We start from the raw sequence: 57671 nt of genomic DNA on the forward strand, positions 1-57671 counted from the left end.
GCGTTTCGCCATCGCACTCCCGGCGCAGCACAAGACATTGTTCATCAGCCAAAAGGACATCACATTTCCCTTCACGCAGCGTCGAATGCGCTGCGCGCATCGCCAGAAGCGAACGGGTAAAATTAAGCAGAGAGCGCGGATCGCTTTGCTGGAGATCAACTGCACAGGCCATATTGGCTTCGCCGAGTGGTAACCAGGGTCTGCCGGTGCTAAAACCGCCCTGTTCGTCCTGGGCGACCCAAGGCATCGGCGTCCTGGTGCCATCCCTACTGAGCGTTAGCGGCCAATTTGCGATAGCTTCAGGGTCTTGGAGTTGCTCAAAAGGGATATCGACCTGGGTCAGCCCAAGTTCCTCGCCCTGCCACAAAATGATGTTGCCGCGCAGGCAAGTAAGAAGCAGCAATGCCATTCGCACAAAGGCATCGTGCGCATCAGCGGGTACCCAGCGACTGGTCCAGCGCGGGGCATCATGGTTTGAAAAAGCCCAGCTCGGCCAACCCACGCCCTCACCATCGGGCCAAGTGTTGAGTGCCTTTTGCACCAAGGCCGGCGTCAGTCGCTCAGCATAGAGAAAATCAAAACCATAGGCACTGTTGAAATGCGTATCGCCTTCAGTAAAGACTTTCATCTCGCGCTCGGGATTGTCTCCGCCGACCTCCGCGACGGTGAACCGCCCAGGATAAAGATCTGTCAGCTGGCGAATGCGTTCTATGAATGCCGGAATGTCGGCATGCGATTGATTGTACAGCTTTAGTTGATAGTCGAATGGCCTGGTACGCACGCCATTAGCCGCAGGTGAAGGCGGATTGTCCCGCAACTGCGGATCATGCATAGCAAAATTGATCGCATCGACCCGAAACCCGTCGACACCCCGATCAAGCCAGAATTTCGCAACGTTGAGAAGCGCATCCTGGACGTCACGGTTATGGACGTTGAGTTGCGGCTGTTGCGCCAGGAAGTTGTGCAGATAATATTGCTGCCGCCGCGCATCCCAAGTCCATGCCGGCCCGCCGAACACGGACTGCCAATTAGTCGGCGGTGATCCATCTGCCTTCGGATCTGCCCATACATACCAATCCGTTCGCGGATTAACTCGCGAAGCTCGGCTCTCGCTAAACCAAGCATGCTGATCGGATGTGTGCGAATAAACCTGATCGATAATTACCTTGAGTCCAAGGCTATGCGCTTTGGCGACAAGAGCGTCAAAATCAGCAAGCGTCCCGAAAATAGGGTCAACGTCACAATAATCTGAGACATCGTAGCCGAAATCGCGCATCGGTGATGTAAAAAATGGAGACAGCCAGATTGCATCAACACCGAGATCGGCGACATAATCCAACTTTGACGTAATTCCAGGTAGGTCGCCTATGCCGTCGCCATTGCTGTCCGCGAAGCTGCGCGGATAAATCTGGTAGATCGTCGCGCCGCGCCACCATGGAGAGCCAGTAATCGGCGTCGTTTTTATCTTGTACAACTGGTTCATTTTACAGCACAAATTGCATAATCGAGCGCAGCCAACTCAAAGATGGCGCTGCCTGGCGCGCGAACGGATGCAGGACAGTTGCCGGACAACGAGGTGAAGTTCGTCGACTTGGGATCGGTCTCCACATTTGCATTCAACGGCTGCGTCGATGTATTGAAAACCACAAGAACCTCTTGACCGGTTGCTTCGTCCACCCGCGAAAAAGCGAACAAGCCTGGCTTTTCAGAGTAATTGCGAACGATTTGCCGACCGCGCAGCAGTGCAGGATTGGTTCTGCGGACCAAGGACAGCTTGGCAATCAGCTGGAACAACGGGTGATCTTGGGTGTAATTATTCTGCGCATGGGTCGCGCTTGTGCCGATTAGGCGGTTGTCGAGGTATTCCGGAACCTTTGAAGCAAACAGGGTCTCACGCGCATCCTGATCGCCGCCATCACCGACAAATCCCTGTTCGTCCCCTGAATAAACAGTTGGAACGCCACGCATCGTGAACATCAGCGCATGGCCGAGTTTCACACGCGCAAGTACTTCAGCATCGGATACACCGGGACGCGCGCGGCGCACGAAGGTCGCGAATCGCCCCATATCATGGTTCCCTAGGAAGGTAGGTAAACGCCCCGCAGTCGCCTCTCCCCCGGCATAGAGCGCATCGCCTTGCAGCACGCGCTCGATAACTTCTGTCCCGTCATTCTCGGCGATAGTTCGTTTAGCGGCGGTCGCGAAAGCAAAATCAAGGACCGTAGGCAAACCCGCAACCACCGTATGGCGGACCAACGGTGTAGCATCGACTTCCTCGGAGAAGACCTCACCAAATATATGGAAATTGGGGATTCCTCGCTGTTTCGCACGAGCCATAATCGCAGGCACAAATTTCTGCCAGAATTCAGGGTTCACATGCTTAGCGGTATCGATACGAAAGCCATCGATCCCATATTTGTCGATCCACGCCCCGTAAATGGCGATAAATCCGTCAACCACCGCCGGGTTCTCGGTGTAGAGGTCATCGAGACCTGCAAAATCCCCCATGGTCGAGTTTTCGCCGCGAAAGGTCGTATTGCCGCGATTGTGGTAATAGCGCACATCATTGAGCCAGGCGGGAACCTTCACTTGTTCTTCGCCCTTCGGCACCACCGGCGTGTAGGCGTAAGTCATGTCGGTAAGACGGGCAAAATTTTCAACAGTCTTAACGCTGTCACCCTCAAAGCCAACATTGATCGCTGCTTCGTCTGAGGCCCGGCGAGAATAGGGGTAATCTGCCCGACTGCGATACTCGCACGCAGATTTCGGGCATTCTGCATAGTTGATGACATCGGCGGTATGGTTGGTGATGATGTCCATATAAACCTTCATTCCGCGTGCGTGCGCAGCATCGACAAAGGCCTTGAACTCATCATTGCTGCCGAAATGAGGGTCGACCGCAGTAAAATCGGTTACCCAATAGCCGTGATAGCCTGCGCTCTCTTCCCCAGGCCCGCCTTGCACCGGCTTATTCCTAAAAATCGGCGCAAACCAGATCGCAGTGATGCCAAGTGACTGAAGGTAATCCAGCTTGCCCGTCAAGCCCTTGAGGTCGCCACCATGATAGAAGCCCTTATGCGTTGGATCGAAGCCGTGCTTCATACGATCACCCTTGATACCGCCGGTATCGTTTTTGGGATTTCCATTGGCAAAGCGGTCAGGCAAGACGAAGTAAATCACTTCGTCTTCAGGCAATCGGTCGCGAAACCCTTGCGCGGCGAGCGGCACGGTCAAAAGCGATGCTGACAGCAATGCAGCAATAGCAGCCTTTGCCGGTTTAATTTTCAGCATGTCAGCTCCCTGCCTTGCAAAAGCGGTTAAGATATTCGTCGTGCGCAATAGCCTTGCCCGCTACAAGCTTCGCAGCCTTTTCGGCAAGTTCCATGAACTCTAAAAATTGTGCAGCATCCAGATTGTCAGCCAGCGGATGGTAGGCGCGCGGCGTTACGCCCTGCCCTAGTAACACCTGCAGCCAGCCCACCTCCGTGAACAATTCCTCATGTTCGCGGAAGATCCGACCACTCGCCTCAAACAACTCGATCTTGCGTTGCAATCGTCCGGGAATGGGCATCTGCGCACATTCCTTCCAAAACGGTTCATCGCGCTCGTTTCGATGATAGTGCAATATCAGGAAGTCACGGATCGTTTCCCATTCAAAGCGGTTCTGCCGATTATATTCCGCAATATCTGCGTCACATAATCCCTCGCCGGGGAGGAATTTGAGGAAGCGGTCAACGGCCGTCTGGATAAGATGAATACTCGTCGATTCCAATGGCTCCATAAACCCGGAGGCGAGACCCACAGCGACGCAGTTTTTGTACCAGCTTTCCTGCCGCATCCCGGTTTTGAATTTAAGGAAGCGTGGTTCTGCCAATGCTTCACCGTCAAGATTGGCGAGCAACGTACCGGCGGCTTCATCGTCAGACAGATGCGCGCTGCAATAGACATGCCCGTTCCCGATCCGGTGCTGCAGCGGGATCCGCCATTGCCATCCCGCCTTACGTGCAGTCGAGCGCGTATAGGGCAGGATCGGCGTGACACCAGCGCAGGGCACGGCAACAGCGCGGTCACAACGCAGCCAGTGCGACCAGTCCTCATAATCTCGCTGCAGTACCCCGCCGATCAACAATGCCCGGAAACCGGTGCAATCAAGGAAAAAGTCACCAGCAACTTCTCGGTCATTATCCAAGCGGACCGAAGCAATATTGCCGGTTCCGCCGTTAAGGCACACGTGGACAATCTTGCCCTCGGTCCGCAAAACGCCTTGTTGTTCGGCAAATTTACGAAGATATGCTGCGTAAAGACCTGCGTCGAAATGATAGGCCCAGGAAAAGCCGCTGGGCGGTGAACCTGGAGCAGCTTCGATTGGGCCAAAGCTGTTGCCATAGGCTGCAAGTGCGCAAGGCGAATAATTCCAAAGCGAGCGACCGTCTCCGTCTTTCTGCCGCCGCAGCCAGAAATGCTGAAAGGCTGTCAGGCCAAGTCCCCGACCAATCGCACCAAAGGCATGGATATATTTGTGACCTGGCTTCAGCCAGCCATCAAACTCGATTCCTAATTTGAAGCTGCCCTGTGTCGCACGGACAAAATCATGCTCATCAAAACCAAGCGCCTGGTTCACAAAGCGGAGCATGGGAATGGTTGCCTCACCAACCCCGACGGTTCCGATCTCTTCGGATTCAACCAAATGGATAGTATAACGCTTGTCGAGAAAACGGGCGAGTAGAGCGGCCGCCATCCAACCCGCAGTTCCTCCCCCGACAATGACGATATTCCGCACTGCCGCCTCCGCCATGCTGGCTTTTCCGCTTCTTAAAAATGGGGCTCCCGTCGCCTTTACGCGACCCAGACGGGAACCCCAAGACCTCTTAGAACTTGTAAGTAAAGCCTGCGAGGTAACGGCGACCATAGATCTGATAGTCGATGACTTTCAGACGGTTGCCGTCGATCGAGGCAAAACGCTCATCGGTCAGGTTCTGACCTTGCAGGTATAGCGACAAGCCGGAAAGTGCACTGCCTTCCTGGAAGTCATACCCGATCTGGGCGTCCACAATCGTCTCGCCAAGTGCGGTACGCCTCGTCGGCGAACCACCAAAGCCAGTGAAGTCGCCAAGGAAAGTTGAACGATAACGCAAGCTGCCACGAGCATTGAAACCGTTCTTCTCGAAATAGGCAGTGCCGTTGGCGACCCACTTCGAATAGCCCGGAATTTGGGCAATATTATCATTGGCATCGCGAACACGCGTCTTGGTGTAACCAACACCACCTGTGACACCGAAGCCTTCAAGTGCCGAAGCAAAAGCCGAGAACGGAAGAGTCAGCGACAATTCCGCACCATACATCTTGCCTCCACCTGTGTTGAAAGGCGCTTCAAGGAGGCCAATTCGCGACGGCGGCGTTGGACCAGCCGGGAGCGGGAAGGCTGCATAATCGAATACGAAGCGGGTCTTGTCGATATAGTTCGTTATCTTCTTGTAGAAGAGTTGCGCAGCAATGACGCCCTGACCATCAGCGAAGTATTTTTCGAGGTTCAAGTCGAACGCAGTCGCACGATAAGGCTCAAGCAACGGGTTGCCACCTCCGCCGCTGATGAATGGGGCAGTGCGCGTCGGACTGGCAGCGATATTATTGTCGAGGCCATAGCCGATCGCAACACGCAGGTCATCAAGGCGCGGACGCTGGATTTCACGTGCAGCCGCAAAGCGGATCACGAAATCGCTCAGAAAGCGCATCGACAGGTTGAGGCTGGGCAGCACGTCCCAATAATCAGTGCCGAGTTGCACAGGGACCTGACGGCCACCGGCGAAGGCAAGCCCCTTGGACCCCTGATCCGTGTTGATCACCTGAACGCCCACATTACCCGTCAGCGTTGCCGAACCGACTTCCTGTTCGATGTCGGCCTGCAGATAAGCGGTCAAGATGTCTTCGCTGACCTGGAAAGCCTTTGCGGGAATGTCGTTCGACAAATTCGGCTGCAGCACATAGGTGCCATCCTTGATCAGCGAGCGCGGATCGTAACTAACCATCGGGCCAAGGCCAAGATAGGAGAGATTGGTCGGACGCAGCAGCAGGCTTGACGGAATCGGCAAGATTGTCGCGCCATTTTTGAGACGGATAAAATATTCATCCGGGTTAAGGCTCTTGTCACGGTTGGTGTAATTGAGGCCCAGCTTCACGGCTGACAAGAAACCGCCGACTTCCTTTTCAATATCGGCACGTAACTGCGTCAGCTCATCTTTGATCTGACGATCGTTGAAATAACCAGCCTGCGGAACCGTGAGGCTGCCACCCCAACCCAGCGGATCGGTCAAGCGGATCAGCGCAGGATCACTGTAATTCAAAGTCGGCTGGAAGGTGGTTCCGCGCGGTCCTGTCTGGAAACGGATCGAGTCGGTCCGGTCGCCAGCGGCGAATTCGTCCCCCGTCTGAAACGGATTGTCCCAGTTGAAGCCCGTTCCCGCGTAGGACTCAAAGCTCAGTTCGCTGCGATCAGTCTTCGAGTAACCAATGTCAAAGCTGGCTTTCCAGCCATCATCACCTTCATATTTTGTGTTGAAACCGAACGAATACAGGTCGGCCTTGCGGTTAAACACATCGTTGCGGACTACGCCCTGCACATTGTTGAAGGTGCCCGAAACATAGACGCCATCCTGGACGGTAGCGGTTGCAGGGTTGAAAGTGGTACCAAACCAGCCCACCGGAAGTTCGATACCGCGCTTGATCTGGTCATCATCAAAATGGCTGTAGAAGCCATCGAGCGTGACCATCCATTCGGGCGCAGGCTGCACCTGCAGCGTACCATTGAGGCCGAAACGCTTCAGCTGGGTCGAGGTCACATAGGATTTGGAACCGTTGATAACTTGTGCCGGACCAAAGCCGCCATTATAGCCCCAAGCATTGAATTCTTGCAGCTGGTAAGGCTCGTCGACGTAAGACGCAGCGAGCGAGATGCCGATAGTGTCGTCCTTGAACTGATCGACGAAGGCAGCATTGGCGCGATAGCCAAGGTCCTGCGAACCGGCATTAAGCTTTCCGAGGTCTGCGTAAGATGCGCGCGCACCGACGGCGATTACGGACTTTCCGTATTCAAGCGGACGGATCGTGCGAATATCGATGGTGCCGACAAGGCCCTGTCCAATCAGCGAAGCCGTCGGCGATTTGTAGACCACGACCTGATTAACGACTTCTGACGGATATTGGTCAAACTCGACCGCACGGTTATCGCCAGTCGAGGTCTGTTCACGACCATTGAGAAGCGTTTGCGAAAAATCGGGGCCAAAGCCGCGAATGGCGATGACGTTAGCGCGGCCACTGAGGCGCTGCGAGGTCACGCCTGGAAGGCGAGCAATCGACTCGCCAATCGACGCATCGGGCAACTTGCCGATGTCTTCAGCCGAAACCGATTCAAGGATCTGTTCGGCATTTTTCTTTTCACCAACCGCACTTTCAAGGCTTGCGCGGAAGCCAGAGACAATGATCTCCTCGTCCTCATCCTGCGCAGCAGCATCTTGCGCGTAAGCGGCATCCGGCATTGCTACAAAAACAGCAAGCGCGACCGCGGTTGCACTGGTGGTTTGCACCAGACGCGTGCGTAGTTCGTTCGTTTTCCACGAAGCAGACATCCTATATCCCCTCACTTGCAGCCCGTTCGTTGCCGGCCTGCCATCTAAAATTCAAAGCATGGCCTCCCTTTTTGGCCAGTTCGCAATCAATACTACGCGGGCTTGCCCGATGGACAGCTATTCACATACGTATTCAAGAATGCTGCGCCCGGCGTTGCGAAAGTCTTAGTGCCGCTCTATGTTTGATATTGAGGAGAGCAGCTAGCAGCTATGCCGCCACCCAAACGTACATCGTTCGACATCGCTCAACTGGCTGGTGTTTCGCAGCCCACCGTATCGCGCGCGTTACGCGGCAGCCCGTCGGTATCCGAGCAAACAAGAAAACGCATCGAAGCGATCGCCCAGCAGCTAAATTATAAGGTCGACAAAAACGCTTCGAGCCTGCGCACGCAGAGGTCGAATACGCTGGCGCTTCTCTTTTTCGAAGACCCGACAGCTGACGAAACGGGCATCAATCCGTTTTTCCTGTCGATGCTGGCATTCATTACGCGGCGTGCGGCCGAGAGGAATCAGGATCTTCTGATCTCGTTCCAGCAGCTTTCGGCAAACTGGCATGTCGATTATGAAGACAGCCGCAAAGCCGATGGCATCATCCTGCTGGGCTATGGTGACTATTCGACCTATCGGCCCAAGCTGGAACAGCTGATCGAGCAAGGCACGCATTACGTGCGCTGGGGTTTTGTCGGCGCGGATCAACTGGGCGTAACAATCGGGTGCGACAATTTCGACGGCGGACGGATGGCGGCGGAACATCTGATCGCGCAAGGTCGGCGACGTATTGCCTTCCTGGGCCAAGCAACAAGCCACGCACCCGAATTTCGAGACCGCTTCCTCGGCGCTCAATCGGCGATCGACGCAGCCGGATTGGCAAGCACCCTTGCACTTCAGCACGATGCAATCAGCACCGAGCAGTCGGGATATCACGCTGCCCGACACCTGATTTCCGGGGGTGCCGCTTTCGACGCAATTTTTGCTGCGAGCGACCTGATTGCAATCGGTGCAATGCGCGCATTGCAGGAGGCGGGCCTTAGCGTGCCGGGCGATGTCGCCATTATCGGTTTTGATGATATCCCGGCTGCCGCGCTAGCCCATCCACCGCTGACAACTGTGCAGCAGGATTATCGCCGTGCAGGCGAGATGTTGATCGATGCGTTGCTGAAACTTATCGAAGGCGCCGACGCACCAACCGAAAAGCTGCCTGCGAAACTAGTCGTAAGGAAGTCGTGCGGCGCGCGGTAATGCGCCGCCATCAAGCCGATCGTATACGTATACGTAGCCCGACCGCCCCAACAGCCGTTGTCGCATCCCGGTTTCACTGCCAGACTGCGTAAAAATTTCTGGGGAGAGAATAATGGAAAAGCCGCGGCAGGGCTTTTGGGGCCTATGGAATATTTCGTTTGGCTTTTTCGGCATCCAGATCGGCTTTGCCCTCCAGAATGCCAATATGTCGCGTATCTTCCAGTTGCTTGGTGAGAGCCTCGATAACCTGACTGCGTTGTGGGTCGCAGCCCCGCTTACCGGCCTGCTTGTGCAGCCGATCATCGGTCATATGAGCGATCGAACATGGCTGGGTCGACTCGGGAGGAGGCGCCCCTACTTCCTTGCTGGTGCAATCATGGCTTCGCTGGCCCTCATCGTTATGCCCCTTGCTCCGGCTCTATGGTTCGCGGCCATTATGCTCTGGGTTCTCGATGCGTCAATCAACGTCTCCATGGAGCCGTTCCGTGCATTTGTTGGCGATATGCTGCGCAAAGATCAGCATACCAAGGGCTATGCACTGCAAACCGCCTTTATCGGCGCCGGCGCCGTGGTAGGATCAGTATTCCCCTGGGTTCTCGATCATCTCGGTGTTGCAAACGAAGTTTCAAAAGGCAGCATTCCAGATACTGTAAAGTATAGCTTCTGGTTTGGCGGCGCTGTCTACTTCATCTCAGTCATGTGGACCGTGGTGATGACAACAGAGTATTCACCCGAACAGATGCGCGGTTTCAACCATGGTGATGAAGTGGATGATGCAACGTCAGTCGATGCGCTCTCTGGCCGCGCTGTCACATCTTCGCTGATCTGGATTGGTACAGGCGTACTCGTAGCGAGCTTGGTGGCGATCGCTGACCTCGAAAAGGAGATCTACCTGCTAGGGGCACTGATGGCGGGCTACGGCCTTGCAAGCATTACTGCAATCCAGCTCGCAAAGGCCGGACGGACGAACAACATGCTCAGCCATATCGTCGGCGATTTTTCGAGCATGCCTGAAATAATGAAAAAACTGGCGGTTGCACAATTTTTCAGTTGGTCGGCGTTGTTCATCATGTGGATTTTTACCACCCCCGTTGTCGCCCAATATAGCTTCGGCTCAGCTGATCCCAACTCTACCGCTTACAACGACGGCGGCAATTGGGTGGGCATTCTTTTTGCGGCCTATAATGGTGTGGCCACACTTGCAGCGCTTTTCCTGTTGCCGCGACTCGCAGAAAGGATCGGCAAGGTCCGTACCCATATGGTCTGCCTGTTGGCAGGAGCTGCGGGGTTTGCAGCATTTCTGTTCATCCGCGATCCGCAATGGCTCTTGGCTGCAGAAATTGGCATCGGAATCGCTTGGGCGTCGATCCTAGCCATGCCCTATGCGATTCTGGCCTCAAGCCTTCCGCAACACAAGCTGGGCATCTTCATGGGTCTTTTCAACGTGTTTATCGTTGTCCCGCAACTGCTGGTAGCGACAGTAATGGGAACGATCCTGAAGCATTTCTTCCCGACCGAACCGATCTGGACAATGGCCTTTGCAGCGATCGTGATGGCGCTTGCCGCCCTGTCGATGCTGAGGATTAGGGAGCCTTCCTGACCGCCTTTTGGCAGCGGGTCGGTGCTGTCAGTCTAACGCTAACCGGTCTCCACTGAACAAGGGCAAGGCAAGTGGCCGCTGCGCCTCAGGCAGCGAGAGAATGCCACTCAGCCAAGGCGGCTGAGCGATGGAGCTTGTAGGTCTTTCGGTCAACGAGGTGGCGGTCTGAGGCAAAGTGGTTGTGCAGTGAGGCGTGGACGGAGGCGAACTTCTGTAGCGACTTCATCTGCCGAAATCTGAGCATCGCACGCTCTCGTCGCCTGAAGGGGAGGTGGCTGTTCTCAACCCTGTTGTTGGCCCAGCGGCCGATCTCCTGCTTCTCCCGATTGCCCAACTCGTCCATCGCTGCGCCGTAGGACCGCAGGCCGTCGGTGGTAATTGTCTCGACGCAACCGTGCCGCTTCAGCGCCTTCTTTATGAATGCCAGCGCAGCTTTCTTATCTCTGGTCTTTGTGACGTAACTGTCGAGGATCTCACCTTCCTGATCGACCGCGCGCCACAGGTAGTGCATCTCTCCGCCAATCTTCACGTACATCTCGTCGAGGTGCCAGTTCCAGTGGCGAAAGCCCTTCATTCGTGAGACCCGCTGCCGGCGGATATCGGCAGCGAACATTGGGCCAAAGCGGTTCCACCCGAAGCGCACCGTCTCATGGCAGATGTCTATTCCCCGCTCGAACAGCAGGTCCTCGACGTTCCGCAGCGACAGCGGAAACCGGACGTACATCATCACCACGAGGCGGATCACCTCAGATGATGAGTTGAAATAGCGGAAGGGATTGGCGGGCCTCTTCGGTCTCGGCATTCTGCGCAGCTAGCAGCCCTCGACCCCTGCGCCTAGCCGGTGCATTTGCTCTGACAGGGCCGCAGAAGGGATTCGAACTCTTAGTACCGCGGAACAGACCATGATGACTGATAGCTCTTGGTAGGCGGCTCACTAATGCTTTTACAAAGCCCCAACACTTCTCTCCCCCGCAGTTTAACCTCAGCCACGCATGCCAACTGCTCAGCCTGGGCGACACTTGCACCCGAACCTTCCAGTGCGAGCACATTCACCTCTTCTGCGATCATTGCGATCTGCGCGAGGGTCGCTCCAACCTCATCCTGTCTGTCTTGCGTGGTCATGACTTAGATGAAGCCATGACCGGCTATTGCAGTCGAGCAGGAGCTTTTTGGGGTACGCCTGCATATAGCACTCGACTTCTGGTGCGACTGGAGCGAGTGGACCCGCGCGATTCGCATGCGCTTGGGAATGAGCGCTAATTGCCCCTGCAGGCATTGCTTGCAGGGCTTTGGGTGGTGCAGCGGCATAGTGCTGCTGCAATGGAGACCACCCATTGGATAGACTGTTTTACAATCCTGAACAAAGTACACAGGGCAAAGCCGCTATGGTGCGGGCCATGCTCATGACAGAAGATGGCGCGAGCCTCGCTGAAGTCATGCAGGCCACAGGCTGGAAGGCCTGTACGTGTAGGGCCTTCCTCACAGCTTTACGGACACACCGCCGCTACAAACTGCTGCGTTCAAAGGCGTCCGGTATCAGCCGCTATCATCTGGAGATGATACGGTGAGGGATGCGGATGTGATGCTTGCAGCGGAACTGGATGCCATTGCTAACTTATCTCTGCCTGATCTGTTGGAGCAGTGGCATGCTCTCGGTTTTGGCGAAGCACCCCGGCTACCCCTGCCCCTACTCCAGCGCCTGCTCGCACAGTTGGTGCAGGAACGGGTCTACGGAGGGCTGCCAGCTTCAGACATGCGCAAGCTGGATGCGGCTGCCCGTGAGGTTATGAAGTGCCCATCTGCAGCGTCATCTGCACCAACCGCGTCGCTGCACAGGCCACCCTCCCCTTTACGCCAAGTGACACTTGCAACAGGCACCCGCCTTGTGCGTGAGTGGAACGGCCGTACGATCAGCGTCGATGTGGTGGGTGATGGCTTTGTCTGGAATGATGTGCGTTATCGCTCCTTGAGCGAGATTGCGCGAACCGTCACCGGTACGCGCTGGTCAGGCCCTAGGTTCTTCGGGATTGCAGGCCGTGGCTGAGAGTTTCAAGCGCTGCGCGGTCTATACTCGTAAATCGACAGAGGATGGGCTCGAACAGGAGTTTAACAGCCTTGATGCCCAATATGAGGCCTGTGCTGCTTATGCATTGAGCCAGAAGCATGAAGGCTGGCATCTCTTGCCAGACCGTTATGATGATGGCGGCTATTCAGGGGGCAATATGGAACGCCCTGGCCTTAAGCGTCTGCTTGAGGATGTGGCAGATGGCAGGGTCGATATCATCCTTGTATATAAGATCGACAGGCTCACCCGCAGCCTGTCTGACTTTGCCAAAATCGTTGATGTCTTGGATATGGCCAAGGCAAGCTTTGTGTCGATCACACAGGCGTTCAACACCACAACCAGCATGGGCAGGCTTACCCTCAACATGCTCCTCTCCTTTGCCCAGTTCGAACGTGAAGTGACCGGCGAGCGGATCCGGGACAAGATCGCTGCCTCCAAGCGCAAAGGGCTATGGATGGGTGGGCCACTTCCTTTAGGCTATGATGTCAAAGACCGGAGGCTTGTGATCAATGAGACGGAAGCCGATCTCGTCCGGCATATCTATGCCCGCTATCTGGAACTGGGTTCAGTTGTAGAGCTTGTCGATGATCTCAATGCCAAGGGATATAAGACCAAGGTTAAACTTGGGGCCAATGGTTCCCAGCGCGGTGGCGGCATTTTCCGGCGCGGCATGCTCTATCACTTGCTTGCCAACCCCATTTATCAGGGCAACATCGCCCACAAACATGATGTCTATCCAGGCGAGCATGATGCGATCGTCACTGACGATATCTGGCAGGCGGTTCAGGACAAGCTCAAAGCCAATACGGCAGGCTCATCACGCAGGCTTAAAGGACAGCAGCCCAGTCTGCTGACAGGCATCCTCATCGATAGTGAAGGTCGGGCCATGACACCGAGCCATGCAAGTAAGGATAAGGGTCGGGGCAAAGCTCAGGAGACCGGTAAGGGCACAACCAAGGGCCAAGGCAATGGTACGCCCGTTAGCAAAGGCCAAACCAAGAGATTACGCTATCGCTATTATGTGACCCGGCCTGACCTGTACAAAGATCAGCCTGCCTATAGGATCTCAGCACATGATCTGGAGCAGATCGTCACCCAAAGGCTAGCTGCCTACTTCTCGGTACCCAGCAACATAGCCGCGCTCACTCCCAGCGACATTGATGCCCACACCTTGCAGCAGGCGCTCGCAAAGGCAGGTGTAAGTGTAACCGCAGCCACGCTACGCAGTGGCTCTGTGCAGGCCAAGCATCAGATCATCACCCAGATACTCGCACAGGCTGTGCTCCATGAAGACCGGGTAGAGCTTACGCTATCGCAAGGCGGTCTTGCGCAAGTTTTTAGCATTCCAGCCAATCCGCAATCAGCGCCCATCATCCTGAGTGTCGCTGCCAACCGCCTGCGGCATGGCCGGCAGATCCGATTGGTCATTGAAGGTGATGGCCCGCCTCCGACGGCGCCGGTCAAACAAGCATGTCCGGTGGCTTCATCTCCACAAAGACAGCGCGACACCAAGCTGATCACCCTGCTCGCCGAGGCTCATGCAGCCCGCAAGCTCATACTTGCCCACTCCGATACGTCGCTGACTGATCTCGCCAAACAGCAAGGCACGTCTAGCAATCATCTCACAAAGCTCATCGAGCTATCCTGCCTCGCCCCGGACATTGTCACGGCGGTACTTGCAGGCAAGCAGCCAAGCTCGCTGACCACAACTAAGCTGCGCACCATGGCGATGTCGGCCTCTTGGGCTGAGCAGCGAACTTTGTTCGAAATGAGCTAACTCAACAAAGCGCGAGAGAGGCGAATCTCGCGCTAACATCTCCAATTTATCGATGTCAAAAAGCAGCCGAAAAACCGCCACTGGAGACTGGTGCCATTCTGGATGCGCCAAGGCGGCAAATAGAAGCTGTCTCCAGCGCAACATCCAACGCGTCAAAACCGCCAAAAACTGCGCCCTTTCGGGCCCAGTTTGCGGCGTTTATCGTTGGAGATCAGCCGGATAAAGGACTGTATGGTGCCGCTTACGTGACTCGAACACGTGACCCCATCATTACGAATGATGTGCTCTACCGACTGAGCTAAAGCGGCGTTGGCGGGCGCTTACCAAGGTGCGGGGCGCAAGACAAGCCCCGCGCGGTTCGCCCTTGCCTTTATTTCCCTGTCCAGTTGCCAGGCCTTTTTTCGACAAAGGCGGCCATGCCTTCCTTCTGGTCGGCGCTACCGAACAGGCCGTGGAACAGCCGCCGTTCGAAAACAACGCCTTGCTGCAACGTCGTTTCATAAGCGGCGCTGACCATTTCCTTGACGGCAATTGCGGCGAGCGGAGCCATGCCCGCGATCGTCTCTGCCATCTTCAACGCCTCTGCCTGCAGATCGGCGAGCGGCACAACCTTGGCGACGAGGCCGGAGCGTTCGGCCTCTGCCGCATCCATGTTGCGACCTGTAAGGCACATTTCCATCGCCTTTGCCTTGCCGATCGCGCGCGTCAACCGCTGCGATCCGCCCATGCCCGGCGTCACCGCCAGCTTGATTTCAGGCTGACCGAATTTCGCATTGTCCGCAGCGATGATGATGTCGGCCATCATCGCAAGTTCGCAGCCACCGCCCAAGGCGTATCCCGCCACCGCGGCAATCATCGGCTTACGCGTGGCAGTGACGCGGTCATAGCCTGCGAAGAAATTGCCGCCATACATGTCGGCAAAGCTACGCGACGCCATTTCCTTGATATCCGCACCCGCAGCAAAGGCCTTTTCGCTGCCGGTCAGCACGGCGCAACGTTGGCTTTCATCGGCATCAAAGGCGGCAAAGGCAGCAATCAGGTCGGTGAGCACCTGGCTGTTGAGAGCGTTCAGCGCTTGCGGCCGGTTCAATGTGATCAGCGTCACGGCACCGCGCGTTTCCACAAGCAGCGTTTCATAAGTCATAGCGGTTTCCATTCTTCATCGGTGGGAAGCGGCGCAAAGATCTCGTCGATCAAGGCTACGCTCACGGCTTCGGCGCTGGCCGGATCCCATTTGGGCTGATTGTCCTTGTCGACGATCACCGCGCGCACGCCTTCAGCAAAATCGGGGCGGATAAGCACACGGGAAGCGATGCGATATTCCATCGCCATATTGTCGGCAAAATCCGAAAGCGCGGCGCTCTCATGCAGTTGGCGAAGCGCAACTTTGCAGGTCTGCGGGCTTTTGGTTCGCAACGTGGCGAGTTCCTTCACAGCCCAAGCGCTATCATCGCCGTCAAGGCTGGCGAGGATATCCTCATAGCGGTCAGACGCGAAATGGCGGTTGATATCAAAGATATTGCCAAGAATGCGTGCATCGGGCGCTGTGTCGGCAAGCGTCCCCAATATGCCGTCAATCCGTTCCACATCCTCAGTCGCGATGCGCGCCTTAGCCTCGGCCAGCGCTTCGGAAGCGAGATAATGGGTCGCCAGGCCAAGCGCGAGGCATTCCGCACCGTCGATCCGTGCACCAGTCAGCGCAAGGAATTGACCCACACGCCCTTCAAGCCGCGAAAGGTACCAGCCGCCGCCAACATCAGGAAACAGGCCGATTCCGGTTTCGGGCATGGCGAAACGGGTGTTCGATGTCGCCACGCGGAAATGCGCCGGCTGGCTGATGCCGACACCGCCGCCCATGGTGATCCCGTCCATGAATGCGACCACCGGCTTGGGATAGGTATAGAGCAGGTGATTAAGCTGATATTCGTCATGAAAGAAGCGCAGACCCGAAACGCCATTGTCATTCAGCGCCGAGTTGCGCAGGAAAGCGATGTCGCCGCCCGCGCAAAACCCCCGACCTTCGGCATGATCGATAATAACGCATTGCACCGCCGAGTCTGTTTTCCAGGCTTGCAGTGCGGCCGTCATAGCGTGCACCATATCGAGCGTCAGCGCGTGGATGGCTGCGGGGCGGTTAAGGCTGATTACGCCAGCATGCCCATCGATTCGAGTGAGGATGTCGTTTGTCATCGCGGCCCCTATGCCGATGCTTGCCGTCCAAGTCGATAGACAGGCATCAGGGTTTTGCCACTGATTGAAATGCGAGCGACTGGATTTGTGGGTCAGCGGTAGGAGCGAGCAGCAGGCTACCCTCGATCTTTCCGTTGGCGCAGTTCCAGCTGAACCGACCCGACAGGCGGCCGGTCGGCACGATCGCGGCGTCAAGGTCGCACGTCCCGCTTTTCGCGGCAGCCTCGGCGAGTATACGGCGCCAATTGGCGTCGCTACGGTCCATTGCAAAATTCATCGCCAGATTTCTACTTTCACCCTCGACGCCGCCGGCCTGCCAGATCCGCCGCGCGGTGGCATAGGCGGTACGCAGATGATCGGATATCGGCAATGCGCGCGGGCTGGCAAAGCCGGATTTGAACAATGCAGTCGCGGCATCCCAAACGGGCCCGCTTGGCCCGGCATAGGTGCGGTTGGAGAGTGCAAAGACGCCTAGGCCCGCATCGGGCACCAGCAGCATGTGGCTGCCATAACCCGGGAAACCGCCGCCATGGAACAGCACATTGCCCAGTGTACAATCGCTGGCCGCCACTAGCCCCGCACCGTAAATAGCCGACAAGCGGCAGCTATCGCCTTCTGCACCCGGGCGCCGCCGGCTATGAAGGAGACCGCCACCATATTGCATCGCGCGTATCGTCTTCGCCGATTGCGCCTCTTTGTCGATCGCAGGCCAAGCCGACAGCAGATAGCCGATCCAGCGAGCATAATCTTCGCCCGTGGTTACCAATCCGCCCATCGCGCCAAAGGCACCATGGGCCATGGTCGGCTCAAGCGACCATGCATCATTTTCCCACCGATATCCCTTAGCCAACCGGCCCTGCGGCACATCGCGAACCTCATACCGCGTCGCGGCCATGCCGAGCGGTTTCAAAACGGTCGCACCGACGCGTTCGGCATAATCCTGCCCAGAGGCATTGGTGACGATCCGGCCGAGCAGGGCATAGCCGAAATTGGAATATTCATAACGCGTATCGGGCGCGGCAGTGAACGGCACGCCCGCTTTCAGCATCTTGGTGAATTCAGCCTCGGGCAAAGGCTGCTGCCGGTCGCCCCATGGATCATCAGTAACAAAGCCCGCGGTGTGGTGGAGCAGATCGCCGACGGTGATTGCATCGGCCCAGCCTTTTGTTTCGGCCACATATTTGCTCACCGGATCGTCAAGCCGCAGTTTGCCTTCGTCCCGCAGCCGCAAGATCGAATAGCCGGTAAAGGCCTTGGTCATCGACGCGATACGGAACGCGGTGGCGGGCGTAACGGGGGTGCGGCCATCAAGTTCCTGCACGCCCAATGCCTTTACGTGGACAAGCTTGCCATCCTTCACGACGCCCCAGACAAGACCAGGGACGTGCGATTCCTCCATCCATTTGGCAAAGGCTGCATCCAGAACCGCAAAGTCAGCTGCTGGTGCACTGACAGTTGGCGGGCTTTGCGCCCAAAGCGGCGTGGCAAACGGAAGTGAGGCGGCAAGCGCGGCGATCAGAACAGGTTTTTTCATATCGCCTACGCTAGCGCAGCGGCACCCATCGTCAAGCCGGTGCGAGCGCGTTGCCCCATCAATCGAGGAACAGGCCCGCCATTGCATCGATCATCGCATCGCTATCGAGCCGGTAGGCGCTGTAGAGATCCGGAAGATCACCGGTTTGTCCGAAACGGTCGAGGCCCAACCCGCTGACCCGATGCCCGCGCACTGCGCCGATCCAGCTCAACGCCCCGGGCGATCCGTCAATCGCGGTGACGATTACGGCCGACGATGACAGCGGTGCCAGTAGCTTTTCGATATGCGCAGGTTGGCGTTCGCCATTCTGCCAGCGACTTGCAGCAGCAGCAGACCAATCGCGATGCAGCAAATCGGGTGAGGTAATGTTGAGGAGGCCGAGGCCGGAAATATCCTCGCGCAGTTCATCCCATGCGGTCAGCACTTCCGGCGCAAGCGCGCCAGTAAAAGCAATTGCAGCGTTCGCGCCAGGCGCAGGGTGGCGCAGCCAATATCCGCCCTTAAGCGCATCAGCCTCCCAACTATCATCGGTGCGCTCAACCTGCTCAATCGCGCGGGTCGTGAGCCGCAAATAGGTCGACCCGCCATCAGGGGCATCGATCCGTGCAAAGGCGCGCTGCATGAACAGCGCAAGTTCATCGGCAAAGGCGGGTTCGAAATAATCCAGGCCCGGTTGCCCCATCCCGATCAGCGGGGTGTTGATCGACTGGTGTGCGCCGCCCTCAGGGCCCAACGTCAGGCCGGAGGGCGTTGCCACCAGCAGGAAGCGCGCGTCCTGATAGCAGGCATAGTTCAACGCATCGAGGCCGCGCGAAATGAAGGGATCATAAACCGTGCCGACGGGCAAAAGCCGCTGCCCAAACAATGGCGCGGACAAGCCTAACGCGGCGAGCATGAGAAACAGGTTGTTCTCGGCGATGCCCAGCTCGATGTGCTGGCCCGCCTCATGTCCTTCCCATTTTTGCGGGCTGGGGATTTTGTAACCGGCAAAAATATCCTTCAGTTCCTGCCGCCGGAAAAGCCCGCGCTGGTTCACAAAGGCACCCAAATTGGTCGAAACCGTAACGTCAGGGGATGTGGTAACGATGCGATCAGCAAACGGGTCGCCCGATTTGGCAAGATCAAGAAGGATGCGTCCGAAGGCCGCCTGGGTAGATTGTTCTTTGCCGTCCGGAACCGGAAAGCGCTTTGGTACGGTTATCGGTCCGGGCACTGGTCGCTGCGGAATGATTGCAGGCCGGCGCGGCTCGATAAAGGCCTGCACCGCCGCTGCGCTATTGGCCCCCATGCCGGCAAAGGGTGCCCATTCCTCGCCCTCATTGATCCCCAGGCTGGTGCGGAGCGCGGCGATCTGTGTTGGGTTCATCAGGCCGGCATGATTGTCCTTATGCCCCTGAAAGGGCAGCCCATAGCCTTTGACCGTGTAGGCAATGAACATGGTAGGCCGCTCGTCATCTGCCTCGGCAAAAGCGTCGAGCAGCGTTTCGATACAATGGCCGCCAAGGTTGAGCATCAGTGCCGACAGCTGGTCATCGTCAAAGCTCGCGATCAGTTTCAGTGCCGAACGGTTGCCCGACAGGTCCGCCGTCAGCCGCGCGCGCCATGCCGCACCACCTTGATAGGTCAGCGCCGCATATTCGGCATTAGGGCAATCGTCGATCCATTGCTCGATCGCCTTGCCGCCCGGCCGCTGAAAGACTTCCCGCTGCAATTTTCCATGCTTCAGCGTCAGCACGCGCCAGCCGCAGGTTTCAAAGATATCGTCGAAACGGCGGAACATGCGATCCGCCGTCGTGCTGTCTAGCGACTGGCGATTATAGTCGACAATCCACCAGCAGTTGCGGATGTCGTGCTTATACCCCTCGATCAGGCATTCGTAGATATTGCCTTCATCAAGTTCAGCGTCGCCCATCAGTGCGATCATCCGCCCGGCGTCACCTTCATTCATCTGGCCGTGCGCGATCAGATAATCCTGCACCAGACTGGAAAAAGCAGTAATCGCCACACCAAGACCGACCGAGCCGGTTGAAAAATCGACCGGAATGCGGTCTTTGGTCCGGCTAGGATAGCTTTGGGCGCCGCCCATGGCGCGAAATGTCTGCAATTGTTCGAGGCTTTGATTGCCGAGCAGATAGTGGATCGCATGCAACACCGGCCCCGCGTGTGGCTTTACCGCTACCTTGTCTTGCGGGCGGAGCGCATGGAAATAAAGCGCCGACATGATCGCCGTCATCGAGGCGCAGCTTGCCTGATGTCCGCCGACCTTCAGCCCGTCGCGGCTTTCGCGGATATGATTGGCGTTGTGGATGATCCAAGAGGAAAGCCAGCGCAGCCGCGCGTCGATCGTTTCCAGCATGCGGACAAGTTCCGCACGATCGGCAGCAGCAGCAGTTTTGGGGGCAACAGATGATTTCATATGCCGCTATCTAGGCGCAAGCGCGCATACGATCAATTGCATCGCTTTCAGATATCACTTCGGCATATTTGGCCTGCAGGTCGAACAGATTGGCCTCATGCGGGGCAGGGTGACGATCACCGCAGGCATCGCGCACAACAAAAGGTGCAAAACCGCTTTGCAACGCATCAAGCGCCGATGCCCGCACGCATCCCGAGGTGGAAAGTCCGGCAATCAAAAGCGTATCGACGCCTTTGGCCTCCAGCAGAACGGCAAGGGACGTTCCAAAAAAGGCCGAGGCATATTGTTTTGATATCACCGTTTCGCCCGCGATTGGTTCAAGACTTGGAGGGAAAGCGCCAAGCGGTGAACCGGCATCGAACACTCGAAGAGCAGGGATTTTCTGGTAAAATAGACCCCCATTGGCACCGCCAGGTTCATAGACGACATTGGTAAAAAACACTGGAATGGCCGCTCCGCGCGCGGCCGCGAGCAACCGTTCGCTGCTCGCCAATGCACCCTCGACGCCGGCATAAAGCGGCGAGGACGCGTCGAGATAGGCCATCACATAATCGACGATCAGCAACGCCGGCCGCGCACCAAAGGGCAAATGCCCGTCAAAGGCGCCGACATAGTTAGCGTTGAGATCGTCAGCAGGCATCAGATCGAACCTGCCGCGGCCAGTTCGGCAAGGTCAGCTTCGCTTAGCCCAAGATATTCGCCGTAAACCTCAGCATTATGCTGCCCGACGACCGAGGGTGCCGGACGGCGCACGCCACTGGGCGTTTCCGACAGCTTGGGAAATGCATTCTGCATCTTCAACTTGCCGAAACGCTCTGTCTCAACCTCGATGATCGCCTCGCGGGCCTTGAAGTGCGGGTCAGCGAGCATCTCTGGTGCGCGATACACACGGCCGGCGGGGATCGAATAGTGCGTCATCAACGCGTCAACCTCATCAACAGTCAGCGTCTTCGTCCAGGCGTTGATCCGTTCATCGAGTTCCAACTGGTTTTCGCCGCGCGCGAGATGGGTGGCATAGCGCGGGTCGGTGCCAAGCTCAGGTAGACCCATCGCCTCGGCGAGCCGCTGCCAAAGCGAATCCTTATTCGCCCCGATCATATATTCGCCGTCCTTGCAGATATAGACGTTCGAAGGCGCAATGCCGGTTAGGATCGAACCCGACCTTTCGCGGATAAAGCCGGTGCGGTCATATTCGGGAACCAGCCCTTCCATCACCTGCAGCACGCTTTCATACAAGGCCGCATCGACTACCTGCCCCTTGCCAGTGTTTTTCCGCACATGAAGCGCCGAAAGCACGCCGATGCAACCATAGGTCGCTGTCAGCGTGTCTCCGATCGATACACCCATGCGGCTGGGCGGCCGGTCCGGCTCGCCCACAATATAGCGCCAGCCACCCATCGCCTCACCAATGCCGCCAAAGCCAGCCCGGTCACTATAAGGGCCGGTTTGGCCATAGCCGGACATGCGCGCGATGATCAGGCCTGGATTGTCCGCATGAAGGACATCGGGACCAAGTCCCCATTTTTCCATCGTGCCAGGCTTGAAATTCTCGATCAGAACATCAGCCTTGGCAATAAGGCTGCGGACAAGCGCCTGGCCTTCGGGAACCCGCAGATTGGCGGAAACCGAACGCTTATTACGCGCGATCACTTCCCATTGCACCTTCTCGGCACCCTGGCCCCACAAACGCATTGGATCGCCCTCACCGGGGGGTTCGACCTTAATGACGTCCGCACCCATATCGCCGAGCAACTGGCCGCAGAACGGACCAGCGAGAAGCTGGCCGAGTTCAACGACCTTTATGTCAGAAAGCGCACCTGCACTTGTCATTATTCGGCAGCCTGCAGCGTCGTCCACACCGGCTGCGTCGGCGCGGGCAGGCCGGTTTCGTCGGCACAATTGGCGCGTAAATCGTCAATCGAGGGGCCATAGTCGAACAATTTCAGTTCACCCCGCCTGCTGCGCATCTCTGCGCGCAGTTTCTCTGTGGCAACTGCGTCAATCTCGCCATTGTCGTTCGCGATGACGCCATAGTCGAGTGCACCTTTGGCAGTAACAAGCCCCTGAACGATTTCCTTGCCGACAAGTGCAGGGTCGCGTTCGAGCGGGTCGCCCCAGCCGCCGCCGCCCCAGGTGATGAAATGCAACTGGTCGTCTTTCTCGACATGCACATCCTCCACCTTGTTGCCGATGATCTCGACACTGCCATCAGCCTTTTCGAGCAGCTTCTTCGCACGCATCCCCGGATGCCCCCCATTGACGCCCCATGGCGGCACGAACCAGCGATCATCATGGATCGAGATTGTTCCCGGGCTAAGGAATCGGTAGGTCATGTGAATGCCGTTGCCGCCGCGGTGCAGGCCAGCACCGCCGCTATCGGGTTCGGTTTCATACCGTTCGATCAGCAGCGGGAAATAGCGTTCGAGAAACTCGTTGGGCACATTGGTGAAACCCGGCCAGAGCGAGTGGCCATCAGGTCCGTCTCCCAGCGGCCGGCCCGGAATGCCGCCGAAGCCGATCTGGAACAGTTGGAACCATTCGCCGCCCTTGCCCGCGCGCTGATCATTACCCGAATAGAACAAATGGGGGCTGGAGCTGAAGCCTGCGGCGTTCAGGAATTCCGGCGTCTTTTGGCCAAGCAAACCACCCAATATGTCGAAAATCCGGCCCAGCGCATGGGTACGACCCGATAGCGCGGCAGGGAATTTCGGCTTCAGCAGCGATCCTTCGGGGATGCGGACATCGATCAAATCATAGAAGCCGTCATTGAACAGGATCTGCGGATCGAAGACCATGATCATGTAGATGCCGAAGAACATCTTAAACATGTTCTCGTTGAGATAGAAGTTGATCGACGCGGCCGACTGTGGGTCGGTGCCGGCGAAATCAAGGACCACCTTTTCGCCTTCACGGCGCATGGTGCATTTGATCTTGTAAGGGCCATAGCCCATGCCATCGTCGCAGATATAATCTTCAAAACTGACAGGCTCTTCGGCCACAGCCATGCCGATCAGTGCCTTCATCGCACGGTGGTTGCGCGCGAGCAGTTCCTGGGTTGCCGAGACATAGACATCGTCACCGAAACGTTCGGCCATCTCGACCACGCGGCGCGCAGCAACCCGACAGGATGCGATCAGCGCGTTAAGGTCGGCCTGGCACCAGTCCGGCTTCCTCGTCTGGTGCATGACAAGCTTCATCAGATCGTCATTATATTCGCCCTTGCGCCAGATTTTCACCGGCGGGATACGCACGCCTTCCTCGAAAATCGAACGCGCGTTGATCGGCATCGAGCCTACAACCTTGCCGCCAATGTCTGACTGGTGGCCGAACATGGCAGTATAAGCGAGCAGGCGCCCGTCCTTGAACACCGGCAACAGCACCAGCCAATCGTTCGAATGGCTAATCGCGCCTTCGCAGCTATAGGGGTCCGACAGGAAGATCATGTCGCCATCTTCCAACGTACCGTCAAAGCCGCGCAGGAAGCCGTCGATAAAGCTGCCGAACTGACCGACGATCATCTTACCACTATGGTCGGCGATCAGCGGAAAGGCATCGCCCTGTTCCCGGATACCCGGCGACATGGCGGTCCGCACCAGCGTCGCGTCCATCTCGATACGCGCGTTGCGCAAGGCGTTTTCGATGATGTCGAGCGTTACCGGATCGATATCGATCTTTTTGAAAGGCGTGGGATTGGTTTCCACAATGGTTGCAGGCATCGCGGTGCTCCTTAAGCCAGATTGATCAGGATGTTGCCAACGGCATCGACAGTCGCGACGCAGCCGGTTTCGATAAGCGTGGTCGAATCCATTTCGACGACGATCGCTGGGCCAGGGATGACATCGCCCTGCCGCAACTTTGCTCGGTCGTAAATGACGGCGGCCTGTTCCTTGCCATCCATCCAGAGCGTGTGATCACGCATCTTGGCGGCAGCCGGGTTTCCGTCACCCTTTGGCAGTTCCGCCGCAGGCAGATCCAGACTGCGACCCAGCGCGACCGCGCGCAGGTTCACGATTTCATGGGGCGTATCCATGTTGAAGGTGAACAATCGCAAATGCTCTTCATCAAAGCGCTGCAATATACCTTCTACGCCCTTTTCGCGCAGCGCATCGGCGGTGATCGTCAATGGCACTTCAAAGGCCTGACCGGCATAACGGACGTCGACTTCGAACTCGCTGGTGATCTCGTTTTCGGGAACGCCGTCGTTGCGTAGTTCGGAATGGGTCTGCGCCGCCATCTCCTCAAGGATCGCGATCAGTTCTTCCGCCTTGGTATCCTTTGCAAGCCGCGAGAAGCTGCGCGCGGTTTCGGTACGCATCCGCGTCGTTGCATCTCCCAACGCGCAGAGCACGCCAGGCGACACTGGTGAGATTGCCGGCCAGCTGCCCATCAACCGAGCGACCGCATTGACATGAAGCGGGCCCGCGCCGCCAAAGCCCATCAGGGCAAAGTGGCGGGGATCATAGCCCTGTTGCACAGAGATCATCCGCAATGCGCCAAACATGTTTTCGTTGACGATATCGATAATGCCGCGCGCCGCCGCCATCAAGTCTATGCCGAGCGCGTCGGCGATTGTCTGTACCGCCTTTTTCGCGCCTTCACGGTCGAGGTTGAAAGTGCCGCCCAACAAGTTCTCCGGCAGATAACCGAGGACGACATTGGCGTCAGTCACCGTAGGAAGCTCCCCGCCCTTGCCATAAGCCACAGGCCCGGGCACCGCGCCCGCCGATTGTGGGCCAACGCGCAGCGCACCGGTCAGTTCGGGCACATAGGCAATGGAGCCACCGCCTGCGCCAACCGTTTTCACATCCAGCGCAGATGCGCGCACCGACAAATGTCCCACCTCGGTGGTGCGTTGGCGGCGTGGTTCCAGATTTTCAATTAGGGCAACGTCGGTCGAGGTGCCGCCGACGTCAAGCGTCAGGATGTTTTTGAACCCTGCATTTTTCGCGACCCACAATGCGCCGGTCACGCCGCCAGCCGGGCCTGACATGAGGATATTGACCGGCTGTTCCTCCGCCTTTTGCGCCGACATCAGACCTCCGTCGGAGCGCAACAACGATAGCTTGCCCGCCATGCCGGCAATGGCCAGCTTGTCCCGCAGGTTAGACACATATTTGCCGACGACCGGGCGCACCGCAGCGTTCGCAACGGTGGTGAGCGTCCGCTCATATTCCTGCATTTCGGGGAGCACTTCATGACTGAGCGAGACAGGCACGTCCTGCATGATTTCGCGGGCGAGTTCGCCGACGCGTTTCTCGTGGCTGCCATTGGTATAGGCGTTGATGAAGCTGACGGTGATCGCCTCGACACCCTGCGCCTTCAACTGGGTCAGCGCCTCCCGCGCGCCTGCCTCGTCGAGTGGACGAATTTCAGTACCGGTGGCGTCGATCCGCCCCTTGACCGTGACCGTATCCTCCAGCGCGGCGAGCGGCTGCGGCTTGGGCCAGATGATCCATGCGGCAAGACCGCCCGGAACAAAACTACGCGCAATCTGCATGATGTGACGGTGGCCTTCGGTCGTGATCAGGCCGACGCGCGCGCCCTTGCCTTCCAGAACCGCATTTGTCGCAACGGTCGTGCCATGGAGAAAATAATCGATGTCCGATGCGCCAACGCCTGCCTTGTCGCAGATCGCGTTGACCCCGTTCAAGATGCCTTCGCTGCTGTCATACGGGGTCGAAGGCGTCTTGTGCCGCCAGAAAGACCCAGTCTCAGTGTTAAACAGTAAAAGGTCGGTGAACGTCCCCCCGACATCGACTCCTAGGCGATAGCCCATAACCTATTCTCTCCTCATCCGACCTTCGGGAAAAGCGGCGCCTGCGCCACCATTCCCGGCAGTTTGCGGTTCATGATTTGCCCGAGCCACTGGCTCGATTCGACTAGTTTTCCAAGGTCCATGCCGGTCGCGACCCCTGCGCGCCCGAGCATATAGACCACATCCTCGCTAGCCACATTGCCAGCCGCACCGGGTGCAAACGGACAGCCTCCAATGCCGCCCAAGGCCGCATCCACTACGCTGGCCCCCGCAGTCACCGCCGACCAGACATTGGCAAGGCCGGTGCCCCGCGTATTATGGAAATGGACCCGAACGGGCAACGGATGCACGGCCGCAGTGACTTTGCCGACAAGCCGCGCGACATGCGCGGGGTCGGCAACACCGATCGTGTCGGCCAGCGCAATTTCAACAGGCCCGGCCTCGGCAAGCTGCCGCGCAATAACAACCACCTGATCCTCCGCCACTTCGCCTTCAAAGGGGCATCCGAACGAGGCGGCAATCGTTGCCTGCGCGCTAAGGCTTTCAGCCTTTGCGCGCAAGATAATGTCTTTTGCGACCACAACCGATTCGGCGCTTGTCTGGCCTTGGTTCGCCATCGCAAAGCGGTCGGTAGATACGACGACGGCCCCGATCTGGTTGATCCGACCGGTTGCTATGGCCCGTTCGGCACCGCGTAAATTCATGACAAGCCCAATATAGGTCACATCATCGCGCTGCGGCAGCGCCGCACAGACGGCGTCAGCATCAGCCATTTGCGGAACCTTTTTGGGGTTAACGAAACTGGTCACCTCTATCCGGCGCGCGCCGGCATCGATTGCGCGCTCGATCAGCGCAATCTTGTCGGTTGTCGCAACCAAGGCCTTTTCATTTTGCAACCCGTCGCGCGGGCCGACTTCCACAAATTCAACAGATGACGCACTCATGCAAACATTTTGGCAGAATTGTATACAAAATCAACTACAGCTATTCTGCTGCAGCCAGATCCTGTTCACGCAATCGGCTATGGGCGTCAGCATAAGCATGAAAGGCGCGACGGATATGAGCCCGCATCACCGCCTCGGCCCAATTGACGTCTCCCCGGGCAAAGGCGGCCAACAGTTCATCATGCTCCCTATGCGACCGGAGCAAATTTTCCGCATCATAATTTTGCGCCGTCCGCCAGACGACTGGCTGCTCGATCAATTGGGCAAGCGCGGCTGTAAGGCGCGGCGAGGCGGATGCATCAAGAATGATGCCGTGAAATTGCCGATTATGCTCCAGAAATGCAGGGATATCAGCGTGCACAGTTTGCACGGTGCGTCCGATCGCGGCGTTCAGCTGTTGCAATTGCTGAAGCTGATCGCGACTAATGCGCTCAGCTGCCCGCCGCGCCGCGAGCCCCTCGAGCATCTCGCGCAAGATGAAAGCTTCTTCGACGTCATCGATAGACCAGTTGGCCACAAAGCTGCGCTGCGATTCCGAACGGCGGATCAGCAATTCGCTCTCCAACCGGTTGAGGGCGTCACGCACCGGCGTGCGAGAAACGCCGCAGCTTTCGGCAAGCTGCTCTTCGCGGATTTGCGATCCGGGCGCGAGCGCGCCGGACAGGATCATCGCCCTGATTTGGAGGTATGCGCGGTCTGAAGCCTTGGACATAGGGTTTTTACTATCTCTTGACGATGGAAATATTGTATACAATACCCATGCTAGAGCGCAACCGTTAGCCGCGCAGAGGAGCAATTAAGGCTATCAGGTCCGCCACCGTATCAGGGAGATTGCCATGTTAAAAACCCGTTCGATGCTATTTGCCTCGATTGCCATTTCAGGGCTGTTCGCCTTTCCGGCATTCGCGCAGGATGCGGCCGATGGCGCGTCCGAGGGCGAGGAAATCATTGTAACCGCGCGCCGTCAGGATGAACGCCTGCAGGATGTACCCGCGTCGGTAACCGTTCTAACCGCCGATGCGCTCCAAAAAACGGGCGCTGACAAAGCGCAGGATTTTGCTCAGCTTACCCCAGGCGTCACAATCGTGACCGGCACGGCCGAGGCTGGCGACACCCAGATCAACATTCGCGGCATCAACGGTGCTCGCGACGCCGAAAGTTCGATCGCGCTGGTCGTCGACGGCATTCTGAAGACCAACACAGCCCAGCTCAACCAAACGCAGGGCACACTGCGCCAGATCGAAATCCTCAAAGGCCCGCAGGGCGCGCTCTATGGTCGCAATGCCGCCGCAGGCGCAATTGTCATCCAGACGCTCAAGCCCGGAGACACGCTCGAAGGCGCGGTCCGCGCCAGCTATGCCAATGAAAATACCATTGAGGCCACCGGCCATATCTCGACACCGGTCGGAGAAGGTGCCGGCATCGTACTGTCGGGTTATTACCGTCAGACCGATGGCTTTTTCCGCAATATCTTCCTCGACCGCAAGGTTGCGGATGACCAGAAAGTATGGAGCCTGGACGGCCGCTTCACAGCAGAACTGGGCGATTCCACCAATGTCGACGTAAAGGCCCGATATTCTGACTTGCGCGGCGCATCGATCAACTTCAACGCCGCCTTCCATCTGCCCGCGTTGGGCGGGGCGTTCAACGAGGACGTCGATGACCATCCGTTCCGTTACTACAGCAATATACGGCCGACCAACGACCAGCAAACCTTCGATGCCTCAATCAAGCTCGAACATGACTTTGGTTCAACCGTACTGACTGCATGGGCACTCTACTCCGATGTCGACCAGAGCCTGACGGCAGACGGAACATCGGCCGACTTTGCCCGCTACATTTCGCCTGCTTTCGGCGCACCTGCAAACCCCACCAACCTTGCAGTGCAAAATGCCTGCTTCGCGTCAACGGCAGCCAACAGGGGCTATCCGGTCAACCCGCCGGGAGTGATCGGTTCGATTCCGATACCCTTCATCTTCAATTTTTCGGGCTCGACCTTCGGTCCCTACAGCCCGACGACTTGTGACGGCACGCAGCTTCAGGTCCGCCAGCAGAAGGATATCAGCGGCGAAATCCGTCTCGCATCAAATGGTGATGGCCCGCTAAGCTGGCAGATCGGCGGCTATGCCCTCCACATCGATCGGTCGGTAGGGGTCAGCCTTGGTGCCGACCTCGGCAGCGGCATCTTGCCGACGCTTTACAACGCACCGGGCAGTTCCAACCCGACTTCGCAGCTCTATTCGGACAAGTTCAAGACCGACGTTTATGCAGCGTTCGGTTCGGCCGATTATGACGTGTCGGATGCGCTCAAGATCAGTGCGGCACTGCGCTACGATGTCGAAGACCGCAACGTTTCGAACCTGGTTCCCAATGTCAGCGATCCGATCACCGGAGCGAAGATCAACCCGGGTCTTCCCGCTACCGGTTTGATTCCTGACAAGAACGGCACTTTCAAACAGCTTCAGCCCAAAATCAGCCTGAGCTGGAAGCCAGGTGCTGGCGACACCAACATTTATGCTAACTGGGGCATCGGTTTCAAATCCGGCGGTTTCAACAACCAGGGCGCTTCGGCAACGGTGAACCAGTTCTTCAACAACACTACTGGCGCGTTCGGCACGATCGACGCTGACGTCTTCATCAAGGACGATTATCGCAAGGAAAAATCGAGTTCGTTTGAAGCAGGCGTAAAGGGTGCCATGTTCGACGGCCGGATCACCTATGATCTTGCCGGTTATTACACCCGGATCACCGACATGCAGTTCTTCGAATTTTTCGTTGGCTCATTCGGCCTGTTGCGCGTGGTGTCGAATATCGACCGCGTCGACGTAAAGGGCGCAGAATTTAACCTGACTGGCCGTATCATCGATGGCTGGAAAGTCTTTGGCTCGGTCAACCTGACCGACAGCGAGATCAAGAAGAACAGCTCGCGCGCCTATACTGTCGGCAACAAATCGCCTTACACAGCCGACTATACCATCAACCTTGGAACCCAGATCGACGCTCCGCTGACCGATAACATCGACCTGTTGCTGCGGGCCGACTATCGCATCACCGGCGACACATGGTTCCACACCGTGCAGGATCAAAGCAGGCCCACCGTGTTCAGCGCGCTGTTGCCAGCATCGCTGTTCGCTGCCCCGCCGGTTGCCGGCAACGGTGATTATGGCGCCGCCAAGCGTGATGCCTTTGGCGTGCTCAACCTGCGCGCCGGCCTGGAAGGCGAGAGCTGGAACCTCTCAGTCTTTGCCGACAATATGCTCAACCGCAAATATATCGCGGAAGCCATTCCGGCGATCGAATTTGGCGGATCGTTCATCTCGCCGGGCGGCCGCCGCCTGATCGGGGTAGAGGTCGGATACAAGTTCTAAAGACCCGTCCTTCAGGGTCGCACACCGCGCCCGTCGCGTCCTCCATGGATGCGGCGGGCGTTGTCTTGATTAGCAAGCGGCAAAACGATAGATCGGCACGATGCAAGGGGAGAGCATCTGGCGCGCACGCGCCACCAATTGGCTGCAAGAGCCATTCGTCCATTTCCTGATCGCGGGGTTGGCGCTGTTCGCGTTCTTCGCCGTCCGCGGTGAAGAGGTCGATCCCGAAAGCCGCATTATCACGATCGACGAAGCACAGGTGTCCCGGCTTGCCGCGTCTTGGCAGCAAACCTGGCAGCGGCCTCCCAGCCCAACCGAAATCGACAATCTGATCCGCGACCATATCAAAGAAGAGGTCTATTATCGCGAAGCGATCCGCCTTGGACTCGATCAGGATGATACGGTTATCCGTCGCCGGCTACGTGCGAAGATGGAATATCTGGCAACCGCACAGGCCGAAAATGCACCTGTAGACAATGCTACCTTACAGACTTGGCTCGATAAGAACCCAGCCCGCTACGCGGCAGGCGCGGCCTATAGTTTCGACCAGATCTATCTGGGAACAGGCGACCCCAAAAGCGCAGCGGCGCAAGCCCGCAGCAAGCTTTCGACTGGTACAGACTGGGCACAGGTGGGCGTAGCAATATCCCTTCCGCGCACTCTGGATGCAGTTTCGACCGCCGATATTGCGCGCAATTTCGGAGAAGAATTTGCGGCGGGTTTGGCGAAACTCTCTCCGGGCGACTGGTCAGGCCCGTTGATGTCGGGCTTTGGCAGCCATCTTATCCGCCTGCGTGAAGTCGACCCCGGCAAGGCGGCAAGGCTTGCCGATGTCCGCCAGCAAGTCGAAAATGACTGGCGCTCGGCAACGCAAAAGGCACGCGAAGCAAAGGCCTATCAGGCGCTGCTCGATGGCTATACAATCCAGATTGCAAAGCCGTGATCCGCTTGCTGCTCGCGCTGCTGCTGACGCTGCTCCCCGGAGCAGCCCATGCAGATGAGCTACGTCCAGGCTATTTGGAGTTCACCCAGAAGTCAGAACATGAATGGGCGCTAATCTGGAAGTCGCCGATGCGCGGAGGCTTTACACCAGCAACAAGCCCTGTCCTTCCCAAGGCGTGCGCAATCAAAAGCGTTACCAGCCGGACCATAACCGGGGCATCGGTCACAACTAACTCTATCGTGCACTGCAACGGCGATGTCGCTGGCCAGTCAATCGGTCTGGTGAAGTTCGACACTGCGCAGTCCGACGTGTTGGCGCGTGTCGCCCCGCTGGGTCGGCCGGTTCAGGCGCTGCGTCTAACACCCGCCGAACCGATGGCCGAAATCCGCATGCGGCCTGATCGATGGCAAGTCGCCTCTACCTATTTCATCATTGGCGTCGAACATATTCTCTTTGGATATGACCATCTGCTTTTCGTTGTCTGTCTGGTCCTGTTGCTCAACGGATTATGGACGATTGCCAAGGCAGCAACTGCCTTCACCCTTGCCCATTCGATTACGCTCATTGGAACGACCTTAGGCTTTCTAGGTTTACCGCAACGGCCCGTTGAGGCCATCATTGCATTGTCCATCATGTTTCTTGCGATCGAGATCGTGAAGAAAGATCCAAATAAGCCGAGGCTTTCGGAACGCCTGCCTTGGCTGGTCGCCTTTGTCTTCGGCTTGCTGCATGGCTTTGGCTTTGCAGGGGCGTTGAACGAAATCGGGCTGCCCGAAAGTGATGTTCCGACCGCCCTGCTAACCTTCAATCTCGGCGTTGAGGCTGGCCAGCTACTGGTCGTGGGCGCCAGCCTTGCGACGCTGGCCGCCCTGCAACGCATGGGCGAAGCAGGTGCGGCACGCGTCATAAAGATCGTGACTTACGCGATCGGCAGCATTTCTGCTTATTGGCTGGTTGAACGCACAATAGGCTGACGGCGCGATCAACTGCGGGTCAGCCGCCAAGCCATGGCAGCACGTTGTAGCACGGTTACCAAGCATAGCGCTGCAAATAGCATGGCCAGCCAAGGAAAGCTGCTAGGAAACAGGCACATGACGACGAAGAAGACAATCGTCTCCCCGCCTTCCATCAGCCCTGACGTGTAGGTGAAAGCTTTTGCCGCATGGCCCATGTCGCGGCCCGCAGCGATGGCGGCAATCGCAAGGAAACTAACGGCCGTTAGCGTGAAGGATGCAACCAGCAGCAAGCCGGGAAGGGCATTGGCAGGCACAGCCAGTGCAAAGCCGATGGGGATACCTACATAAAACAGATAATCACATAGGCTGTCGAGATAACCGCCCCAAAGCGTGGGGCCGCGGAGCCGTGCCACCGCCCCGTCGAGACCATCGCACAAGCGGTTTCCGGCGATCAACGCCAACGCGGCCCACCACATATGGAATGACAGCGCCGCCACCAGAGGCACCACCAGAAGCGCACCAGCGATCGTCAGGACATTGGCACTGACGCCCGTTCCCGCAATTGTCCTGCCCAGTCGGTCGACGATCGGATCAACCGATTTGCGCAGGCGGGCATCGAACATCAGTCAGATCTTGCCCAATTTGTCCTTGAGCGCAGCAAGCGCACCAAATGGCCCCGCTTCACCTTCCCCCTTCACCCCGGCCGCTTTTAGCACCGCGTCAGCATTGGGGCTGCGCGGAAAGGGATCGAGCAGCAGTGCAAAGCTTTGCGCAACCGCTTCGCCAAGATCGATCGTGCGACCGTCATGGAACAACGTGTCACATTCATCGGCATCGAGCTGGATTTCCGCCTCTTCGTCATAGCTGGCTTCTGCGGCAAAGCGGATGCGGAAATTTTCGTCGATCCGGGTCGGCACCGCCGCGCCGCTGGCGACACAGGCTTGCGAAGCTTCACCCCAGAGCCTGCCTTCCGCGATATAGCGATTCCCGTCTGGAATAAGCGCTACATCCGCCTCAAGCCGGTCAAGCGAAACCAATCCAAAGCGCTTTGCGAGCGCCGCCCTTTCAGCCTCGCTCGCCAAGATGTGCCGGGGCTTTGCCGCTGCACCTATTTCGGAAAGCGACACTATATGGCTGAATTCAGGTGATGGCTCTGCCTTCACCATTGCCCGTCGCCCTTGATCAACCGAGCGGCATCTGCCGCACCCAGCTTTTCCCAAATAGCGCGAACGCCGGCAGCAACATGGCTGATCTGCCGGCCATCGGGGACTACGTCACCATAGAGATTGCGCCGCAATGTTTCAGCCAGCCGATCAGTCTCAACGTCGGTCAAGGCATCGCGATAGACACCTAACCGGCCGCCAAAGGCACCTACCAATTTACCAACGCGCTTGCCGACGATCATGTCGCCAACGCCGATTTCGCGCAGCTGCGCATCCATGTCGGCGACGAATATCTCAGTCAGCAATGCCATCTCGCGCCCGCTGTCGCTTTCCTGTTCAAGGCGGAGCAAGACCAGAGCGAACATTGTAGCGACCATTTCGAATCGTCCATTGACGCTGTCGGGAATGCCACCATCAAGATACCAGTGCGGCTGGCGGGCATGCGCGACCAGCTGGTTATAGAGCGGCCGAAGCGATTCGCGCTGGTCAGCTTCGGTCGTCCCAAAAAGGCGGCGCAACAATTGCATAAAAGGTCATTCCATTCCAGAAGAGTGGCAGCGCAGGTGGCGCTCATCACTGGTTCATTTTGCGTGGGATATTGCCATTGCGCTGCAAGGATGCAATGGCAATAGCCAACAAAATCACCGAAGGCGAGAATATGCCCACGACCCGAATTTCCACGGCCACCAAGATCATGATGCTCGCAGGGGCTGCGCTACTGGTGCAAGGCTGCACCCAGTTTCGTGGCCATCAGGGCTATGTTGGTGACGCACAGTTGATTGCGGCAATCCAACCCGGTGTCGACAATCGGGAATCGGTTCAGGGAACACTCGGTCGACCGACTTTCACTGGCCAATTCGGCAATAGTGACTGGTATTATTTCGCGCGCGACACCCAGCAGCTGGCTTTCCGCAATCCGCGCCCGACCGCGCAGACCGTGCTCCACATTCAGTTCGACAATGTCGGAAATGTGGTCGCGGTGAACCAGCGCGGGCTGGAAAATGTCGTGCGCATCAGCCCTGAAGGCGACAAGACGCGCACCTTGGGCCGCGAAACCAGCTTCTTCGAGGAACTGTTCGGCAATATCGGTGCGGTCGGCAGCGCGGGCGCCCCGGGTCAGGGCGGCCAAGGCGGCCGCCCCTGAGATTATTGCGCAACGCCCGCTGAGGCGAGCACCGCAAGCGCGACAATTTCCGAAGCGCTCGACGACATGGTTGCAATCTGCACCGGCCGCTCCATGCCCACCAGCATGGGACCAATCACCTGATCGCCGCCCAGTTCACGCAGTAGCTTCGCAGAGAGGTTTGCCGATTGCAGACCCGGCATCACGAGCACATTGGCGGGACCGGACAACCGGCAAAAGGGGTAATTGGCCATCAACGCCGGGTTCAGCGCGACGTCGGGTGCCATTTCGCCTTCATATTCAAAACCGGCATTCCGCTGATCCAATATGGCGACCGCATCGCGGATATTGCTCAGCCAGTTGCCCGGCGGGTTGCCGAAGGTCGAATAAGACAGGAAGGCGACACGCGGCACATGGCCCATGCGCCGGGCGACTTGCGCCGTCTGTTCGGCAATATAGGCAAGCTCTTCGGCACTGGGCCGTTCATTGACCGTTGTGTCGGCCATGAAAACCGTGTGGGTCTTTCCGACAAGAACATGAATGCCGAAGGGGATTTCACCCTTTTTGGGGTCAAGTACCCGGCGCAATTCGCGCATCGTCTGCGCAAAGGTTCGTGTGATACCGGTGATCATCGCGTCGCCCTGATCCATGGCAAGCATCAGCGCGCCGAAAATATTGCGATCACGGTTCACCATCCGCTGGACATCGCGGCGCAAATAGCCCCGACGCTGTAGTCGCGCATACAGCCGTTCGACCATCACAGGGACAAGTGGGCTCGATACGCTATTATGAATTTCGAAGCTTTCGGGATTGGGAACGCCCATCGCCTGCAGCTTAGCCAGCACTGCAGCATCACGGCCGACAAGCACGGGGGTGCCATAGCCATCCTGCCGGAACTGCACCGCGGCGCGTAGCACGACATCTTCTTCCCCCTCGGCAAAAATCACCCGCTTCGGCTTTGCCCGTGCCGATGCATACACGCCGGCCATCACCGAGGTGGTGGGATTGAGACGCGCGCGCAGCGATGCACGATAGGCCTCCATGTCGGTGATTGGCTTTTGCGCGACGCCCGAATCCATCGCTGCCTTGGCAACGGCCGAGGATACAACCTCCATAAGGCGTGGATCGAAAGGCGCGGGAATTATATAGTCCGTGCCGAAACTGTGCGTCGTTCCGCCATAGGCTGCCGCGACCTCTTCGGGCACTGTCTCACGTGCCAGCTCGGCAAGAGCATTGGCAGCAGCAATCTTCATTTCCTCGTTGATCGTCGTCGCCCTGACATCAAGCGCGCCGCGGAAAATGAAAGGAAAGCCGAGCACATTATTGACCTGGTTCGGATAATCCGAACGACCGGTGGCAATGATTGCATCGGGCCGCGCCGCACGTGCTTCGGGGGGCGAGATTTCCGGATCGGGATTGGCCATCGCAAAAATAATCGGCTGATCGGCCATAGTTTTCACCATCTCGACCGTCAGCGCGCCGCCAACCGAAAGGCCGAGGAAAACATCGGCGCCCTTCACCGCATCGGCCAGGCTGCGCGCTTCGGTCGGCACGGCATGCGCCGACTTCCATTGATCCATGCCTTCAGCGCGACCCTGATAGATCACGCCCTTGCGATCACACATGATTACATTGCCATGCGGTACGCCCATCGCCTTGATCAATTCCGTACATGCAATCGCGGCAGCACCTGCGCCGTTACAAACAACCTTCACATCCTTAAGGTCGCGCCCGGTGAGCCTGCAGGCATTGATGAGCCCGGCCGCCGAGATGATTGCGGTGCCATGCTGGTCATCATGGAAAACCGGGATGTTCATCTTTTCGCGCAGCGCCTGCTCGATCATAAAGCAGTCAGGTGCAGCGATATCTTCCAGATTGATGCCGCCAAAGGTCGGTTCCAGAAGCTCAACCGCATCGATGAAGCGTTTCGCGTCCTCGGTCTTAACTTCAATGTCGATCGAATCGACGTCGGCAAAGCGCTTGAACAGCACCGCCTTGCCTTCCATCACCGGTTTGGAGGCAAGCGCGCCAAGATTGCCCATTCCGAGGATCGCGGTACCGTTTGAAATAACCGCGACTAGGTTGCCCTTCGCGGTATAATCATAGGCCGTTGCCGGATCATCGGCGATCGCCTGCACCGGAACCGCAACGCCGGGCGAATAGGCAAGGCTAAGGTCGCGCTGCGTTGCCATCGGTTTCGATGCGATGATTTCGATCTTACCGGGACGTCCCTGAGCATGGAATTGCAGGGCTTCCTGCGCGGTAAACTGGACGTCTTTGTCGCTCATTGCGGGCCTACCCTCGATTTCTTTTGGTTAGCTGCGCCCTAGCGGTATGCAGGCAATGCGCGCAACGCCTTTGTTCCTTATTGCCATCATTGATGCGACTGGAAATTCTCCGATATGGGCCGGTCGAGCGAGCCTTGGCCGCCACCGCTATCAAGCGTGCGACGATGGCGATGCATCAGTTTCCACAGCTTCGCACAGGCGCGACATTGGCGATCCGGCACGGCGAGGCTATGCCGGACAAATGGACTCGCGCCCTGCAAAAAACGCCGTTCTGCCCGGCCTTGAAACGCCGACGCCGATGATGGCGCAATATCTGAAATTGAAGGCAAAGGCCGATGGCTGCATGCTCTTCTATCGGATGGGCGACTTTTTCGAGCTATTTTTCGACGATGCCAAGATCGCTGCCCGGGTGCTCGACATCGCGCTGACCTCGCGCGGCGAACATAGCGGCGCGCCCATCCCCATGTGCGGCGTGCCGGTGCATGCGGCAGAGGGCTATCTTGCCAGGTTGATCAAAGCAGGCCACCGCGTCGCCATTGCCGAACAAACCGAAACGCCCGAACAGGCAAAGGCGCGGGGCGGATCAAAGGCGCTGGTTGCGCGTGACATCATCCGTTTTGTGACAGCAGGCACGCTGACCGAGGACAGCTTGCTCGATAGTTGCGCATCGAACATCCTCGTCGCACTGGCAGAGGCGGGCGGCGAAATCGGCCTGGCGGCAACCGATATCTCCACCGGTTATTTCGAAGTGACCTGCATTTCGGCAGCGGCGATTGAGGCTGAACTGGCGCGACTGGGGCCGAGCGAGCTAATCATCCCCGAAGGCTTTGCCGGCCTTCATCACGCCATTGCAAGACCGAGGGCGGATTTTGACAGCATGGTCGGCAAGGAAGCTCTGCAACGACACTGCTCTGCCGACCTTTCCTGTACCCGCGCCGAACTGGCGGCGGCGGGCGGGCTTCTCGCCTATCTGGAACATGTCGGGCAGGGGAAGATGCCCTTCCTCAAAGCCCCGGTGCGGCGCGAGGTGCAGCATTATCTGCTGATCGATCAGGCGACACGCGACAGTCTTGAAATCACCCGCTCGGCAAATGGCGGCGGACGGGCAGGTTCGCTGCTGGCCGAGGTGGATCGCACGATCACAGGTGCCGGAGCACGCCAGCTTGCATCGGATCTTTCCGCACCCTTGATGGACAAGGGTGCGATCGAAGCGCGGCTTGCACTGGTGCAATGGTTCCATGATGCACCGCTGCTCCGCGAGAGCACGCGCGCTGCATTACGGCAATTGCCCGACATTGCCCGCGCGCTTGGCCGGGTTGTCGCTGGAAGGGGATCACCCCGCGATCTGGGACAAATCCGTGATGGCTTGGATGGGGCGCGCATTTTGCGCGAACGGCTTGGCACCGTGTCTGACCGGCCTGCCATGATGGAAACACTGCTGCCGGCACTTGATGGCCATGGTGCGATGGTCGATCTTTTGCAGCGGGCGCTGGTTGCAACGCCGCCAACCGAAACGAGCCAGGGCGGCTATATTGCGGAAGGTTATGATGCCGCGCTTGATGCACTGCGCGTGGCAGGGCGCGATGGCCGTGCCGCGATCGCCGCGATGGAAGCGCGCTACCGGGCATCGACCGGGATCGCCTCGCTCAAGATTCGCCACAATGGCGTGCTTGGCTATTTTGTTGAAGTACCCGCCAAAAATGCAGATCCGCTGATGACAACGGGCAGCGGCTTTACCCATCGGCAAACGATGGCGGGAGCGGTGCGTTTCAATTCACCCGAACTGCATGAAGAGGCATTGCGGATCGGACAGGCATCGGGACATGCACTGGCGGCAGAGGCTGCGCATCTTGAGGAACTGACCGGCCATGTTCTCGCGCGGCGAGATGCGATTGCTGCCAGTGCCGATGCGCTGGCGCGGATTGATGTCGCGTCAGCACTAGCCGAACGGGCGGCGGAGGGGCGCTGGTGCAAAGCTGAACATACAGAAGGACCTGAGCTATATATCGAAGGCGGTCGGCATCCTGTGGTGGAAAACGCGCTGGCGAGAAATGGCGAGCGCTTCATCGCAAATGATGTGCAACTTACTGAAAACAATAGATTATGGTTGGTGAGCGGTCCCAATATGGGCGGCAAGTCAACCTTTTTGCGGCAAAATGCCCTGATCGTGATCCTGGCACAGGCCGGAAGCTATGTTCCCGCCACGTCTGCCCGGCTGGGGCTGGTCGACCGGCTGTTCAGCCGTGTCGGCGCGTCCGACAATCTGGCCCGCGGGCGATCGACCTTCATGGTCGAAATGGTCGAGACAGCGGCCATCCTCGCCCAAGCAACCGAACGCAGCTTCGTGATATTGGACGAGGTCGGGCGCGGCACATCTACCTATGATGGCCTTGCCATTGCCTGGGCGGTGGTCGAGGGCATCCACGAAACGAACCGCTGTCGCTGCCTGTTTGCGACCCATTATCACGAGCTGACCCGGCTTTCCGAAACCCTTGATGCACTATCGCTGCACCATGTCCGGGCAAAGGAATATAAGGGCGACCTTATACTCCTCCATGAAGTTTCAGAGGGGCCGGCAGACCGCAGCTATGGCATTGCCGTTGCCAAATTGGCGGGCCTGCCCCCGCCGGTATTGGCGCGTGCCACACAAGTGCTCGAGAAACTCGAAAAAGGCCGCGCCGAAACCGGCGGGCTGGCCGCAGGATTGGGAGAGATGCCGCTGTTCGGCGCCGCCTTGGATGCAGCCGAGGCCAAGGTGGATGCCGTGCGCGAAAGCCTGTCCGGATTGGACATAGACGCGCTTTCGCCGCGACAGGCGCTGGATCTGCTTTACGAACTCAAAGGCTTGGCGGGAGGGGAATAACCCCTCACGCCAGCGAGAGGAACAACCCCGCCAAAGCCGCACTCATCAGGTTGGACAGCGAACCTGCCGCCAATGCCTTCAGCCCCAGTTTCGCGATCATCGGGCGCTGGTTCGGGGCAAGGCCGCCGGTAACCGCCATCTGGATTGCAATCGAGCTGAAATTGGCAAAGCCGCACAATGCAAAGGTGACAATCGCTACGCTGGTCGGCGACAAATCCTTCATCGCGCCAAGATCGATGAAGGCGACAAATTCGTTGAGCACAACCTTGGTGCCGAAAAGGCCGCCTGCAGCCGAAGCCTCATTCCATGGCACGCCGAGGAGGTACATGACGGGGGCAAAAACCTCCCCCAATATGCCCTGGAAGCTCAGACCCTTAAGGCCGACCAGATTGCCAAGCCCGCCCAAAAGGCCATTGGCCAGCGCGACCAGCGCCACAAAGGCGAGCACCATCGCGCCCACGGCCACGGCCAGCTTTACGCCGGTCTGTGCACCCTGTGCCGCAGCCATGATCAGATTGGCCGGCTTTTCCTCATCATGCATATCTGCCGCGACCGAAGGGTCATCATTGGCAGGCGCATCGGGATCGTCGGGCATGATCATCTTTGCCATGAGGATGCCGCCCGGTGCCGACATGAATGCCGCGGCCAGCAGATAATCAATCCGGATGCCCATCGAGGCATAGGCCGCCAAAATCGTTCCGGCGACGCCCGCCATGCCGACGCTCATCACGCAGAAAAGCTGCGCCGGCGTAAGCGATGCCAGATAGGGGCGGATGACAAGCGGCGATTCGGACTGGCCGACGAAGATGTTCGACGCGGCGCACAGGCTTTCAACCTTGGAAATGCCGGTTATTTTCTGAAGGCCGCCGCCGATCCAGCGGATCACATATTGCATCAGCCCGAGATGATAGAGGATCGAGATGAACGCCGCGAAAAAGATGATCACGGGAAGCGCCTGGATCGCGAAATTCTGGCCCAGCGGATCTGTGGCGAGCGCGCCAAAAAGGAAGCGCGTACCTTCATTCGCATAGCCCAGAAGGTTCGATACGCCGGATGCGGCAGCTTGCAGCACCTGATTGCCCCAAGGCACATACAGCACCAGAGCGGCCAACCCCGCCTGCAAAGCAAAGGCCGACAGCACGACGCGCGGCCGGATGGCGCGGCGGTTGGATGACAGCACAAAGGCAATAAGCAGGATCAGGGCCATGCCGCCCAGGCTCAACAGGATCTGCATTTCTTGGTCTCCCCAAACCTCTCGACCCCGTCATGCCGAACTCGTTTCAGCATCTATCGCGCGGCCACTCCCTATGGTCTATGCGAAGAAATGGGCCTTGAAACAAGTTCGGGGTGACGAAATGCTGTGAATATTGGGCGTCGTCCGCTTGCACCGCCGGATTTTGCCGTTACCCATGGGGCAAAGCAGTAAAAGGGGGAGCAGCCACATGTCCGACAACCAGACCAGCAGCATGACCATTTCGCGGTCGCTGTTTATCTTTTCGATCTTTTATGGCGGCATGGTCTGCATCGCCGGCGTTCTTGGCAACAAGCAGGTCTCGCTCGGCCCGCTGGCGGTGGAGGCCGGGATTTTCCCATTCCTTCTGCTGGTGATCCTTTCCAGCACGATTGCCGCGCTGCATGGCAAGGAAGTCGCCGACAAGCTGGTCAAATATGGTTTCCTGCCGCTGATCGGATCGATTGTGCTGACCGCCTTGGTCTATGCCATTCCGGCATCGCCGAAAATGGATCCAAAATATCTGGACGCGTTCAACACGATGATGGGGCAGACCCCGCGGATCTGGATTGCCGGCATTGTCGCTTATGGTACTTCGCAACTGCTCAACGTTTATCTTTTCGATCGGCTTAAGGCGAGCGTCGGCAAATATGTCGGACTGCGCGGGGGCATTGCCGCGGTGCTGTCGCAAATTGTCGACACGCTGCTGTTCGTGACCATCGCCTTTTACGGTGTCTTCCCGATCACCGACCTGCTGCTGGGCCAAATGCTGGCCAAGGTCGTGCTCAGTGCAGTGCTGGTGCCGATATTGATCACCGCGCTCGTCCGGCTGGGCAATTCACTGGACGGGAAATAGGATTGCACAGGGGCGGCTTGGGGGGTAACCGGCGCGCATCATGACCAACCACGCACCCGATCCTGCCCAAATACAAGGGCTGCTGGCAAAAGCTGAAACGCTGACCGAGGCGCTACCTTATATGCAGCGCTATGCAGGCAAGACTTTCGTGATCAAATATGGCGGCCATGCCATGGGCGATCCAGAGGCGTCGCGCGATTTCGCCGAAGATGTCGTGCTGTTGAAGGCTGTGGGCATCAATCCCGTTGTCGTCCATGGCGGCGGCCCGCAAATCGGCGCGATGCTGAAGCAACTGGGCGTCGAAAGCCGCTTTGTCGATGGATTGCGCGTCACCGATGCCGAAACCGCCAAGGTTGCGGAAATGGTATTGTCGGGCGCGATCAACAAAGAACTGGTCAGCTGGATTGCGCAGGCGGGCGGACGGGCCGTTGGCATTTCAGGCAAGGATGGCGGCTTTGTGATCGCCGAAAAGGTCGAAGGCAGCAGCCGCGATCCCGACAGCAATATCGAACGGGTAGTTGACCTCGGCTTTGTGGGTCATCCGCGCCATATCGACCGGACGCTGCTCGACACGATTTCAAATGCCGGGATGATCCCTGTTGTTGCCCCCATTGGCGTCGATAGCGAGGGACAGACCTATAATATCAACGCCGATACCATGGCGGGTGCGATTGCCGCGGCACTGGGCGCCGCGCGATTGTTCCTGCTGACCGATGTTGCCGGCGTGCTCGACAAGGAAGGCAATCTGATGACCGACCTTGATCCGGCGCAGATTATGGCGCTGCGCGCCGACGGCACAGTGACCGGCGGGATGATCCCCAAGCTGGAAACCTGCATCGCCGCAGTTGAAGGCGGAACCGAGGCTGCCGTCATCCTCGACGGGCGGGTGCCGCATGTGTCGTTGCTGGAAATCTTCACCGCTCGCGGTGCTGGTACATTGGTGCACAAATAGGCCTGACCGCAAAAAGGGTGTTATACCCTGTTGATACAGCCTTGCCGCTCGGCTAATCGAACCTGCAAATCCTTCCTCCCCAACCGGAGACCGACATGCTTCTCGCGCTTATCCAGATCATCGGCTATCTGATCGGTATCGTCACCACGGTGGTGATCGTCCAATTTGTGCTCAGCCTCTTGATCGCATTCAACGTCGTCAATCTTTCCAACAATTTCGTCGCCTCGATCTGGCAGGCGCTGAACATGATCCTCGATCCGTTCCTGAAGCCGATCCGCCGCATCATGCCCGATACCGGCATGATCGATTTTTCGCCGATCGTGTTGATCATTGGTCTGCGCATCATCCAGATGCTGCTCGGCGGCCTGTATAATGATCTTTATATGAGTGGCCCGCTATGACCGACGCGACAATCATTGATGGCAAGGCATTTGCCGCAGGCTTGCGCGATCGCATTGCCCAGGCGGTTCCGGCCTTTGTCGCGGCTGCCAGCCGCAAGCCCGGCCTTGCTGTCGTCCTTGTCGGTGACGATGCGGCAAGCGCGGTCTATGTTGCATCCAAGGGCAAGGCGACTGTCGCTGCCGGCATGGCAAGCTTTGAACATCGCCTGCCCGCCGATACGCGACAGGAAGATCTGATCGCGCTGGTGCAGCAACTTAATGCAGACGATGCTGTCGACGGCATCCTCGTCCAGCTGCCGCTACCCAAGCATCTCGATGAACAGGCGGTGGTCGATGCGATCAGCCCCGACAAGGATGTAGACGGCCTTACCCCGATCAGCACCGGCCGCCTTGCGCTGGGCCTGCCGGGGCTGGTGCCCTGCACCCCGCTGGGATCATTGATGCTGCTGAAGGACCATATCGGCGATCTTTCGGGCAAGGATGCCATTGTGATCGGTCGGTCTATCCTCGTCGGAAAACCCATGGCGCAATTGCTGCTTGGTGAAAATTGCACTGTCACCATCGCGCACAGCCGCACCCGCGACCTGAAGGCGCGCGTGCAGCAGGCGGATATCGTGGTGGCAGCTGTCGGCCGCGCCGAGATGGTGAAGGGCGACTGGCTGAAACCCGGTGCGGTCGTGATCGATGTGGGGATCAACCGGCTTGATCCTGCCGATGGCGAAAGCAAGGGCCGTCTGGTTGGCGACGTCGATTATGCAAGCGCATTGGAACTGGCGTCGGCGATCACGCCTGTGCCTGGCGGCGTGGGGCCGATGACAATCGCCTGCCTGCTGCGCAACACGCTGGTCGCGGCGCACCGCCGGGCTGGCCTATCGGATCCCGAAGGGCTATGATCCGGGAATGATCCGGACCAAAGCCCTTTCCGCACTCTTCCTCACCACCTTGGTTTTAGCCGGCTGTGCAGCGCAGCCGCGGATGATGATGCGGCCCGTTGCGCAAAGCGCAAATCCCAGCGCGGTGATTGCGGCCGAAATCGCCTTCAACCGGCTGGCACAGGAAAAGGGGCAGTGGACGGCCTTTCGTGAAACCGCGGCGCGTGAAGCGGTGATGTTCATGCCGCAACCTGTTCTCGCGCAGGATTGGCTGAAAGGCCGCGCCGAACCGGCCCGTGCTGTCGTCTGGCAGCCGCATAAGGTTTTCATGTCCTGCGATGGCAAGACGGGCGTCACGACCGGCGCATCCCAATGGCCCGATGGTTCGCACGGCTATTTCACCACGCTCTGGCAATGGCAGGACAAGGGCAAGTTACCGCCCGGCGCGCCAGCCAGCTATATGGGCGAAGGCGAATGGAAGTGGGCGGCCGACCATGGCGACATGCTGACCGCGCCGCGGCCAGCGCCCGAATTTATCGAAACCCGCGTCGCCAGTTGCAAAGGCGCAGCCAATGCCCCGATGGCAGCGCCAGCCGAGGGTGCGCGGATGCAGATGATCCTGTCGCGCGACCAGAGCCTCAATTTCACATGGACGGTGATGCCCGATGGCAGCCGCACGGTCGAGGTGCGGCTATGGAATGGCTCTGCTTTCGACACTGTCCTGACAGACAGGGTGATGGCACCGGGCGCGCGATAAGGCGATGGTCGAGCTTTTCATATCCGCTTTCATCACCTTTTTCGTGGTGATCGATCCGCCTGGCTGCGCACCGATTTATGCCAGCCTGACCAAAGGGGCGACCGGGACGCAACGCCGCGCGATGGCATTGCGCGCCAGTGCAATCGCAGCCGGCATCCTGCTGGTCTTTGCGCTGTTCGGCGAAAAGCTGCTCGGCGCGCTGCATATCGAACTGGATAGTTTTCGCATCGCCGGCGGGATCATGCTGTTCCTGATCGCGCTCGACATGGTGTTCGAAAAACGTACCCAGCGGCGCGAGGAACGGGCGCAAAAGATCATCGAGACGCCCGAGATTGAGGATGTTTCGGTATTCCCGATGGCCATGCCGATGATTGCTGGCCCGGGTTCGATTGCGTCGGTGATGCTGTTGATGAGCCAGAATGAAGGGCTCGACCGTTCGCTGGTGGTGCTCGGCGCGCTCGCAGCGGTGCTGTTGCTGACGATGATTGCCTTGCTCGCGGCCGGCCCGATCATGCGCGCTGTCGGGCAGAAGACCGAGGCGGTGATCACCCGGCTATTGGGCGTATTGCTTGGCGCATTGGCAGCGCAGTTCGTGATCGATGGCTTGCGGGCGAGTTTCCTCGCCTAGCCGCAAAAGACCTATTGCAGCGTCACCCTGTCGCCCGAACCATCGTGGCGGCCGAAAAACTGCATCAACTGAATGATAAGTTCGCTGCGCGCGGCCAACCCCTGCGCCTCGAGCAGCGCCTGTTTTGCGGCAACATCGAACGGCGCAATCTGTGCGATGATGTTGACCAGCGAATAATCGTCAAGCTCAACCACCGAGTTCCAGTCGACGGCATAGCCCTGCGCATCGGCAAAGCGGCGCGCCTCTTGCTCGAGCGCGGCACGTTCGCCAAGCGACAGCAGATCGCCCGATTCCTTCTCGTCCCACAATTCCGCCTCAACCTGCCGGAATGCTGTGCTGGCATCCAGTTCGCGTACAATGGTGAAGCGTTGCAGCCCTTCGAGAACGATATTGTACCGTCCGTCTTCCAGCGCCTCTACATCTTCGATCCGCCCAAGGCAGCCGACGTCAAACAAGGCAGGCTGCGGCCCGCCCCCCTTTGGCTGGACCATCCCGACCAGGCGATCACGCGCAAGCGCATCGCCGATCAGCGCCCGATAGCGCGGCTCAAAGATATGCAATGGCAACTGCATACCGGGCAGCAGGATTGCACCCGGCAGCGGGAAGATCGAGATGCGCTTGATCGCCATCAGCCGAACAGAACCGCAGAGAGGCGGCGCCGTGTCGCGGCGACCCACGGATCTTCCAGCCCGATCAGGCCAAAAATTTCCAAAAGCCGACTGCGCGCCGCGCCGTCATTCCAGTCACGCTCGGCGGAAATGATCGCCAGCAGCGCATCGGCTGCGCCATCACGATCGCCCGCCGCCATCAGCGCATTGGCCAAATCGAAACGCGCGGCATGATTGGCCGGATCGGCATCGACAGCATTGCGCAGCGCGACCACTTCTTCAGGATCACGGGCTTCGGCAACGATCGCAAGCAGCGTTGCGACCCTTTCAAATGCCGGATCGTCTTTCTGTTCATCCGAACGGCTGGCGTAGATCGCCTGCGCTTCGTCCTTGCGATCAAGCGCGACCAACGCCTCGATCATGCCCGCCAATGCCCCGCGATGTTCAGGGTCCACGCCCAATATCTCGGTAAAGATCGCATAGGCCTCTTCGTGCGCGCCTTCGGCAAGCGCTTCACGGCCGGCAGCGGCCACCTCGTCAAGGCTCGGGCCTTCGGCACCTTCGCCGCCGCCCTGCACCGGCAGCTTTGCCAACAGTTGGTCGAGCATCGCCGACAATTGTGTCTCGGTCCGCGCATTGGTCAGATCGGCAACCGGCTGTCCCTGAAACATGGCATAGACTGTGGGGATCGAGCGGACCTGAAACTGGGCAGCGATAAACTTGTTCGCATCAACGTCGATCTTGGCCAGAACGACACCCTTATCGGCATAATCGGCGGCCACCTTTTCCAACACAGGGGCCAGCTGTTTGCAAGGGCCGCACCATTCCGCCCAGAAATCCAGGATGACCAGCTTGGTCATTGACGGTTCGACAATATCGCGCCGGAATGCCTCGACGGCCTTTTGTTCCTCGGTGGTCAAACCCATGCTGGCCAAGTTTCTGCTCCTTCAAGCCGATTCGAAAGTCGCCGCCTATGTGGGGCTGGCCTGCGGATATGCCAAGACAAAGCGTAGAGTGCGCAGGAAAAAAGCATTGTCATTTGGCATGACAAAGGGCTTGCGGGTCCTGGAATCGCCTGCTAATGGCCCGCCTCACCCGCTGGAGATCAACTGATTCCAGCCGCCAGAGCGGGCGTAGCTCAGGGGTAGAGCACAACCTTGCCAAGGTTGGGGTCGAGGGTTCGAATCCCTTCGCCCGCTCCAGTTTTCTTCAGAAAATCAACGGTTTGCAAAACCCCCTCCCGGCGGGACGCTCGGATTTTGCTATGTTCGGATCGTGTTCGGATTTTCCAGGTTGTGTTCGGATTTGCGCGGATCGATAGCTCTCTGGCTCCGCCGCCTCAAACCAAAGCACTACAAACAGATTCGTTCAATCGCTTTCCAACGCCAATTTCCACATCGAGAAAATTTGATCGAGACCGTTCCCCTGACAATAAAAAAATAGCATGTTCGGACTGCATTCGGATTCAGATGGTAGATTATGTTGCCCGGGGGAAATGGTGAGGGAAGGTTCTGCTAAATCAACTAAGGGGATGATTACGGCGTCCAAAACCTTCCGTGAGGGCGCAATCTATCTCTACCAGCGCTCTGACTTCAAAAAACCTACCTGGCTGTGCCGAATTAAAATTCCAAAGACTAAGGGGTATGTAACGCGCAGCACTGGCACTGGTGATGAGCATCAAGCGTTCAAGTTTGCCGATGACCTGTACAATCAACTGTTAGTCAAATCACTCACTGGCGAAACCGTCGTTGGCAAGCGGATTGGTCCAGCAATTGACGCCTACGTCCGCAGGATAGAAGCAGACAAAGAGCGGCTATCGATCCGATACAAAATTCTGCTGATGAACAGGATTAAGCCACACTGGGCCAAGAAGATGTTTGAGGACATCTCACCCTCGATGATCTCCAAGCTGGTCGACAAGCTCATTGAGAACTCACGGAACGGTAGGCTGTCGCCAAATACTATCAAACGGATTTACTCCGACCTTAAGCACTTCTTCCAATGGACCGTCGAAGAGGGCTATCTCGACAAAATGCCCCGCTTTCCGAAAACAAATGGCGAGGCCGCCCGTCGACCACACTTTGACCCAAGAGATTGGCAGCGGCTGACGCGACACCTTAGGGAATTCGTTAAAGTCGAAAACAAGGCAGTCCAACGCGATCGAAAAATGCTAGTCGATTACGTTCTTATACTAGCCAATACCGGCATCCGTGTTGGCGAAGCCCGAACGCTTAAATGGCGAGACATCCGCGAGGCGGGTGGCAGCCCCGATACTCCCGCCAACATTGTGCTGACGGTTTCCGGAAAGACAGGCAAACGTGAGGTAGTTTCGGCGTCCAGCGACATCAAAAAGTATCTCAAACGCATCCATGACCTTAGAATTGCAGAACTAACGATAGAGGGCAAACCACCGCCCAAGCTTGACCCAGAAAGCTTGGTATTCTGTCATAAGGATGGATCAGAAATAGGCACGTTCAAAAAGTCATTTGCCGCCCTGCTCAAATCCGCAAAGGTCGAGCGTGACACCCATGGGCAGGTACGCACGTTATATTCACTGCGTCACACCTACGCGACATTCCGCCTGCAAAATGGCGTACACCAATTCACACTCGCCAAGAACATGGGGACGTCCGTCGCAATGTTGGAGCAGTATTACGGGCACACGTCGAACGTCGCAGCGGCGGATGAACTGACCAAGCGAGTGGCGAAGAAAACAACCGGGGCTAGCTTGTCTCTGAGCTGGCTTAATAGCTAAAAAAGGTCACATTAGTCTAAGCCTTACAGACAAATGGACTTGCCTGTCGTTTGGGAACCTAACCATCCGTTTTCTGGACGCATCTCAACGCTAATTGGCGCAGACCTATATGGTCGAGTTCGAAAATTGGCACCTGTGGCGGTGCCGAGCGCAATAGATCACACCCGCCCAGCCAACGACGCGGGTCGCGGACAGAGGCGGGTATAGGATCGGTAGCGGGGATATGGCTCGGTCCAACCAAAATAGGCTCCCAATCGAATAGATCGGCATCATTAGCGCCTGCAGTCACATTACGTGCCGTTATATCACCATGCGGAATCCCAGCAGCGTGAGCAAAAGATACAATGCGGGTGAGCTTCTCCAACGCGATGAGGCTAAGGGGGTTGTTCTGGTTCAACCGCTTAAGGGTTGGATCCGCGAAGCTGATGCGAGTCAGCAATGTGCCTTGAAGGTCAAAGCGCGTTCTGCCCGACGTGACCATCTCAATCAGCCTACACCGCTGCATTACCCGACGACGCCAAGATGGCGTTGGAGACCAAGCGCTCAGATTATAGAGCTTAAGGAAAAAAGAGCCCTCTGAGCGGAGTAAACGCCCGCGGGCTAAATACGGGCGCTGCGGATCTGCATCGAAAACAACTCGATGTTTTGAATCGATAAGTAGTTGAAACGACATCGCTAACTAAGGCTAAAAATCATCAGCAGCATCATAGTCTTCATCATCATCGTCATCATCGTCATCATCATCATCGTCATCATGCAATCGGAACAGCTCATGGTCACCGCTATCGACATCACCATTGCAGTAAGAGAGATACTCACAACGGCCATTTAGAAAAAGGGCAACCGTTTCTTCTAGCGACCGACTCAGTAGTTTTGCCATTCCAGCGATAGATAGATCGATCGGGCAGGTTTCGGGAAAATCGACCAGGACGATGACACCAAGTGAAGCATTAATGATAGCATCCTCAAGATCTTCTTCATCGTGCTCAGCTTGCATTGAGATCGTCACAAGCGCCGATTCGAGTGCATAAGAAAGATCAGCTTCGCTTAGTAAAGTAGTGCGTGCGTCATCTGTCTCAAGGTAGTGATGCACTCGACCTTGCAAGTGAATCTTGACCGGTTCGCCGCAGATTTCCTCAAAAATGTCTTCGATGCAATTTGACAGCTTTCCAGCACGAAGGCTGTCACGTGTGCTTTCTTGCCAAGTAGTTATTTGAAGGGTTATGCTTCGGCGCATCAATGCAAGGTTTTCACCGATAGCTTCTTCTACCCCAAGTGGCAGACACACAGCGCGGCGAGGGCCGTTAGCGTGAGTTCCAAGACCGAAGTTGACTGTGCTCCAATTCATTGTTGCAGCGAGGCGTCTGGCGAGCGCATAAATAGCCTTGCTCTTAAACCAGGTAGCGCCAGGGCCGATATCTGAGATGTGATAAGTCTCGTTCGCTGTGCGCTCTATGATGGATTTGACAAGATCATCGCCCGCAACTGGAGTATCGATAAAAACGCCAGAAGAAACGGCATCAAAAAGATAAGGACCAGACAAATTTTCTAAAAAAATGTCCAAATCATCATCAAAGCGGCTGGCCGGTATAATATCTATACGATCGCCAAAGAAGCGCAAAAACACAATTCCCGATATCGCTCCTGAAGCGATTTCACGCAAAGACGGGGTTTGAATTTTCGAAGCGCCATCAAAATCTTCAGCTTCAAAAGCGCAAACACCAATGAGCTGACCCCAGCCTAGCCCACTAATGTCGACGGGCTCATCAGATGGCAACAAGCGGGCGCCGCGTCTGTCATGGGTCAAAAGGAAGCAGGCTGGGTTGCCATCAGCGTTACGTGACCTGAGAGTGGCAAGGTCTTGCGTGAGTGTTTGAATTAGCTCTGGATCGCCTGGCAGAGAGAGACCTTCCCAAAGCGAGGGACCCAAAACTCGATGCCTGCTACGCACCAAAACGGCACCATTTAGAAGAACGCGCACGTCGAACGCCTCGGCGTCCATTACACTTATTGCCCACGTAAGCGGAAAACGGTTTTCTAGTATATCCGCCTGGTCTGGATCGGGATTTAAGCGGTCGACTATGCGAACAAGTAGTTCTGTGACGTCACTATCACCCAGCGGAACGCTCACCAAAGAACTGTAGGGGTCTTCCATAAGTTGGGACAGCAAATCTTGAATCTGATCGTCGGACGCAGAAGATACGATTGCCCAAAATGAGGTGAGAGCCTCTATGGGCTCAAGGCGTTCATCGTCGTCAGTTTGACGCGCAATCCACTCTTCTAACATAGCGAAAAATCTCCCAACAAACGCCTTAGCTTAAGTGGTTTAGTCGCCAGCACAAGCGGGCAGATCAATCGCCTACTGTTGAAGCTGTGGACCTTAATTTCGAATGGGGGGACCCGGCGGCATCAACCAAAGGAGATGTCACCATGGAACTCAAATTCGCAGCCACAGCTCGCCCTAGCAAGGCAAATGCGACCGTACAGCGACGCCAGAAGCTTGTTCGCCGGATCGATCAGCAGATTAGCTTCGTGCGACAAATGATTGATGGCAAGCAACCTCGAGCGGCTTGGGCATGGATGGATGAAGCTGGAACCTACTTCCTCCCAATCAAATACGGGCGCCAGCCTCTTGAGTTGAAAAAGGGAATGTTTTCGATCCAGTGCGCGGATATCGATTCCGTTGAGGCAACGCTTTGCACCGTGAGAGCCATGGTGCTTCAGGGTGACTTTGACGATCAGCTTGACAAGGCATCCACCGAGATCAGGGCAAAATTTAAAGCCTGAAGCTCAGATTAGAGCGTAGCAAAAGGCAACCAAGATCATAACGCACAGCAGCAGCGATGGGGAAGATACCGCGCTTGGTCGCTTGGACTCGACCTGAGCGATCATAGCAAGAAGTTGACCTTGCTGCTGGTATAGCAGCTTTAGAGCATCCTGCATTGGCGCACTGTCTATGTAGGACGCAGAATCCTCGGCAAGAACGCTAGCTTCTTCAAGCAGTTTCAGAGCCTTCTGTAGCCTTGGCAATGGATTGTGGTGAGGAGAATGTAACTGCGCAATAGCTATCTGATGCAATGACTTTGCTTCAGCGAGCATAGCTGAAACGTGTGCCTCTACAGCGCTAAAGTCGCCTCGCTCCAACTCAACTACGCTCAGCTGTACTCGGCTAGCGTCTTTCTGGCAGCGGCAACCACCGCGGAATCGAACACTTCTGCATACTTTACGACAACGGCTTCAAACGAAGCATCCAGGCGTCCCATGTCGCGCAACGCTTGTAGACCCGCCGTTTTGCCGCCTTTTAGAACGCTGCTCGAAACAGCAACCAGAATGTCGGTGTCCTTGATTTTCCGACGAAGGTAGGTGGCGCGTGTGGGTCTCTCATTCTCAACCGATTTGAGATATTCGTAAGCATACAACGCCTCCCACAGTGCACGGTCTACATCTGCACCAGCATCATGCTTCGCAGCCGATAGTTGCCAATATCGGCTCACCGCAGCATCGTGGACTGTCTGTGAAATTCCAACATCCTTGCCAGCAGCGATATTTGCCTTGGCATTTGCAATGGTGGTGCGCAGATCCTTAAGTGAAGTCGATTTTTCGACATTCGCTAAAGCATTAGAATTATTGTGCAACGTTACCCCCAAAGACGATGGTGATTCTACCGATCATGATATTGAAGCGCTAACGAGGCACAAGCAAGATTCAGCGTGCGCTATGGATATCGGCTGCTTCGAAATCGAGCCATCAGTTGGCTGATATGCTCAGCATAAAATGGTCCACCTCGGACGGCTCTGACGCCCCTAGCGTTAAGGCGGCGAGCTATCTCGCTAAGGGATAATCCCTCCTCGACCATAGGCATGATGACGGGGCGTAGTGCCTCTGCCCGCTCATCGGCAGCTTTGCGGTTTCGCTCTGCCAGCACCGACCCATTCTTGCCCAGCTGAACACCCCGCTTCTTCGCCTCAGCAAGGGCGTTGCGTGTTCGCTCTGAGATTAGACGGCGTTCCTCCTGCGCAAGGGCTGCAAAGATGTGCAGCTGGAAGTCCGTGGCGTTCGGCATCTCTGCCACCACAAGCCCGATCCCCTGCTCCATGATCGATGCAATGAAGCTGACCTTGCGGGAGAAGCGGTCGAGCTTTGCGATTAGGAGTTTAGCGTCATTCCGCTTGGCGTGATTGATTGCCTTCCACAGCTCCACCCGCTCATCGTTCTTGCCTGATTGGACTTCGACGTACTCGGCAACAACTGCATCACCATCGGACAGGAACCGTTCGACCAGTGAGTGCTGGGCAGCCAGACCGAGACCTGACTTGCCCTGCTTCTCCGTCGAGACCCTGAAATAGACAACATATCGAGCCATTTTCCACTTTTCCGTCAAACACAAACCAACGTTTATGTTTGACGGGCTCCGATGGAATGGCAGTCTGGGCAACGGGAAAGCCGTGGCATCAGAAAGCTGAAAGGGAAATGTGCATGGGAATGCAGGCGCTGGCGCTCTACGATCCTACCAACAACCGCTTGGAGGTCACTCGTAAGGGAGAATCCATGAAGCGGTATATACCATGCACAAACATCAGACCGCCACATGACAAGGTGCATGGGATACAGGTCGATGGCGATGACATATGGGTTCTGGTCGGACCTAGCACAAACCCCAGACCTAACCGCAAATTCCTTTACCGCTTCTCGACCCTATCTGGCGGCAGCAGTCGATCTATGTGACCCTAGCGCATCACGATCACAGTAGCCCCTTGGCGAACCAAGTCGGACTTAGTGGGTAGCTGGTTCAACTCTGAACCTTCATAGATTTCAAATGATTTGATCGGTGCTGTGAATGTGAGCCGCGCCTATGCGGTGAATGGGCTCAATCAATATATCAGTGCAGGTCCTGCGACGTTCGGTTATGATGCCAATGGCAATCTCACAAGCGATGGAGCGAACAGCTTTGTCTATGACGTGGAAAACAGGCTGGTGAGCAGGACGGGCGCGGCGACGGCGAACCTGCGCTACGATCCGCTTGGGCGGCTGTATGAGACATCGGGCGGCTCTGCAGGGATTACGCGCTTCCTGCACGACGGTGACGAGCTGGTGGCCGAATATAATAGCGGCGGCACGATGCTGCGCCGTTACGTTCATGGGTCGAGCATAGATGACCCGATGGCGGTGTTCGAAGGCAGTGGCGTGGCCGACAGTGCCGCTCGGCTCGTCAAGACCAATCATCAGGGCAGCGTCGTTGCACTGACCGACTGGAACGGCAATTTACTCTCGAAAAACAGCTATGACGACTGGGGCATTCCTGGCAGCGCCAACGCAGCCGTCTCCGCAGGCGGCAGGTTCGCCTATACTGGCCAGGCATGGATCCCCGAGCTTGGCATGTACTATTATAAGGCTCGCATCTACTCGCCCACGCTGGGCAGGTTCATGCAGACTGATCCAATCGGGTATGAAGACGATATCAATCTCTATGGTTATGTCGGAAATGATCCGGTAAACAGTGTTGATCCTGATGGAATGCGGAGAGTCGCCTGGATTGATGGCCAGAACGTCACAATTGTCGTGATCATCAAATATGAAGGGCCTGGAGCGACAAAAGAGGTAAGAGACAAGTTCAATGGATCGATTGAATACTACTGGACTGGGAAATTTGGTAATATCAATTTGAAAACAGTCGTAATGGAACCGACTTCAAAAACAAGTAAAGATCTAATAAACACGGTTTACGTGCCGAAAGGAAATGGCAAGGCGTCTGTTGATCGAGATAAGCAGAGTACAGGAAATTGGCCTTCTGAACGCCCTGGTTGGACCGCCGCTCATGAGGCTGGGCATTTTTTTGGGCTTGGAGATAATTATGGCCCCGGGTATAATAATCCGGGTATTATGGGGACAGTGGGAGATAGGCCTACATCTAGCGAAGTTTCAAAAATGGTCTATGCAACATCATTTAAGGCGGGTAACTATAATTTTGAAAAACAAAAGGACGGCAGCTATAAATACGAAGGCAATGCAACGACAGGCTCCTTGATAAAGCAGAGCGGATCCTGTGTTCAAACAGGGAGGGGCTGGTCATGTTCAAAATGATTTGTCTATCTCTACTTCTGGTTTTTTTGAATTTTCAGTGCTTGCATAAAAGCTACGTTTGTGGCGAAAATTTTTCTTTTCTGTCCCAAGGAAATATTAAAATTAATAAAAATACTAAAACACCAGAGGATTTTAGTATATACATGGTTTCTTATAAAAGAAAAAATTTTAGTATATATGAGGGAGATAATCCAAATATAGACGATCATTTTTTAGAAATATTTAAATTAAAGTTCCCTAATATTACTGATAAATATATAGTATACTCTTACAAAAATGATTTGATTTTGAAGTTAAGTAGATCAAAATATCCCCGTTACATTCATTTTATGAGCGTCTTAAATGATAAAGATGCTTATAATTACATAGCTAAAAGCTTTTTTTTAGGGAATAGATGCAATTGATTATAGTCATTGTTATCTCAGCTAGCGCTACTTTGGCATTTTTTAAATTACCGTGACAGGTGCGAAAACCCCTCAATAGGTCTGAATGAGACGTGCAAACGCACCCGCACAATCACTCCCAACCCCGTTCTCCGCAAACCGCACCCGTGTCACCTACCCTGACAGCAATTACTTCCAGTTTGCCTATGACGGGCTCAACCGGATGACTTTGATGCAGCGCAATGCCGACAATGGCATAGCGGGGTTCACTTACAACAATCGCGGTGGCCGCTTGCAGGTGGCGAGCGGCAGCTACACCAATTACGGGTATGACAATGCGGGACGGCTGACGAGCATAGCGCAGGACATGACCGGCACGGTGAACGACGTGACCTATGGCCTCGATGCCTACAACCCCGGCAGCCAAGTGACGCAGCGCAGCACGAGTAACGACGCTTATGTTTACACGGGCGATATGAATGTGAACCGCAATTGTGCAGTTAATGGAGGTACCCAGCTATTGCACAGGGCTTGATAAAATCAACGGTGTCCTACAAAGAAAGTGGGCCTAGGTTTAAAGCTCTCAATGTGCAGCATCTTTTCCACCAAAAGACCTTTAGATCCGGATGGGAAGCGCTGGAATATTAGATGCTTAGGAAATCAAATAGTTCCGAAATATGTTGAACGAAAAATCTAATAGCCATTCAGTTATTTTCATTGCAAATGCGATTGTTTGCTTACTTGCCTCTATATTGCTAATGTATACATTTTCATATGAAAGCAATATGGACAATTCATCTGTATTTTTTAGAGTATTATTAATATTAGTTTTAATAATTAATTCATTTATTTCATTTAATATAAATATTAAAAATATAAATGTTATCAAAATTTGCAGTTTTATATTGTTTATTTTTTCATTTGTCTACGCATTGCATGATATAATGTCATTGGGAATAATTAAATATTTAGACATAATTTCAGAAATGTTTCTTGATGGTTATTTTTTACCTCATGCATCAATTGTTTTTGGAATTTGGAATCTATTAGTATTTATTTTTTCCCGTAGTTTTTTATATATTAAATAAATTGAGGTTAAATTTTTGACGTGACCCCCTGATTTTCCTCCAAGATTGATTAGAGACTGGCCTGAAGGAAGGGACGATTTCCAACATTAAGCGATAAACGTGGGCTTATCGGACACGACAACAAAGCGGACGTTAGCCTAACTTAAATGTTGGCCGCTTCTCACTGCTCCATACCAAAACAATAGCGCCATCAACGCCGCAATTGGGGAAAAGAAAGCAAGCACAAGCATCCAGCCACCATCTCGTAAAGAAAATTGTTCGAAGGGAGAACTGTCGTGTGGCAATGGAGGAAGTGGACGACTTTCCATAGTCGTGAACAGGATCACGACAATGATCAAAGCCATTAAGAACCCACACACATAGTGCGCCCAACTCTGCCATCCAAACCGGCGCAGAATGAAGTGCGTCGGCAATCCCGCTACAAACATAAACCCATAGCTGCAGGCCGCTGAAACACCGACGCTAAAAACCGCATCGTTCCAGCCGAAGCTGGGTTCTACAAGCCCAATCAGGAGTAAGAGGAAGAACGGTATTGGCGCGATGAGAGCCGCCCGTATCGAGATCGTCATGTCATACCCTTATCCATTAAGCCGAAAAACATAAATTCGGCGCAGGAAAAGTCATGAGCATTTTATGAGCATTGTCGAGGACAGCTTATTTCCGCTAGCCACAACATTGCGGACATTCTTCAGTGGTCGTCGTGTATGATCTGACTGGCAGCGTATGTCTCGAGTAAATCAGCCTCTCGAGCCTGACTGGCTATGTGGAGCACTAAGGTATTAGAGAGTTCGACGGTTGAGTGGTATGCGCACTGCCCAGCAAACCACATTGCCTCGGATAGTGGTTCGTCTGTGTGCCAAGTCGTCATTACAAACCTATCCTCCGGAATGTTTCCGTCGAACTCTTCGACGTTGAGCCAATCCACGGTATCGTGCCATTTTTCGCACTCAGTGCCCCATGCGACAACATACAGGCATCCGCTTTTTAATAGCCATTCCGTAACGCGCTTGCACCATTCTTGCGTAACCTCGGCTTCTGAAACGATAATCACCCGAAATGGTTCGTGCAACAGCTGCGGCGGAGTCTGATCAGGGGCTAAATGGAGATACAGAAGTACCATAGCATTATTGTATACGGTCCGCGCCTGTTCGCAACGAAACAACGTCCGCTTCCCACCCAAAAGCCGCCATTCAGGCTACTATTTCACTTCCTC

Annotated in this window: 47 protein-coding genes and 2 tRNA genes (1 of these 49 only partly in view); 22 read left to right on the plus strand and 27 right to left on the minus strand. The window is 56.5% G+C overall.

Annotation, left to right across the window (positions count from 1 at the left end; all coding sequences use genetic code 11):
- From RSE16_01880 to RSE16_01895, 4 genes are all read right to left on the minus strand, one after another.
- Window positions 1–1474, minus strand: partial view of an alpha glucosidase gene (locus tag RSE16_01880; protein ID WRH76245.1) — the 5' portion only. The gene continues 140 nt to the left of window position 1, outside the view; the window shows 1474 of its 1614 coding nt (coding positions 1–1474); it begins with the start codon at window positions 1472–1474; its stop codon lies beyond the left edge, outside the window.
- Between the two features lie 5 nt (window positions 1475–1479).
- Window positions 1480–3291 carry an alpha-amylase family glycosyl hydrolase gene (locus RSE16_01885; GenBank protein WRH76246.1) on the minus strand — a complete coding sequence of 604 codons (1812 nt, stop codon included), beginning with the start codon at window positions 3289–3291 and terminating at the stop codon, window positions 1480–1482.
- 1 nt (window position 3292) lies between these two features.
- Entirely contained in the window at window positions 3293–4795 is a 1503-nt protein-coding gene (locus RSE16_01890; GenBank protein WRH76247.1) for a tryptophan halogenase family protein, read from the minus strand.
- 73 nt (window positions 4796–4868) lie between these two features.
- A complete protein-coding gene (locus RSE16_01895; protein WRH76248.1) occupies window positions 4869–7622 on the minus strand; it encodes a TonB-dependent receptor in 2754 nt (917 codons plus the stop codon).
- A 210-nt stretch (window positions 7623–7832) separates the two neighbouring features.
- Between RSE16_01895 and RSE16_01900 the strand changes: the two genes are divergently transcribed.
- Complete coding sequence (locus RSE16_01900; protein ID WRH76249.1) at window positions 7833–8861, plus strand: LacI family DNA-binding transcriptional regulator; 1029 nt, start codon at window positions 7833–7835, stop codon at window positions 8859–8861.
- Window positions 8862–8973: 112 nt separating this feature from the next.
- Complete coding sequence (locus RSE16_01905) at window positions 8974–10461, plus strand: MFS transporter (protein WRH76250.1); 1488 nt, start codon at window positions 8974–8976, stop codon at window positions 10459–10461.
- Between the two features lie 85 nt (window positions 10462–10546).
- On the opposite strand, the gene RSE16_01910 is transcribed toward RSE16_01905, so the two are convergent.
- Entirely contained in the window at window positions 10547–11263 is a 717-nt protein-coding gene (locus RSE16_01910; protein ID WRH76251.1) for an IS6 family transposase, read from the minus strand.
- Window positions 11264–11795: 532 nt separating this feature from the next.
- Here RSE16_01910 and RSE16_01915 point away from each other — a divergent pair.
- Genes RSE16_01915 through RSE16_01925 form a run of 3 tightly spaced genes read left to right on the plus strand, consistent with a single transcriptional unit; the run spans window position 11796 to window position 14303 of the window.
- Entirely contained in the window at window positions 11796–12029 is a 234-nt protein-coding gene (locus tag RSE16_01915) for a DUF3489 domain-containing protein (protein ID WRH76252.1), read from the plus strand.
- Window positions 12026–12505 (plus strand): DUF2924 domain-containing protein, encoded by a 480-nt coding sequence (locus RSE16_01920; protein ID WRH76253.1) that lies wholly within the window; start codon window positions 12026–12028, stop codon window positions 12503–12505. Before RSE16_01915 ends, RSE16_01920 begins: the two co-directional genes overlap by 4 nt.
- On the plus strand, window positions 12498–14303 hold the full coding sequence (locus tag RSE16_01925; protein ID WRH76254.1) for a recombinase family protein: 1806 nt from the start codon (window positions 12498–12500) through the stop codon (window positions 14301–14303). The genes RSE16_01920 and RSE16_01925 overlap by 8 nt, the downstream gene beginning before the upstream one ends.
- Window positions 14304–14535: 232 nt before the next feature.
- Here RSE16_01925 and RSE16_01930 read toward each other — a convergent pair.
- The 11 genes from RSE16_01930 to RSE16_01980 form a co-directional block, all read right to left on the minus strand.
- A tRNA-Thr gene (locus tag RSE16_01930) sits at window positions 14536–14611 on the minus strand.
- 62 nt (window positions 14612–14673) lie between these two features.
- Window positions 14674–15447: an enoyl-CoA hydratase gene (locus tag RSE16_01935; GenBank protein WRH76255.1), complete on the minus strand. Its 774-nt coding sequence runs from the start codon at window positions 15445–15447 to the stop codon at window positions 14674–14676.
- Complete coding sequence (locus tag RSE16_01940) at window positions 15444–16493, minus strand: enoyl-CoA hydratase/isomerase family protein (GenBank protein WRH76256.1); 1050 nt, start codon at window positions 16491–16493, stop codon at window positions 15444–15446. The genes RSE16_01935 and RSE16_01940 overlap by 4 nt, the downstream gene beginning before the upstream one ends.
- Before the next feature lie 46 nt (window positions 16494–16539).
- Window positions 16540–18027, minus strand: coding sequence for a serine hydrolase domain-containing protein (locus tag RSE16_01945; protein WRH76257.1), 1488 nt, complete (start codon window positions 18025–18027; stop codon window positions 16540–16542).
- Window positions 18028–18085: 58 nt separating this feature from the next.
- The gene (locus tag RSE16_01950) at window positions 18086–20443 is read right to left on the minus strand and encodes a transketolase (protein ID WRH76258.1); all 2358 of its coding nucleotides are present in this window, start codon (window positions 20441–20443) and stop codon (window positions 18086–18088) included.
- A gap of 10 nt (window positions 20444–20453) precedes the next feature.
- Window positions 20454–21083, minus strand: coding sequence for an isochorismatase family protein (locus tag RSE16_01955; protein WRH76259.1), 630 nt, complete (start codon window positions 21081–21083; stop codon window positions 20454–20456).
- Window positions 21083–22273 carry a CoA transferase gene (locus tag RSE16_01960; GenBank protein WRH76260.1) on the minus strand — a complete coding sequence of 397 codons (1191 nt, stop codon included), beginning with the start codon at window positions 22271–22273 and terminating at the stop codon, window positions 21083–21085. Before RSE16_01960 ends, RSE16_01955 begins: the two co-directional genes overlap by 1 nt.
- Window positions 22273–24159, minus strand: a complete 1887-nt coding sequence (locus RSE16_01965; protein ID WRH76261.1) for a hydantoinase B/oxoprolinase family protein — start codon at window positions 24157–24159, stop codon at window positions 22273–22275. The genes RSE16_01960 and RSE16_01965 overlap by 1 nt, the downstream gene beginning before the upstream one ends.
- A gap of 11 nt (window positions 24160–24170) precedes the next feature.
- A complete protein-coding gene (locus RSE16_01970; protein ID WRH76262.1) occupies window positions 24171–26219 on the minus strand; it encodes a hydantoinase/oxoprolinase family protein in 2049 nt (682 codons plus the stop codon).
- A gap of 14 nt (window positions 26220–26233) precedes the next feature.
- Entirely contained in the window at window positions 26234–27142 is a 909-nt protein-coding gene (locus tag RSE16_01975) for a hydroxymethylglutaryl-CoA lyase (protein ID WRH76263.1), read from the minus strand.
- A 40-nt stretch (window positions 27143–27182) separates the two neighbouring features.
- Complete coding sequence (locus tag RSE16_01980) at window positions 27183–27854, minus strand: GntR family transcriptional regulator (protein WRH76264.1); 672 nt, start codon at window positions 27852–27854, stop codon at window positions 27183–27185.
- A 124-nt stretch (window positions 27855–27978) separates the two neighbouring features.
- On the opposite strand from RSE16_01980, the gene RSE16_01985 reads away from it, so the two are divergent.
- The 3 genes from RSE16_01985 to RSE16_01995 all read left to right on the plus strand — a co-directional run bounded on the left by RSE16_01985 (window position 27979) and on the right by RSE16_01995 (window position 32427).
- The gene (locus RSE16_01985; protein ID WRH76265.1) at window positions 27979–30510 is read left to right on the plus strand and encodes a TonB-dependent receptor; all 2532 of its coding nucleotides are present in this window, start codon (window positions 27979–27981) and stop codon (window positions 30508–30510) included.
- A 100-nt stretch (window positions 30511–30610) separates the two neighbouring features.
- Window positions 30611–31453, plus strand: a complete 843-nt coding sequence (locus tag RSE16_01990; GenBank protein ID WRH76266.1) for a peptidylprolyl isomerase — start codon at window positions 30611–30613, stop codon at window positions 31451–31453.
- Window positions 31450–32427, plus strand: a complete 978-nt coding sequence (locus RSE16_01995; GenBank protein WRH76267.1) for a HupE/UreJ family protein — start codon at window positions 31450–31452, stop codon at window positions 32425–32427. Before RSE16_01990 ends, RSE16_01995 begins: the two co-directional genes overlap by 4 nt.
- Window positions 32428–32435: 8 nt before the next feature.
- On the opposite strand, the gene RSE16_02000 is transcribed toward RSE16_01995, so the two are convergent.
- The 3 genes from RSE16_02000 to RSE16_02010 are packed head-to-tail and all read right to left on the minus strand — an operon-like array spanning window position 32436 to window position 34099.
- Window positions 32436–33032 carry a CDP-alcohol phosphatidyltransferase family protein gene (locus RSE16_02000; protein ID WRH76268.1) on the minus strand — a complete coding sequence of 199 codons (597 nt, stop codon included), beginning with the start codon at window positions 33030–33032 and terminating at the stop codon, window positions 32436–32438.
- Between the two features lie 3 nt (window positions 33033–33035).
- The gene (locus RSE16_02005; protein ID WRH76269.1) at window positions 33036–33575 is read right to left on the minus strand and encodes a DUF177 domain-containing protein; all 540 of its coding nucleotides are present in this window, start codon (window positions 33573–33575) and stop codon (window positions 33036–33038) included.
- Window positions 33569–34099: a ubiquinol-cytochrome C chaperone family protein gene (locus RSE16_02010; GenBank protein WRH76270.1), complete on the minus strand. Its 531-nt coding sequence runs from the start codon at window positions 34097–34099 to the stop codon at window positions 33569–33571. Before RSE16_02010 ends, RSE16_02005 begins: the two co-directional genes overlap by 7 nt.
- Before the next feature lie 167 nt (window positions 34100–34266).
- Here RSE16_02010 and bamE point away from each other — a divergent pair, with 167 nt between their 5' ends.
- A complete protein-coding gene (gene bamE / locus RSE16_02015; protein ID WRH77272.1) occupies window positions 34267–34716 on the plus strand; it encodes an outer membrane protein assembly factor BamE in 450 nt (149 codons plus the stop codon).
- Between the two features lie 2 nt (window positions 34717–34718).
- On the opposite strand, the gene RSE16_02020 is transcribed toward bamE, so the two are convergent.
- Window positions 34719–36983: an NADP-dependent malic enzyme gene (locus RSE16_02020; GenBank protein ID WRH76271.1), complete on the minus strand. Its 2265-nt coding sequence runs from the start codon at window positions 36981–36983 to the stop codon at window positions 34719–34721.
- A 298-nt stretch (window positions 36984–37281) separates the two neighbouring features.
- Between RSE16_02020 and mutS the strand changes: the two genes are divergently transcribed.
- Complete coding sequence (gene mutS / locus RSE16_02025; protein WRH77273.1) at window positions 37282–39846, plus strand: DNA mismatch repair protein MutS; 2565 nt, start codon at window positions 37282–37284, stop codon at window positions 39844–39846.
- 4 nt (window positions 39847–39850) lie between these two features.
- Here mutS and RSE16_02030 read toward each other — a convergent pair whose 3' ends face one another.
- Window positions 39851–41080 carry a NupC/NupG family nucleoside CNT transporter gene (locus RSE16_02030; protein WRH76272.1) on the minus strand — a complete coding sequence of 410 codons (1230 nt, stop codon included), beginning with the start codon at window positions 41078–41080 and terminating at the stop codon, window positions 39851–39853.
- Window positions 41081–41288: 208 nt separating this feature from the next.
- Between RSE16_02030 and RSE16_02035 the strand changes: the two genes are divergently transcribed.
- From RSE16_02035 to RSE16_02060, 6 genes are all read left to right on the plus strand, one after another.
- On the plus strand, window positions 41289–41933 hold the full coding sequence (locus tag RSE16_02035; protein ID WRH76273.1) for a queuosine precursor transporter: 645 nt from the start codon (window positions 41289–41291) through the stop codon (window positions 41931–41933).
- A 37-nt stretch (window positions 41934–41970) separates the two neighbouring features.
- Window positions 41971–42885: an acetylglutamate kinase gene (gene argB / locus RSE16_02040; protein WRH77274.1), complete on the plus strand. Its 915-nt coding sequence runs from the start codon at window positions 41971–41973 to the stop codon at window positions 42883–42885.
- 95 nt (window positions 42886–42980) lie between these two features.
- Window positions 42981–43286, plus strand: coding sequence for a YggT family protein (locus tag RSE16_02045; GenBank protein ID WRH76274.1), 306 nt, complete (start codon window positions 42981–42983; stop codon window positions 43284–43286).
- A complete protein-coding gene (gene folD / locus RSE16_02050; GenBank protein ID WRH76275.1) occupies window positions 43283–44179 on the plus strand; it encodes a bifunctional methylenetetrahydrofolate dehydrogenase/methenyltetrahydrofolate cyclohydrolase FolD in 897 nt (298 codons plus the stop codon). The genes RSE16_02045 and folD overlap by 4 nt, the downstream gene beginning before the upstream one ends.
- A gap of 7 nt (window positions 44180–44186) precedes the next feature.
- Window positions 44187–44915, plus strand: coding sequence for a hypothetical protein (locus RSE16_02055; protein ID WRH76276.1), 729 nt, complete (start codon window positions 44187–44189; stop codon window positions 44913–44915).
- Between the two features lie 4 nt (window positions 44916–44919).
- Complete coding sequence (locus RSE16_02060; protein WRH76277.1) at window positions 44920–45543, plus strand: MarC family protein; 624 nt, start codon at window positions 44920–44922, stop codon at window positions 45541–45543.
- Between the two features lie 11 nt (window positions 45544–45554).
- On the opposite strand, the gene RSE16_02065 is transcribed toward RSE16_02060, so the two are convergent.
- Together RSE16_02065 and RSE16_02070 are read right to left on the minus strand one after the other, a co-directional pair.
- Entirely contained in the window at window positions 45555–46172 is a 618-nt protein-coding gene (locus RSE16_02065) for an LON peptidase substrate-binding domain-containing protein (GenBank protein WRH77275.1), read from the minus strand.
- Window positions 46172–47077, minus strand: coding sequence for a tetratricopeptide repeat protein (locus RSE16_02070; GenBank protein ID WRH77276.1), 906 nt, complete (start codon window positions 47075–47077; stop codon window positions 46172–46174). The genes RSE16_02065 and RSE16_02070 overlap by 1 nt, the downstream gene beginning before the upstream one ends.
- Window positions 47078–47278: 201 nt before the next feature.
- Here RSE16_02070 and RSE16_02075 point away from each other — a divergent pair.
- Window positions 47279–47353 (plus strand) — tRNA-Gly (locus tag RSE16_02075).
- Between the two features lie 329 nt (window positions 47354–47682).
- Window positions 47683–48906, plus strand: a complete 1224-nt coding sequence (locus RSE16_02080; GenBank protein ID WRH76278.1) for a tyrosine-type recombinase/integrase — start codon at window positions 47683–47685, stop codon at window positions 48904–48906.
- 685 nt (window positions 48907–49591) lie between these two features.
- On the opposite strand, the gene RSE16_02085 is transcribed toward RSE16_02080, so the two are convergent.
- Window positions 49592–51193 (minus strand): hypothetical protein, encoded by a 1602-nt coding sequence (locus tag RSE16_02085; protein ID WRH76279.1) that lies wholly within the window; start codon window positions 51191–51193, stop codon window positions 49592–49594.
- Between the two features lie 143 nt (window positions 51194–51336).
- Here RSE16_02085 and RSE16_02090 point away from each other — a divergent pair, with 143 nt between their 5' ends.
- Window positions 51337–51693 (plus strand): hypothetical protein, encoded by a 357-nt coding sequence (locus RSE16_02090; protein WRH76280.1) that lies wholly within the window; start codon window positions 51337–51339, stop codon window positions 51691–51693.
- Window positions 51694–52061: 368 nt separating this feature from the next.
- Here the strand turns inward: RSE16_02090 and RSE16_02095 are convergent, their stop codons facing one another.
- Window positions 52062–52541 (minus strand): hypothetical protein, encoded by a 480-nt coding sequence (locus RSE16_02095; GenBank protein ID WRH76281.1) that lies wholly within the window; start codon window positions 52539–52541, stop codon window positions 52062–52064.
- 80 nt (window positions 52542–52621) lie between these two features.
- Window positions 52622–53269 (minus strand): recombinase family protein, encoded by a 648-nt coding sequence (locus RSE16_02100; GenBank protein ID WRH76282.1) that lies wholly within the window; start codon window positions 53267–53269, stop codon window positions 52622–52624.
- 458 nt (window positions 53270–53727) lie between these two features.
- On the opposite strand from RSE16_02100, the gene RSE16_02105 reads away from it, so the two are divergent.
- From RSE16_02105 to RSE16_02115, 3 genes are all read left to right on the plus strand, one after another.
- Window positions 53728–54987, plus strand: coding sequence for an RHS repeat-associated core domain-containing protein (locus RSE16_02105; GenBank protein WRH76283.1), 1260 nt, complete (start codon window positions 53728–53730; stop codon window positions 54985–54987).
- Window positions 54975–55391, plus strand: coding sequence for a hypothetical protein (locus tag RSE16_02110; protein ID WRH76284.1), 417 nt, complete (start codon window positions 54975–54977; stop codon window positions 55389–55391). The genes RSE16_02105 and RSE16_02110 overlap by 13 nt, the downstream gene beginning before the upstream one ends.
- Before the next feature lie 85 nt (window positions 55392–55476).
- Window positions 55477–55905 (plus strand): hypothetical protein, encoded by a 429-nt coding sequence (locus RSE16_02115; GenBank protein WRH76285.1) that lies wholly within the window; start codon window positions 55477–55479, stop codon window positions 55903–55905.
- Window positions 55906–56595: 690 nt separating this feature from the next.
- Here RSE16_02115 and RSE16_02120 read toward each other — a convergent pair.
- The gene (locus tag RSE16_02120) at window positions 56596–57027 is read right to left on the minus strand and encodes a hypothetical protein (protein WRH76286.1); all 432 of its coding nucleotides are present in this window, start codon (window positions 57025–57027) and stop codon (window positions 56596–56598) included.
- Window positions 57028–57671: the final 644 nt, after the last annotated feature.

Origin of the sequence: Sphingobium sp., assembly GCA_035196065.1 — a bacterium.
In the GTDB taxonomy this organism is placed as follows: Bacteria; Pseudomonadota; Alphaproteobacteria; order Sphingomonadales; family Sphingomonadaceae; genus Sphingorhabdus_B; species Sphingorhabdus_B rara.

Bases quoted from the DNA above. Each gene is read 5' to 3' on its own strand.
- RSE16_02120 (WRH76286.1), bottom strand. From the start codon at position 57,027: ATGACGATCTCGATACGGGCGGCTCTCATCGCGCCAATACCGTTCTTC.
- RSE16_01895 (WRH76248.1), bottom strand. From the start codon at position 7,622: ATGTCTGCTTCGTGGAAAACGAACGAACTACGCACGCGTCTGGTGCAA.
- RSE16_02065 (WRH77275.1), bottom strand. From the start codon at position 46,172: ATGGCGATCAAGCGCATCTCGATCTTCCCGCTGCCGGGTGCAATCCTG.
- RSE16_01890 (WRH76247.1), bottom strand. From the start codon at position 4,795: ATGGCGGAGGCGGCAGTGCGGAATATCGTCATTGTCGGGGGAGGAACT.
- RSE16_01965 (WRH76261.1), bottom strand. From the start codon at position 24,159: ATGCCTGCAACCATTGTGGAAACCAATCCCACGCCTTTCAAAAAGATC.
- RSE16_01975 (WRH76263.1), bottom strand. From the start codon at position 27,142: ATGAGTGCGTCATCTGTTGAATTTGTGGAAGTCGGCCCGCGCGACGGG.
- RSE16_01990 (WRH76266.1), top strand. From the start codon at position 30,611: ATGCAAGGGGAGAGCATCTGGCGCGCACGCGCCACCAATTGGCTGCAA.
- RSE16_02010 (WRH76270.1), bottom strand. From the start codon at position 34,099: ATGCAATTGTTGCGCCGCCTTTTTGGGACGACCGAAGCTGACCAGCGC.
- RSE16_01950 (WRH76258.1), bottom strand. From the start codon at position 20,443: ATGAAATCATCTGTTGCCCCCAAAACTGCTGCTGCTGCCGATCGTGCG.
- RSE16_02085 (WRH76279.1), bottom strand. From the start codon at position 51,193: ATGTTAGAAGAGTGGATTGCGCGTCAAACTGACGACGATGAACGCCTT.
- RSE16_02035 (WRH76273.1), top strand. From the start codon at position 41,289: ATGTCCGACAACCAGACCAGCAGCATGACCATTTCGCGGTCGCTGTTT.
- RSE16_02100 (WRH76282.1), bottom strand. From the start codon at position 53,269: ATGGCTCGATATGTTGTCTATTTCAGGGTCTCGACGGAGAAGCAGGGC.
- RSE16_01985 (WRH76265.1), top strand. From the start codon at position 27,979: ATGTTAAAAACCCGTTCGATGCTATTTGCCTCGATTGCCATTTCAGGG.
- RSE16_02005 (WRH76269.1), bottom strand. From the start codon at position 33,575: ATGGTGAAGGCAGAGCCATCACCTGAATTCAGCCATATAGTGTCGCTT.
- RSE16_02080 (WRH76278.1), top strand. From the start codon at position 47,683: ATGATTACGGCGTCCAAAACCTTCCGTGAGGGCGCAATCTATCTCTAC.
- RSE16_02110 (WRH76284.1), top strand. From the start codon at position 54,975: ATGTTCAAAATGATTTGTCTATCTCTACTTCTGGTTTTTTTGAATTTT.
- RSE16_02020 (WRH76271.1), bottom strand. From the start codon at position 36,983: ATGAGCGACAAAGACGTCCAGTTTACCGCGCAGGAAGCCCTGCAATTC.
- RSE16_01980 (WRH76264.1), bottom strand. From the start codon at position 27,854: ATGTCCAAGGCTTCAGACCGCGCATACCTCCAAATCAGGGCGATGATC.
- bamE (WRH77272.1), top strand. From the start codon at position 34,267: ATGATGCTCGCAGGGGCTGCGCTACTGGTGCAAGGCTGCACCCAGTTT.
- RSE16_01970 (WRH76262.1), bottom strand. From the start codon at position 26,219: ATGGGCTATCGCCTAGGAGTCGATGTCGGGGGGACGTTCACCGACCTT.
- RSE16_01960 (WRH76260.1), bottom strand. From the start codon at position 22,273: ATGACAAGTGCAGGTGCGCTTTCTGACATAAAGGTCGTTGAACTCGGC.
- mutS (WRH77273.1), top strand. From the start codon at position 37,282: ATGATGGCGCAATATCTGAAATTGAAGGCAAAGGCCGATGGCTGCATG.
- folD (WRH76275.1), top strand. From the start codon at position 43,283: ATGACCGACGCGACAATCATTGATGGCAAGGCATTTGCCGCAGGCTTG.
- RSE16_02115 (WRH76285.1), top strand. From the start codon at position 55,477: ATGAGACGTGCAAACGCACCCGCACAATCACTCCCAACCCCGTTCTCC.
- RSE16_02000 (WRH76268.1), bottom strand. From the start codon at position 33,032: ATGTTCGATGCCCGCCTGCGCAAATCGGTTGATCCGATCGTCGACCGA.
- RSE16_01885 (WRH76246.1), bottom strand. From the start codon at position 3,291: ATGCTGAAAATTAAACCGGCAAAGGCTGCTATTGCTGCATTGCTGTCA.
- RSE16_01905 (WRH76250.1), top strand. From the start codon at position 8,974: ATGGAAAAGCCGCGGCAGGGCTTTTGGGGCCTATGGAATATTTCGTTT.
- RSE16_01900 (WRH76249.1), top strand. From the start codon at position 7,833: ATGCCGCCACCCAAACGTACATCGTTCGACATCGCTCAACTGGCTGGT.
- RSE16_02060 (WRH76277.1), top strand. From the start codon at position 44,920: ATGGTCGAGCTTTTCATATCCGCTTTCATCACCTTTTTCGTGGTGATC.
- RSE16_02045 (WRH76274.1), top strand. From the start codon at position 42,981: ATGCTTCTCGCGCTTATCCAGATCATCGGCTATCTGATCGGTATCGTC.
- RSE16_02055 (WRH76276.1), top strand. From the start codon at position 44,187: ATGATCCGGACCAAAGCCCTTTCCGCACTCTTCCTCACCACCTTGGTT.
- RSE16_02090 (WRH76280.1), top strand. From the start codon at position 51,337: ATGGAACTCAAATTCGCAGCCACAGCTCGCCCTAGCAAGGCAAATGCG.
- RSE16_01945 (WRH76257.1), bottom strand. From the start codon at position 18,027: ATGAAAAAACCTGTTCTGATCGCCGCGCTTGCCGCCTCACTTCCGTTT.
- RSE16_02070 (WRH77276.1), bottom strand. From the start codon at position 47,077: ATGGGTTTGACCACCGAGGAACAAAAGGCCGTCGAGGCATTCCGGCGC.
- RSE16_02030 (WRH76272.1), bottom strand. From the start codon at position 41,080: ATGCAGATCCTGTTGAGCCTGGGCGGCATGGCCCTGATCCTGCTTATT.
- RSE16_01940 (WRH76256.1), bottom strand. From the start codon at position 16,493: ATGACAAACGACATCCTCACTCGAATCGATGGGCATGCTGGCGTAATC.
- RSE16_01935 (WRH76255.1), bottom strand. From the start codon at position 15,447: ATGACTTATGAAACGCTGCTTGTGGAAACGCGCGGTGCCGTGACGCTG.
- RSE16_01910 (WRH76251.1), bottom strand. From the start codon at position 11,263: ATGCCGAGACCGAAGAGGCCCGCCAATCCCTTCCGCTATTTCAACTCA.
- RSE16_01955 (WRH76259.1), bottom strand. From the start codon at position 21,083: ATGCCTGCTGACGATCTCAACGCTAACTATGTCGGCGCCTTTGACGGG.